Genomic DNA, 57538 nt, shown 5'->3' with positions numbered 1-57538 from the left:
GCTGGCGAACTCGGTCAGGGCGTCGCCCTTGCCCTCGCCTTCCGGACCCTCGGCCTTGCCCTCGCCCTCCGGTTGCCCGCCGGCCTCGTTCTCCTCACCCTGCTTGGCGATGCCGTGGGACAGGTAGTTGACGATGTCGAGGCGGGTGACGTCCTGCTGGTTGAGGAAGTACACCGCGTGGGAGTCCTTCTCGCCGAAGATCGCGACCAGTACGTTGGCGCCGGTGACCTCCTTCTTGCCCGAAGACTGCACGTGGTAGACGGCGCGCTGCAGCACGCGCTGGAAGCCCAGCGTCGGCTGGGTGTCGCGGCCGTCGTCTTCCGCCAGCCGCGAGACGGATGCCTCGATGGCCTGTTCCAGGTCCGCCCGCAGACGGTTGGCGTCCGCGCCGGTCGCCTTCAGGACGGCCTGCGCCGAGGGGTTTTCGAGCAGCGCGAGCAGCAGGTGCTCGACGGTCATGAATTCGTGCCGAGCTTCGCGGGCGCGCTTGTAGCACTGTCCGATGGTCTGCTCGAGGTCTTTGCTGAACATGGTTGCCTCCGGGGCCTATGCCGACAATATGCGGCTTGGCGGGCGGTTTTCCATCACCCTACCGGATTTCAGTGTTCAGGGATCGTTGCCTTGCACATCGCGGCGGCGCCCCCACACCGTATCCGGCCCAGCATACCCGCGCCGGTCCCCGTCAGGATTTCTCCATCGTGCACAGCAGGGGATGCTGGTTCATACGGGAAAACTCGTTGACCTGGGCCACCTTGGACTCGGCCACCTCGCGGGTGTACACGCCGCAGACGCCGCGGCCGCGGGTATGCACGTGCAGCATCACCTGGGTGGCTTTTTCCAGGTCCATGACGAAGAACTGCTGCAGCACGGTCACCACGAAATCCATGGGCGTGTAGTCGTCGTTGAGCAGCAGCACCTGGTACAGCGGCGGCGGCGCGACCTCGGGCCGGCTGGTTTCCACCATCAGGCCATGGTCGCGTTCGTTTTCGTTCTTGCGGGGCATGCGCCAATTATAGGCGCCAGCCAGCGCCGGCCGCATGGACGCGATGCGTGACCCCGGCCACAATGCGCCATCCCAGCCCGACGAACCCTGCCATGAAGCCCACGTTGTCCCGCCTGCCCGCTGTCCTTGTCCTGTGCGCCGCCACCCTTGCGATGCCGGCGCTGGCCGCCGACGCGTCGGTGGATGCCCGCCTGAAGGCGCGTGGCGTCCAGTTCGAAGTGGACGCGGACGGCGATTACAAGGTCACCTACTCCTACAAGCAGGAGAACCGCACGCAGCTGGTCTTCGTGTCCGGCCGCACCGAGCAGGTCAACGGCATCAGCATCCGCGAAGTCTTCTCGCCGGCCGGCCGCGTCGCCGCGGACGGCATCGATGGCGCCAAGGCGATGGCCCTGCTCGCCGACAGCCGCAGCAAGAAGCTCGGCAGCTGGGAGGTCTCGGGCGACGTCCTGTACTTCGTCATCAAGCTGCCGGACAGCATCGACGGTGCCGCGCTGGAGGCCGCCATGGACATCGCGTCCGAGACCGCGGACAACAAGGAAATCGAACTCTCCGGCGACAAGGACGAACTGTAAGTGAGCTATCGCGAGGGACGCTTCTGGCAGCCGGACGTCACCGTGGCCACGGTGGTGGTCCGCGACGGCAAGCTGCTGATGGTGGAAGAGCGTGCGCAGGGCCGCCTGGTGTTCAACCAGCCGGCCGGCCACCTGGAGCCCGACGAAAGCCTGCTGGAAGCCGCCCGCCGCGAGACGCTGGAGGAGACCGGCTGGGAGGTAGCGCCGACCGCCTTCATCGGGGCTTACCAGTGGAAGGCCGAGAGCGGACGCCATTACCTGCGCTTTGCGTTCGCGGCCGACCCCGTGCGCCACCTGCCGGACAGCCCGCTCGACGATGGCATCGTGCAGGCGCTGTGGCTGACGCCGGCCGAACTGCAGGCACAGTCCGACCGCCACCGCAGCCCGCTGGTGTGGCAGGTGGTGCAGGACTTCCTGTCCGGGCGTCGTTCGCCGCTGTCGACGCTGCAGCAGATCGCATGAGCGCGCCACGCGTCATCGTCGGAGTCTCCGGCGGCGTGGATTCGTCGGTGGCCGCATTGCAACTGGTGCAACAGGGCGAATCCGTCGCCGGCCTGTTCATGCAGAACTGGGCCGAGGACGGCAGCGGCGATTGTCGCGCCGAAGACGATCGCCGCGATGCCGTCGCGGTCTGCGGGCGGCTAGGCATTCCGTTCCACTTCCGCGACTTCTCCCGCGAGTACTGGCAAGGCGTGTTCGAGCACTTCCTCGCCGAGTACGCCGCCGGTCGCACGCCCAACCCGGACGTGCTGTGCAACCGCGAGGTGAAGTTCAAGCATTTCCTCGATGCTGCGCGCGAGCTCGGCGCCGAGAAGATCGCTACCGGCCACTACGCGCGCGTCGATCGGCAAGGCGGCCGCTGGCGCCTGCTGCGCGGCGTGGACCGCAGCAAGGACCAGAGCTACTTCCTGCACCAGCTGGGCCAGGCGCAGCTGTCGGCCACCTTGTTCCCGATCGGCGAACTGCAGAAGACCGCGCTGCGCCGCATAGCGCGGGAGGCCGGCCTGCAGACCCACGACAAGAAAGATTCAACCGGCATCTGCTTCATCGGCGAACGCGATTTCCGCGAGTTCCTCGGGCGCTATCTGCCTGCGAAGAAGGGTGAGATGCGTGACCCCACGGGCCAGGTGATCGGCGAGCACCCCGGCGTGTTCTATTTCACCCTGGGCCAGCGCGAGGGCCTGCAGATCGGCGGCGTGCGCGGCCGCCCGCAGGCGCCGTGGTACGTGGTCGGCAAGGATGTCGCCGGCAACGTGCTGTACGTCGACCAGGACACGCAGAGTCCTTACCTGATGTCCACGCGGCTGTGGACGGAAAGCGCGCACTGGGTGGCCGGCAGTCCGCCTGCGGGCCGCTTTGCCTGCACCGCGCAGACGCGCTATCGCCAGCCCGACGAGGACTGCGAGGTGGAAGTGCTGGACGACGGCAGCGTGTCGGTGCGGTTCCTGCAGCCCCAGCGCGCCGTCACGCCCGGGCAGTCGCTGGTCCTTTACGCTGGCGATGAATGCCTGGGGGGCGCGGTGATCGCGCGTACGGACGCCCCTCTCGAAACGAAACTCGCGGAGCAAGCAGCTTGAGCAATCGATATTCCGACCGCGTACTGGCCCTCGCCGGGCTGGCGCAGGCCCTCCACCAGGTGAGACGCATCGCCGACACCGGCCAATCGGAAGCTGCCGCCGTGCAGGCCGCGCTGGACAGCGTGTTCCGCATCGACGCGGCCACGCCGCTGGCCGTGTATGGCCGCGTCGGCGACATCACGCCGGGCCTGCGCGTGCTGCGGGGCTACCTGGCCAAGGAAACGCAGGACAACGGCCTCTCGCGCCTGGCCATGGCCGTGCTGCAACTGGAGCGTCGCTTCGTGCGGGAAGACGATACGGTGCATGCGGTGACCCGCGGCCTGGCCGAGATCGCACCGCGCGCCGAGCAGCACGGCAGCACGCATCCCGACGTCCTGTCGGCACTGGGCGGCCTCTACGCGGACACCATCAGCCATCTGCGCCCGCGCGTGATGGTCCAGGGCAATCCGCACTACTTGGGTCAACCGGGCGTGGTGGCGGAGATCCGCGCCATCCTGCTGGCGGCGGTCCGCTCGGCGGTGCTGTGGCGTCAGATGGGCGGCACGATGTGGGACTTCGTCTTCAGTCGTCGGCAGATGCTGGACGCCGTGGACGACTGGCTGCCCTGAGGCAGGCATCTTCCAAAAAAAAAGCCCGGCGATGCCGGGCTTTTTCGTCTCCGTCCGACCTCAGGCCGCGACGGTCTTCGCCACGTCCTGGTACTCCTGGATCTGGTCGAAGTTCATGTAGCGGTAGATCTCGGCGCCGTTGTCGTTGATCACGCCGATGTCGGCCATGTACTCGGCCTTGGTCGGGATGCGGCCCAGACGCGAGCAGATCGCCGCCAGTTCGGCCGAGCCGAGGAACACGTTGGAATTGCGCCCCAGTCGGTTCGGGAAGTTGCGGGTGCTGGTGGAGAACACCGTCGCGCCCTCGCGCACCTGCGCCTGGTTGCCCATGCACAGCGAGCAGCCCGGCATTTCCATGCGCGCGCCGGCGGTGCCGAAGGTGCCGTAGACGCCTTCCTTGGTCAGCTCGGAGGCGTCCATCTTGGTCGGCGGCGCGACCCACAGGCGGGTCGGGATGTCGCGCTTGCCTTCCAGCAGCTTGGCCGCCGCGCGGAAGTGGCCGATGTTGGTCATGCACGAACCGATGAAAACCTCATCGATCGCGGTGCCGGCCACGTCGGACAGCGTCTTCACGTCGTCCGGATCGTTCGGACAGGCCAGCAGCGGCTCGTGCACGTCGGCCAGGTCGATCTCGATGACGGCGGCGTACTCGGCGTCGGCATCCGGTTCCAGCAGCTGCGGGTCGGCCAGCCACTCCTCCATCTTCTTGATGCGGCGGGCCAGCGAACGGGCGTCGGCATAGCCTTCGGCGATCATCCACTTCAGCAGCGTGATGTTGCTGGTCAGGTACTCGATGATCGGCTCCTTGTTGAGCCGCACCGTGCAGCCGGCGGCGGAGCGCTCGGCCGACGCGTCGGACAGCTCGAACGCCTGCTCCACCTTCAGGTCCGGCAGGCCTTCGATCTCCAGGATGCGGCCGGAGAAGATGTTCTTCTTGCCCTGCTTGGCGACCGTCAGCAGGCCGGACTTCAGCGCGTAGTACGGGATGGCATTGACCAGGTCGCGCAGGGTCACGCCCGGCTGCATCTCGCCCTTGAAACGCACCAGCACCGACTCCGGCATGTCCAGCGGCATCACGCCGGTGGCCGCGGCGAACGCGACCAGGCCCGAGCCGGCCGGGAACGAGATGCCCACCGGGAAGCGCGTATGCGAATCGCCACCGGTGCCGACGGTGTCGGGCATCAGCATGCGGTTGAGCCAGCTGTGGATCACGCCATCGCCGGGACGCAGCGAGATGCCGCCGCGGGTGGAGATGAACTCCGGCAGCGTGTGGTGCGTCTTGACGTCCACCGGCTTGGGATAGGCGGCGGTGTGGCAGAACGACTGCATCACCAGGTCGGCCGAGAAGCCCAGGCAGGCCAGGTCCTTCAGCTCGTCGCGGGTCATCGGGCCGGTAGTGTCCTGCGAGCCCACCGAGGTCATCTTCGGTTCGCAGTAGGTGCCCGGGCGCACGCCCTGGCCTTCCGGCAGGCCGCAGGCGCGGCCGACCATCTTCTGCGCCAGCGAAAAGCCCTTGCCGCTGTCGACCGGCTGCTGCGGCTGGCGGAACAGGTCCGTTGCCGGCAGCTTCAGCGCTTCGCGCGCCTTCGCGGTCAGGCCGCGGCCGATGATCAGCGGGATGCGGCCTCCGGCGCGCACCTCGTCGAACAGCACGTCGGACTTCACCTGGAATTCGGCGATCACCTGTCCGTCCTTCAGCGCCTTGCCGTCGTACGGGCGCAGCTCGACCACGTCGCCGTGGTTCATCTGCGACACGTCGAGTTCGATCGGCAGCGCGCCAGCGTCTTCCATGGTGTTGTAGAAGATCGGCGCGATCTTGCTGCCCAGGCAGACGCCGCCGAAACGCTTGTTCGGAATGAACGGGATGTCCTGCCCGGTGAACCACAGCACGCTGTTGGTCGCCGACTTGCGCGAGGAACCGGTGCCGACCACGTCGCCGACATAGGCGACCAGGTGACCCTTGTCCTTCAGCGACAGGATTTCGGCGATCGGGCCACGCTTGCCGTCTTCCTCCGGCACGAACGGCGCGTCGGGGCGCTTGTTCTTCAGCATCGCCAGTGCGTGCAGCGGAATGTCGGGACGGGTGGTGGCGTCCGGCGCCGGCGACAGGTCGTCGGTATTGGTCTCGCCCGGCACCTTGAACACGGTGACGGTCAGGCTCTGCGGCACTTCCGGCTTGCTGGTGAACCATTCGGCATCGGCCCAGCTCTGCAGCACGGCCTGCGCGTGGGCGTTGCCCTGCTCGGCCTTTTCCTGCACGTCGTGGAAGCTGTCGAACATCAGCAGCGTGTGCTTCAGGCCTTCGGCGGCGATGGCGCCGAGGTCGGCGTTGTCCAGCAGGTCGATCAGCGGGTGGATGTTGTAGCCGCCCAGCATGGTGCCCAGCAGTTCGGTGGCCCGCTGCGGCGTGATCAACGGGGTCTTCTCGGTCCCGAAGGCGACGGCGGCCAGGTAGGACGCCTTGACCTTGGCGGCGTCGTCCACGCCGGCGGGCACGCGGTGCGTGATCAGCTCGACGAGGGTCTCTTCTTCACCGGCCGGCGGGTTCTTCAGCAGCTCGATGACCTCGGCCGTCTGCTGGGCCGACAGCGGCAGCGGCGGGATGCCCAGCGCGGCGCGCTCGGCTACGTGGTGGCGATAGGCTTCCAACATGGATGGCTCCGGTCGTTCGGTGATGCGGTGGAATGGGAAAACGGGGTGATGCTTATTCGTTCGCGGGCACGATCAGTTTCAGGCCCTTGAAATAGTCGCGATGGAAGGCGGTGTCGAAGGTGATCAGGCCATCGCACTGCAGCAGCGCGTGCGCGCCGACCAGGAAGTCGGCGATCGGCCGCGCCTCGCCGTCGCGCTGCCGGTGCCGGCGCTGCATCTCGCCGGCCCGCAGCGCGGACTTGGCTTCGACGGGGCTGTAGTGCACGCCCATCTCCTCCAGCGCGGCCAGCGCGTCGGCGCCGTTGCGCAGCGAGGCGCAGAGTTGCGCCAGTGCGGCATCGCAGACGACCACCCGCCCGCTGCCCAGGCTCTGGCGCAGGCCGGCTTCGACGGCGTCGGCGCGCGGACCGTCCGTCAGCAGCTCGATCAGGACGGGGGCATCGACGGCGATCATTCGCCGGCGCCACCGGCCGGGCTGTCGGCATCGAGGGCGAACTTGCCGCGCACGCGCGAAATCGCGTCGTCGACGCTCTTTCGCAACACGATGCGGCTACCTTCAAGCTCGACCTTCAGCACGCTGCCCTTGGTCAGGCCCAGCGCATCGCGCACGGCCTTGGGCAGGGTGATCTGGCCGCGCTCGGCCACGGTGGCTTCCATCGTCACGCCCTCTTGAGTATGGATGAATTATACATACTTTCGTTGACGTACCCCATGGCGACGGCGGTCCATCACCCCATCCCTTCGTCGGGTCACGGCCTGCCCCGGGGTTGGCGGATAATCCGGGCAAGCCTCGACAAGACGCGCGGGACGGACGGTTTATGCTGCTCCCGCACCCCCTTCCCCAGCTACAGGAGCCTCCGCGATGAGCGATTCCTTCGCCACCCGCCGATCCCTGGACGTGAACGGCACGTCCTATGCGTACTACAGCCTGCCGGCGCTCGCCGAGCGGCTGGATCCGAAGGGAGGCTTCGCCCGCCTGCCCTACTCCCTGAAGATCCTGCTGGAAAACCTGCTGCGCTGTGAGGACGGGGTGACCGTGCTGCCGGAGCACATCCAGGCGGTCGCCGGCTGGGAAGCGACGAAGGAGCCCGACACCGAGATCGCGTTCATGCCGGCCCGCGTGGTGCTGCAGGACTTCACCGGCGTGCCCTGCGTGGTCGACCTGGCCGCCATGCGCGACGCCGTGGTCAAGCTGGGCGGCAGCCCGGACCAGATCAATCCGCTGATCCCGTCCGAACTGGTGATCGACCACTCGGTGCAGGTGGACGTGTTCGGCAGCGCCGACGCGCTGGACCTCAACGGCAAGATCGAATTCGACCGCAACAAGGAGCGCTACGGCTTCCTGCGCTGGGGCCAGAAGGCCTTCGACAACTTCAAGGTGGTGCCGCCGAACACCGGCATCGTCCACCAGGTGAACCTGGAGAATCTGGCCCGCGTGGTGATGACCGGTGAGCAGGACGGACAGGCCATCGCCTATCCCGACACCGTGTTCGGCACCGACAGCCACACCACCATGATCAACGGCATCGGCGTACTGGGCTGGGGCGTGGGCGGCATCGAGGCCGAAGCGGCCATGCTGGGCCAGCCCTCGTCGATGCTGATCCCGCAGGTGGTCGGCTTCAAGCTGAGCGGCCGGCTGCCGGAAGGCGCCACCGCCACCGACCTGGTGCTGACGGTCACCCAGATGCTGCGCAAGCTCGGCGTGGTGGGCAAGTTCGTCGAGTTCTACGGCGACGGCCTGCAGCACCTGCCGCTGGCCGACCGCGCCACCATCGGCAACATGGCGCCCGAATACGGCGCTACCTGCGGCATCTTCCCGATCGACCACGAGTCGCTGACCTACCTGCGCCTGTCCGGCCGCAGCGAGGAGCAGATCGCGCTGGTCGAGGCCTACGCCAAAGCCCAGGGCCTGTGGCACGACGCCAACAGCCCGCACGCCGAGTACAGCGCCACGCTGCACCTGGACATGGGCGACGTGAAGCCCTCGCTGGCCGGTCCCAAGCGCCCGCAGGACCGCGTGCTGCTGCAGGACGTGAAGCAGAACTTCCGCGACAACCTGGTGCCGTTCGCCGATGCCCGCCGCAAGCGCATCGACCTGGTGCAGGAAGACCGCCTGAAGAACGAGGGCGGCGGCGGCACGGCCGTCGGGGCGAAGGAGGCCGCGCGCGAATCCGCGCCCGACAGCGGCACCAAGCAACTGCGCGACGGCGACGTGGTGATCGCCGCCATCACCTCCTGCACCAACACCTCCAACCCGGCCGTGATGCTGGGCGCCGGCCTGCTCGCCCGCAACGCGGTGGCCAAGGGGCTGAAGGCGCAGCCGTGGGTCAAGACCTCGCTCGGCCCCGGTTCGCGCGTGGTGACCGATTACCTCGAAAAGGCCGGCGTGCTCGACGATCTGGAGAAGCTCGGCTTCTACGTGGTCGGCTACGGCTGCACCACCTGCATCGGCAACTCCGGACCGCTGCCGGACGATGTGTCGGCCGCCATCGCCGCCGACGATCTGGTGGCCGCGTCGGTACTGTCGGGCAACCGCAACTTCGAGGGCCGCGTGCATCCCGAAGTGAAGATGAACTATCTGGCCAGTCCACCGCTGGTGGTGGCGTATGCCATCGCCGGCACCACCGACATCGACATGACCACCGAGCCGCTGGGCATGGGCAGCGATGGCCAGCCGGTGTATCTCAAGGACATCTGGCCGACGAACAAGGAAATCGGCGACTTCATCGCGCGCACGGTCGGACCCGAGATGTTCGCCAAGAACTATGCCGACGTGTTCAAGGGCGACGCGCGCTGGAACACCATCGCCTCGCCCGATGGTGATCTGTACGCATGGGACGGCGATTCGACCTACATCAAGAACCCGCCCTACTTCGACGGGATGTCGATGGACGTGGGCAGCATCGACGACGTGCACGGTGCGCGCGTGCTGGGCCTGTTCGGCGACTCCATCACCACCGACCACATCTCGCCCGCCGGCAACATCAAGAAGGACTCGCCGGCGGGCCGCTTCCTGATGTCGCGCGGCGTGCAGCCGGTCGACTTCAACAGCTACGGCAGCCGCCGCGGCAACGACGATGTCATGGTGCGCGGCACCTTCGCCAACATCCGCATCAAGAACCTGATGTTCGGTGGCGAGGAAGGCGGCAATACGCTGTACTTCGGCAGCACGCCGCCGGAGAAGATGTCGATCTACGACGCGTCGATGAAGTACCAGGCCGACGGCGTGCCGCTGGTGGTGATCGCCGGCAAGGAGTACGGCACCGGCTCCTCGCGCGACTGGGCGGCGAAGGGCACCAACCTGCTGGGCGTGAAGGCGGTGATCGCAGAGAGCTTCGAGCGCATCCACCGCTCCAACCTGGTCGGCATGGGCGTGCTGCCACTGCAGTTCGTCGACGGCCAGAACGCACACTCGCTGGGCCTGGAGGGTTCGGAGGTGTTCGACGTCACCGGCCTGCAGGACGGCGCGGCGAAGACCGCGACCGTGACCGCACGCAAGGCCGACGGCACCACGGTCGCGTTCCAGGCCAAGGTGCTGCTGCTGACGCCGAAGGAAGTGGAGTACTTCCGTCACGGTGGCCTGTTGCATTACGTGCTGCGTCAGCTGGCCGCCCGCAAGGCGGCCTGAGAACAGGCATCACCGGAAACAGGAAGGCCGCCCGAGGGCGGCCTTCTTCAGTCCGGGATCGGCGTCAGGGCGTTGCAGCGGCGGGCGCGGCACCCGTGGCCTGACCCTTGTTCTTGACGTAGCGCTCCAACCATTGGTCCTGCTCCCACAGCAGGTGCAGGACCGATTCCTTCGCGGCATAGCCGTGGCTCTCCTTTGGCAGCAGCACCAGCCGCGTCGGCGCGCCGAACCCTTTCAGTGCATTGAAGTAGCGTTCGCTCTGCATGGTGAACGTGCCTGAGTTGTTGTCGGCCTCGCCATGCACCAGCAGCAGCGGCGTCTTCATCTTGTCCACGTGCATGAAGGGCGACATGCCGTTGTAGACCTCGGGTGCCTCCCAGTAGTTGCGCTCTTCCTGCTGGAAGCCGAACGGCGTCAGCGTGCGGTTGTAGGCGCCACTGCGCGCGATACCGGCCGCGAACAGGTCCGAATGCGTCAGCAGGTTCGCCGTCATGAACGCGCCGTAGGAGTGCCCGCCCACCGCCACGCGGCTGCGGTCGATGTAGCCCAGCGCATCCACTGCATCGATCGCCGCCCTGGCGTTGGCCACGAGTTGTGCGACGAAGGTGTCGTTGGGTTCCGCCTTGCCTTCGCCGACGATCGGGAACGCCGCGTCATCCAGCACCGCGTAACCGCGCGTCACCCAGTAGATCGGGGAGCCGTAGCTCGGGAAGATGAATTCGTTGGGGTTGGTGGTGTTCTGGCCGGCGCTGTTGCGGTCCTTGTACTCGGCGGGATAAGCCCACATCACCAGCGGCAGTTTCTCCGTCTTCGCGACACGATCGTAGCCGGCCGGCAGATAGAGCGTGCCGGTCAGCGGCAGGCCATCGGCTCGCGTGTAGGTCAGCACTTGCTTGTGGACGCCCTGCAGGCCCTTGAACGGATTTTCGAAGTGCGTCACCGCCACCGGCGCGATCCGCTGCGTCAGTTGGCGGATGTAGTAGTTGGGGAATGCGGTCGGTGATTCCAGCCGCACCAGCGCGGTGCCTGCACGCGGATCCAGCAGGGCCTGGATCGTCTCCTTCTGGCCGGTCAGGCGCGAGGTGTACAGACGCTCCTTGCTGCCGCTGGCCAGGTCCATGCGGTCGATGAAGGGGAACTGCCCCTCCGGCGTGAAGCCATCGCCGATCAGGTGCGCCTGGCCGTCGTCCAGGGCCAGCACCCGCTCGCCGGCGGCACTGCGACGGGTCTCGAACTCGCCCGGATCGCTGTACTGGTCCTGGTAGTTGCGGCTGCCCAGTTCGCGCAGCGGCGCGCCGGCCTTCGACGGATCGAACAGATAGGTGCGCGTGTTGCGGGTGTTCCACCAGTAATCGGTGACGATCGCGTGGCGATCATCGCCCCACAGCACACCCTGCACGCGATCGATGGTCTTGAAGATGGAGCGCGGCGGTGTGGCGAACGGCGCTTCCCAGGCGAAGGCTTCATCGCGGAACGGCACGTTCACCGCCGGGTCACCCTTGTCCAAGGCCTCCGCCCACACCAGCGTCGCCGGCTGGTCCGCACGCCAGTCGATATCGCGACGACCCGCACGCACGGCCATGAATCCCTTCGGCAGGTTTTCGGCGAGCGGCGCGTCGACCACCGTCACCACCGCCTTGCCGGTCGTCTCCACGACCTCGGCGCGATACGGGAACCGGCTGTACGGCACCAGGTAGGAGAACGGCGTGCGCAGCGTGCGCAGCAAAACGTAGCGACCATCGGGCGAGAAGGATTCGCCGGTGTACATGGCGGCGCCACGCCACCGCGTCGCGCGTCCCTTCAAGGGCACGCGATGCAGTTCCGACGTGGCCAGCACCGTGAAGTTCGCCTCGTCCTGCGGGTTCTTCAGCAGATCCTGGTAGGTGCGGTTCTGCGCCTTGCTCCCGTCGCTGACGGACACGATGGGGCCGGTCGGCACCTCGCGTGCCGTGTCGACCAATGCGGGCCTTTGCGCCGGCAGCATGCGCACCAGCAAGGCCTGGTTGTCGCGGAACCACGTCAACGGGTTGCCCACGTTGCCGTTCACGCGCGCCTCGGTCAGGCGCGTGGCGCGCGCGGACGCCAGGTCCAGCACCCATGCCTCCACGCCGACGCGGGTGGTGTGCGTGAAGGCCAGCCGCGCCTCGTCCGGCGACCAGGTGAAGTTGGCCAGACGCGGCGTCGCCGGCAGGCCGGTCACCGGCCGTGGCGTGCCGCCTGCAAGCGCCTGCACCTGCAGGTTGTTGAAATAGGTAGTGGTGCTGGCGATGTTGGTGCGCGGGTTCACCCGCAAGCCACCCAGCCGCAGTTCCTCGTCCGAGAGCTCCGCCAGCGACTTGAATACGTCGCGGTAGAACAGCACCAAACGGGTCTTGCGACTGTCCGTCACCACGCTGGGCGGCCGCTGCACATCCGCCAACTGCAGGATCTCCGCTGGCGGTGTCTGGTATGGCAGCGCTTCCTGCGCGAAAGCGTTGGCGGTGGCCAGCCACAGGCACGCCAGGAGCGTCCAGCGATTCGACATGAAGGTATTCCCCTGTTGCAGGCACTGATGATCCCGTCCCCACCGCTGCAGGGCAAGCCGACCCGTTGCCGGTTCTGCGCCTTCCCGGCGTTGCGGGTATCGAAGGCCTCCGCCCGGGGCCACGGGGATCGGTCATGACAACATGCCCGGGTTCTGCACTGCGGTACGCCTGCGTGTGTGTGGCATTGCTGGTCGCCAGCCCATGCCTGGCCGCCGATCCGGACAAGGAGCAGGCGCAGCGCATCGCCGAACAGTTCGTCGCCGGCAAGCAGGCGGCGGGCGGCAATCCGCAGGAGAGCCACGAAGCTGGCGACGTGGTGGTGGCCGACCTCGACAGCGATGGCGAAGCGGAGATCGTCTTCCTGTGGACCCTGTACGGCCCCACCTACTGGCACCATGGCGTCGCCGTGCTGGCGAAACAGGGATCGCGCTATGCGCCAGTGGGCGAAACGCAGGATGCGCTTGGCCTGGTGGAAGGCATGAGGGCGGACGGCGGCGTGATCGAGCTGAAAACCAAATGGCCCGCCGCCAACGATCCGCGCTGCTGTCCGAGCATCGCCAAGACCTTGCGTTACCGCTGGTCTGGCGGAACGCTCACCCCGGCGAAGTGATCAGCGACCGCGTTCCCAGCGGGCGTGGTGGACGCGCCACTCACCGTCCTCCTGCCGCCATGCTGTCACCACGCGATACGTGCCCGCCTGGTCCGGCAGCAGGCCACCGCTGCCGGCGGTCAGCAACAGGTCGAACGCCACCTCCGCGTTGTCGCCATCGACTGTGACATCCAGCGGTCCCGTGGTGGCACCGATGCGCGTGTTCGTCAGTGCACGCGCGCGCAGCAGGTTGTGCAACGCAGCACGATCCATCCCGTCTCCGCCGGTGAACGCCGGACTGACCCCGTCGATGAAATCCCCCGGCCGCCCGGCTTCCACCGCCGCCTGCATCTCGTCGAACTGCTGCCGCAACTGTGCCTCGGGCGTGCCGCCCGTGCAGGCGGCGAGCATCGACATCGCCGCCAGCAGACATCCGCGCACGCTCCAACCACTGCTCGCCATCGAAACCTTCGCCTTTTCCATCCGGAACGGTATGCTCCCAGCAGGCGCCGTATCCGGCGTTTGCCCAATGAGCGCCGCAAGGCAACCCGAAGACCCTGGGGAGGGAGTGGAACGATGAGTCAGGAACGTCCGTGGTTCAAGAGCTATCCGCAAGGCGTGCCGCAGCAGGTGGACCTGGAGCAGTACCGCTCCATCGTGTCCGTCTTCGATGAGGCGATCAGCAAGTACCGCGACCGCCCCGCGTTCCGCAACTTCGGCAAGACCCTGACCTACGGCGAGATCGACAAGCTCAGCCGCCAGTTCGCGGCCTACCTGCTCGGCGAGCTCAAGCTCAAGAAGGGCGACCGCGTCGCCATCATGATGCCGAACTGCCTGCAGTACCCCATCGCGATCTTCGGCGTGCTGCGTGCCGGCCTGACCGTGGTGAACGTCAATCCGATGTACACCCCGCGCGAACTCAAGCACCAGCTGGTCGATTCCGGCGCCAGCGTGCTGCTGGTGGTCGACAACTTCGGCAAGACCGCACAGGAAGCACTCGCCGGCACGCAGGTGAAGCAGGTCATCACCACCGCGCTGGGCGACCTGGTCGGTTTCCCGAAGGGCGCGATCGTCAACTTCGTACTGAAGTACGTGAAGAAGATGGTGCCGGACTACGACATCCCGGGCACCGTCCGCTTCAAGGACACGCTGACGCTGGGCCAACTGCATACCCTGCCCGACGTCGACATCGACTCCGGCGACATCGCTTTCCTGCAATACACCGGCGGCACCACCGGCGTGGCCAAGGGCGCGATGCTGACGCACCGCAACCTGGTGGCCAACATGCAGCAGGCCGGCGTGTGGGTCGGCACCGGACTGGACTACGGCAACGAGGTGATCATCACCGCGTTGCCGCTGTACCACATCTTCGCACTGACGGCGAACTGCCTGGTCTTCATGAAGCTCGGTGGCTTGAACCACCTGATCACCAATCCGCGCGACATGCCGGGCTTCGTCAAGGAACTGAAAGCCACGCGCTTCACCGCGATCACTGGCGTCAACACGTTGTTCAACGGCCTGCTCAACACGCCGGGCTTCGACGAGGTGGATTTCTCCAACCTCAAGATGACGCTGGGCGGCGGCATGGCGGTGCAGCGCGCCGTGGCGGAGAAGTGGAAGAAGGTCACCGGCGTCACGCTGGTCGAAGCTTACGGCCTGACCGAAACCTCCCCCGCGGCCTGCATCAATCCGATGGACCTGCACGACTACAACGGCGCCATCGGCCTGCCGGTGCCCTCCACCGATGCCTGCCTGAAGGACGACGATGGCAACATCGTGCCGACGGGCGAAGTGGGCGAACTGTGCATCAAGGGCCCGCAGGTGATGAAGGGCTACTGGCAGCGGCCCGAGGAAACCGCCAACGTGATGGACGCCGATGGCTGGCTGCACACCGGCGACATGGCCAAAATGGACGAGAACGGCTTCTTCTACATCGTCGACCGCAAGAAGGACATGATCCTGGTGTCGGGGTTCAACGTGTACCCGAACGAAGTCGAAGATGTCATCGCCGGCCTGGACGGCGTGCTGGAAGTGGCCGCGATCGGCGTGCCGGACGACAAGTCGGGCGAAGCCGTGAAGGTCTTCATCGTGAAGAAGGACCCGGCCCTCACCGCCGAACAGGTGAAGGCGTTCTGCCGCGACAATCTCACCGGCTACAAGCAGCCGCGCCACATCGAGTTCCGTACGGAGTTGCCGAAGACCAACGTCGGCAAGATCCTGCGCAAGGAACTCCGGGAGCCCGCAAAAACCGCGTGAAGGGCTGTTCAGTATTCAGGAAGAGGCCGGCCTTGAGCCGGCCTTTTTCTTTTGGTTCAGCAGCTTAGGGGCCGATTCTAGACGCCCGTCACAAATATGGAGGCTGATGGCAGGCGGACCGGCGCGATGTGCCACAAGCGCGCGCGTGCACTGGATTTTAATTATTCGTTCAGGTGTAGGATCGGCGCGTGATGCCACCTGCGTCACATAAATCCGTCACCCGCATCCCCTGCCGCGCGGGCAAGCAACCCCTCCAAGGAGCTCTCCATGAACAACGTCGAAAAACTGCAGCGTACCCGCGCCTTCCCGACCATCCGCGTCGAGTCCGAACCCAGCGGTGATGCCCACTGGATGTACATGCACTCGGATGCCGCGCCCGGCGTGCGTCCCTGCTTCCGCAGCCAGATGCTCGATGACGTGCTGAGCTTCATGAATTCGATCACCCTGCGCGAATCCCAGCGCCAGCCGGGCAAGCTGCGGCACCTGGTGGTCGCCTCCGACGCCAATGCATTCAACCTCGGCGGCGACCTGGAGCTGTTCTCGCAGCTGATCCGCGAAAACAACCGCGACCGCCTGCTGAGCTACGCGCGCCGCTGCATCGATGGCGTCCACCACCTCAACACCGGTCTCGGCGGCGATGTCCGCACGATCGCCCTGATCCAGGGCGATGCGCTGGGCGGTGGCCTGGAGATCGCGCTTTCCTGCCACACCATCGTCGCCGAGGAAGGCGTGGACATGGGCCTGCCGGAAGTGCTGTTCGGGCTGTTCCCGGGCATGGGCGCCTACTCCTTCCTGTGCAAGCGCGTCTCGCCGCAGGTCGCCGAAAAGATCATCCTGGACGGCAACATCTACACCAGCGACGAACTGCATGCGATGGGCGTGGTGGATGTGCTGGTGCCGAAGGGCCAAGGCGCCGCGGCGGTGCAGTCCATCATCGACAAGCAGCGCCGTTCGCCGCATGCGCACCTGGCACTGAATGCCTGCCGCAACCTCGCCCAGCCGGTCGGTTATGACGAACTGATGGGCATCACCGAAGTGTGGGTCGACACCGCCCTCACCCTCGGCGACAAGTCGCTGAAGATGATGGAGCGCATCGTCCGCGCGCAGGAAAAGCGGTCCATCCGCGCAGCCTGATCGCCTGCAGTTCTGCGTCCATCGCAGGAAACCACAGGGGAAAACCAGGGGGTTGAAGCGCGCATGGCGCCTTCAAGGGCGAGTCCGGGCCACCGTACTCGCCTCGGACCCTGCCTCGCGCAGCGGCGCACCCTCGGTCCGCATTCCTTCCTGTTCCCGCCGGCGTCGATCCGACCCGCGGCGCTCAGGAAGAGGAGTTCTCGTTGCCCTTCCCGCCGGCGTTGCGCACGCGCTGGCGCGCATCGAGCGCGGCACGGCCATGACTCAGGTGCGAGTTCAACGCCGCCAGGCGATGCCGCCATTCGCGCGTGATCTGCCAGTCGGCCAGGCTCATCATTTCGCCCGCCGCCGCCGCCAGTTTCACCAGGCCGAGGTTGCTGGCCACGCCTTTCAACGCATGCGCATGCTCGCGCAGGTGTTCACCATCGCCGCGCTCCATCGCGTGCGCCATGGCCCCGATGCAGCCATCGGCGTCGTTGAGGCACTGTTCGATGAACTCGCGCTCGAAGGCGTCGCCCATGCCCAGCGCGGTGAGTTCGTCCAGCACGCTGACATCCAGCACGCCGTCCGAGACTTCCGCGCGCACCGGCGCCACGCTGGTCGCCGTGGCCGTGACGCGACCGGACGTGGCGATGTCGGCCAGCGCATCCAGCAGGCGCGTCGCCACCACCGGCTTGGCCAGGAACGCACGGGCGCCGGCCTGTTCGCAGCGCTGGATGGATTCGGGCGTGACGTCCGCACTCAGGATGAGCACCGGCGTGCGGCTGCCGCTGCCGGCTTCCATCACGCGCAGTTGCTTCAGCAGGTCCAGGCCGCTCAGGCCGGGCATGTGCAGGTCGCAGATGACGGCGTCGTAGGACGCCGATTCCAGCGCATCGAGGACTTCCTCGCCGCCGTTGACGCAGACGATGCGGTGGCCGGCCTTCTGCAGCAGGCGCTGCACCACCATGCGGTTCGCCTCGTGGTCGTCGGCAACGAGGATCTGCATGCTGCGCACGCGCGCGCGATGGCGCAGGAACGGATCGGAGAACGCGATGATGTTCTCCGCGCTCGACGTTTCGGATTCTTCCCGCAGCCATTCCGCATGGCCGTGCACGGCCGGCACCATCACGCGCTCCGGCACCGCCTCGAACGGCAGTTCGACCCAGAAGCAGCTGCCCCGCTGTTCATGGCTCTCGAAACCGATGGTGCCGCCCATCGCCTCGGTCAGGCCCTTGGCGATGGTCGTGCCCAGGCCGGTGCCGCCGTAGCGGCGCGACAGGCTGCCGTCGGCCTGCTCGAAGGCCTCGAACAGCCGCTCGCGCAGCGCCATGGGAACACCGATGCCCGTATCCGTCACGGTGAAACGCAGGCGCAGCTGGTTGCCGTCGGCCAGCGTCGGCACGACGACCATGCGCACTTCGCCCTCGTCGGTGAACTTCACCGCATTGCCCGCCAGGTTCAGCAGCACCTGCCGCAGATGGCCGGCGTCGCCGCGCAGCTTGAGCGGAATGGCGTCGTCCACCACGCCTTCGTAGCGGACCTGCTTGCCGCGGGCCTGCGGCATCAGGATCAGGCCGATGCTGTCGACCAGTTCGCGCGGCGAGAACTCCACCACGTTGAGCTTGACCTTGCCGGCTTCGATCGCGGAGATGTCCAGCACGTCCTCGACCAGGCCCAGCAGGGTGCGCGTCGACGCCTGGATGGTGGACAGGCATTCGCGCTGTTCGGCATCCAGCCGCGTGGTCGCCAGCAGTTCGGACATGCCCGCCAGGCCGTTGAGCGGCGTGCGGAATTCATGGCTCATGTTGGCCAGGAAGCGGCTCTTGGCTTCGTTCGCGCGGCGCGCTTCATCGGTGGCGCGGGTCAGGTCCCGCAGCAGGCCGGAGAGGTACATCGGCACCGCGATCAGGCCCAGCACCAGGCCCACGCCCAGCGTCAGGTTGCCGCGCCAGTAATCGTTCATCGCGACCACGGTCGCGAAGGCGGTACTGGCCATCGCCACGGCGATCACCAGGTAGCGGTTGCCGTAGCGCAGGCCGTTGCCGACGGTGATCCACATCAGCACCACGTAGGCCCACGACAGCGGCTCGCCCATGCCGTTCATCGCGGCGGCCAGCAGGCCGTAGTCGGCGACCATGCCCAGCCCGCGGCGCACATGCGAGGTGCCCGGCTGCACCAGCAGCCACGCGAAGATGCCCAGGCTGTTCACCAGCCCCGAGGTGATGATGGCTAGGACGATCGCGTACTCGCCGGACGGCAGTGCTTCGCGCGAGGAAGGCAGCAGCGCGTAGACCAGGATGATGGAGATCAGCGCGACGCGGATCAGCGCCTGGCCGTGCTCGCTGTCGCTGCGGTGCGCCAGGCGGGACTTGATCCAGCTGAGAGGGTTGCTCATGGCTTACTCCATCCCTGGACGGCTCTGCACCGTCGAGTAGCGTTCGCAGATGTCGTCCAGCCGCGCCCGCCCTCGGATCAGCGCGTCGACACATGCGGGGTCGAACAGGCGACCGCGCTGTGCGTACAGGTACGCCAGCGCGGCATCCTTCTCCCACGCCTTCTTGTACGGGCGTGGCGAAATCAGCGCATCGAACACATCCGCCACCGCCACTATCCTCGCTTCCAACGGGATCTGCTCACCGACGAGGCCATCGGGATAGCCGCTGCCGTCGTAGCGCTCGTGGTGGCGCAGCGCGATCAGCGCGCCGGTCTGGATGAAACGGTTCTGGCTGCCCGACAGCAGCTGGTGGCCGATCTTCGGATGGCGGCGCATGACGTCGGTCTCCTCGGCCGTCAGCGGACCGGCCTTCATCAGCACCGAGTCGGGAATGGCGATCTTGCCCATGTCGTGCAGCGGCGCCGCCATTTCAATGGTGCGCACCTCGTCTTCCGGCAGGCCGAGCTGCTCGGCGATCAGGCCCGCCACGTGGGCCATGCGCTCCAGATAGGCGCTGGTGCCGCTGTCGCGGTACTCGATGGCACGGGCCAGGCGCGACAGGGTCTCCCGCTCGCGCTCCTCTACCTCGTGCATGCTGGACAGCAGGCGCTGCTCCAGCGACAGGGCGCGCTGCTTGACGTTCTCGGACTGCTGGCGCAGTTGCAGCAGGTTGCGGCAGCGGGCGCGCAGTTCGCGCGGGCGGACCGGCTTGACCAGGAAATCGATGACGCCGGCTTCCAGCGCGGCCTGGCGGATCGGCTCGTCGCCGACCACGGTGATCAGGATGATCGCGATGTCGCGATGCATGGGCAGGCGGCGGAAGCGGCGGGCGAACTCCAGGCCGTCCATCCCCGGCATGCGGTAATCGAGCAGCAGGAGGTCGGTGCGGTTCTTCTCGCACCATTGCAGGGCGGCCAACGGATCGCCGAAATCGTGGACGGCCAGTTCGGACGCGATGTCCTCGATGACATGGCGCAGCATCGTGCGCGCGGACGTCTGATCGTCGACGATGACGATATTCAAAGCGTTGCCCACCCCTTGTGGCCACGTCACGTGGCTATCGGGGAAGGATACTCCGGCGGCGCTCGCATCCAACATGTCGTCAGTCCTGTTCGGCGGCACGGGCCCGGGCGGGGTCCGTGATCCACGAAGGGAACCGATGCGAATCCCGGGGCCCCCTCCCCTGACTTCTATCGGCGCGGGCGGCGGAAAATTGACCGACCTGCGCGTGAGTCGACGCAGGAAGCGTGCCAGCCGTCGCAAGGGCCTGTCAGGGCTGAGCAAATTGACCTCCGTCACGGAATTGCGGCCTTCCCGTCCCTCCGTGGCGGGTGGATGGCCGGGAAAACGATGCCCGGCAGCGGCATCGCCCAGCGCCAGTGGACCCGCCGCGTCATGCCGGCGAGCGCCCATTCTGCCCCGGAACGTCACTCGATTGACGTGCCGGGGCTGCTCTTTCAGCCCTGGCTTTCCGGGCGCATGTAGGGGAACAGGAGGACATCGCGGATCGATTCCGACCCGGTCAGCAGCATGACCAGCCGGTCGATGCCGATGCCCAGGCCGCCGGTGGGCGGCAGACCGACCTCCAGCGCACGGATGTAGTCGGCATCGAAATGCATGGCCTCGTCGTCGCCACCTTCCTTGGCCTGGACCTGGGCCATGAAGCGCGCGGCCTGGTCCTCGGGGTCGTTCAGCTCGGAAAAGCCGTTGGCGATCTCCTTGCCATTGATGAACAGCTCGAACCGATCGGTGTAGCCCGGCTGGTCGTCGTTGGCGCGCGCCAGCGGCGACACCTCCACCGGGTGGTCGGTGATGAAGGTCGGCTGCACCAAGGTGTGCTCGACGGTCTTCTCAAAGATCTCCAGCAGCAGCTTGCCCCAGCCATAGGACGGCTTGACGTGGATCTTCAGGCGCTCGCAGTGGCGCACCAGCGCGTCGCGGTCCGTGCAGTCCGCGGCGCTGATCTCGGGATTGTGGTGGCGCACGGCCTCGTCCATGCGCCAGCGGCGGAACGCCGGCTCCAGGTCGATGTCCTCGCCGTCCCAGCTCACCTGCCCGGTACCCAGTACCTCGTGCGCCACGTCGCGGATGACGCCCTCGGTCAGGTCCATGATCTCGGTGTACGAGGCGTAGGCCTCGTACAGCTCGAGCATGGTGAATTCCGGGTTGTGGCGCGTGCTGACGCCTTCGTTGCGGAAATTGCGGTTGATCTCGTAGACGCGTTCCAGGCCGCCGACCACCAGGCGCTTGAGGTACAGCTCCGGCGCCACGCGCAGGTACAGGTCCAGGTCCAGCGCATTGTGGTGGGTGGTGAACGGCTTGGCTGCGGCGCCACCGGGAATGTAATGCATCATCGGCGTCTCGACCTCGAGGAAGCGCCGGGCGTCCAGCCACTCGCGGATCGCGCGGATGATGCGCGAGCGCTTGATGAACACCGCACGCGCTTCCGGCGTGACGATCAGGTCGACGTAGCGCTGGCGGTAGCGCTGCTCCACGTCCGACAGGCCATGCCACTTGTCCGGCAGCGGACGCAACGACTTGGTGAGCAGGCGGAACGCCTCCGCCTTGACCGACAGTTCGCCGGTGCGGGTGCGGGTCAGCCCGCCTTCCACGCCGACGATGTCGCCGATGTCCCAGCCCTTGAACGCATCGTAGGTCTCACCCAGCGTGTTGGCCTGCAGGAACAGCTGGATGCGGCCGGACTCGTCCTGGATCTGCACGAAGCTGGCCTTGCCCATCACCCGCTTGGCCATCAGGCGCCCGGCCAGCTTGACCTGCCGGCCGCTGCCTTCCAGCGCCTCGCCCGTCCACAGCTCGGCGTCCTCGTACTGCGTTTGCAGGTCGCCCGCATAGTCGGTCCGACGGAAATCGTTGGGGAACGCGATGCCCTGCCCGCGCAGCGCGGTCAGTTTGGCGCGACGCTCGGCGATGAGGCTGTTCTCGTCGGCGGGAGGCGTGGCGTGGGTCGGGTCGGTCATGGCGTCGGGGAGGAGTGAGGGGAGAGGAGTGAGAAGTGAGGGGAGCCGGAATGTGGGGAGCGAACCTGACGCTCACTCCTCACTCCTCTCCCCTCACCCCTGCTTTCAAGCGTCGATGCGTTTCGAGCCGGCCTCCAGGCCGGACTTCAGGCTGGCTTCGACGAACTCGTCCAGGTCGCCGTCCAGCACCTTCTGCGTATCCGAGCGCTCCACGCCGGTGCGCAGGTCCTTGATGCGGCTCTGGTCCAGCACGTAGTTGCGGATCTGGCTGCCCCAGCCGATGTCGGATTTGGTGGCTTCCACCGCATCGCGCTCGGCGTTGCGCTTCTGGATCTCCAGTTCGTACAGCTTGGCGGCCAGCATCTTCATCGCGTTGTCGCGGTTCTGGTGCTGGCTGCGGCCGGTCTGGCAGGCCACCACGATGCCGGTCGGCACGTGGGTGATGCGCACCGCGGATTCGGTCTTGTTGACGTGCTGGCCGCCGGCGCCGGACGAACGGTACACGTCGGTCTTGAGGTCGGCGGGATTGATGTCGATGTCGATGTTGTCATCGACTTCCGGCGACACGAACACCGAGGTGAAGCTGGTGTGGCGGCGGTTGTCGGAATCGAACGGCGACTTGCGCACCAAGCGGTGCACGCCGGTCTCGGTCTTCAGCCAGCCGTAGGCGAAGTCGCCCTCCACCCGCAGCGTGGCCGACTTGATGCCGGCCACGTCGCCGCCGCTGGCTTCCATCAGTTCGGTCTTCCAGCCACGCGACTCGCACCAGCGCAGGTACATGCGCAGCAGGATTTCCGCCCAGTCCTGCGCCTCGGTACCGCCGGCACCGGCCTGGATGTCGACGAAGGCGTTGGAACTGTCCATCTTGCCGGAGAACATGCGCTGGAACTCCAGCTTGTCCACATGCGCGGCATAGCGCTCGACATCGGCCACCACGGCATGCGCGGTGTCTTCGTCGTCCTCCATCTCGGCCAGTTCCAGCAGTTCGCTGGCCCCCGTCAGGCCTTCCTCGATGTCGCGGATGCCGTTGACCGTCTTGTCCAGCAGCGACCGCTCGCGGCCGAGCTGTTGAGCGTATTCGGAGTTGTTCCAGATGTCCGGGCTTTCCAGCTCGCGGTTTACTTCTTCCAGGCGCTCGCGCTTGGCATCGTAGTCAAAGATACCCCCGGAGCGAGGCCAGCCTGTCCTGCAGGTCGGCGATGCGCTGGCGGATGGGGTTCAGCTCGATCATGGGTCGTGTCGCGGGGGGATGGAATCGGTCGGCAAGGATACCAGAGGCGCAGCGGCGGCCGTGCCGGCGCGCCCGGCGGGAACGGGAATTGCATGACCGTGCGTGCGACCCTCCAGGAGCCGTCCGTCCATGCCGCCTCGCGCTGCCCTGCCCGCCTCGCTGCTGCCCTGCCTGCTGGGCCTGGCACTGTTGCTGGGCCCGCCTTCGTCGCGTGCCCAGGGCACGCGGCCGCCGGCTAGTCACGACCGTGCCAGCGATGTGAAGCGCTGCCTGCAGTTGCGGCGCGACGCGCCTCCCGTGGCGATTGAACTGGCGGAATCGCTGCTGCGCGAACCCGACCTGTCGGTCGAGGACGAGGTCAAGACCCTCAGCTGCCTCGGTATCGCGGCCGGCCTGGCCGGCGACAGGACGCGTGCGGTGGAGGCGGGAGAATTGATGGAGCGGCGGGTGCAGGAGCACCCCGGCCTGCCGCCGGCGTTCCGGGCGCGCGCGTTTTCGCAGGCGGGTTCGATCTTCCATGGCGCGGGCCAGATCCATCGTGCCGAAGCGGCCTACCTGCGCGTGCAGGACTTTGCCCTCGCATTGCCCGCCGACGATGCCGCGCTGTTCCAGGCCACCACGCTCAGCAACATCGGCCTGATCCACGCCGACTACCTCGACTCCCCGGAGGTCGCCGATGGCTACCACCGCAAGGCACTCGCGGTGGCCGCCACGGTGAAGCTGGAAGACCCGCTGATCCTCCACAACCACGCGCTCAATCTGGTCCGGCTGGGCCGTATCGACGAAGCACGCGCCGTGATCGACGAAGGCGAAGCCGTTGCGCGGCGGAAGCAGGCGCAATCGGTCGTGGATCGCCTGCGTGCCGAACGCGCCGGCCTGTGGATCGCGCAAGGAAAACTGGCGCAGGCGCGGCCGGTGCTGGATGCCGTCATCGCCGCCCAAGCGGCCAGCGCGGACGCCCCAGGGCTGGCCGGTTCGCTGGCCAAGCGCTCGACCCTGCAACGCCTGTCCGGCGATCCCACCGGCGCGCTGGCCACCGCACGGCGCGCGTGGTCGCACGTGGACGGCACGCCCCAGCCGCAGAAGCAGCGCGAAGTGCTGCGCGCCTGGATGGCCGCGCATGCTGCGCTGGGACAGGCCGACGAAGCCATGGCCGTGGGTGCGCGCCTGCATGCGCTGGAAATGCAGACCCTCAAGGAACAGCGGCTGGAATTGCTGGCGGACCTGCAGGCGCGCAGCGAAAGCGCTGCCGCCCAGCGCGAGCTGGAGACCATGCGCCACCAGGCGCAGATCGGCCGCCTGAAGGAAGAGAAGTCGACCTTGCTGCGTCGCGCGGGCGCCGGCCTGATGCTGCTGCTGGTACTGGGTGGTGTCGGTTTCGGCCTGCTGCAGCGTCGCAGGAACCGGCAACTGCGCAAGGTCAGCGCCACCGACCCGCTCACCGGCCTGCGCAACCGGCGGGCCGCGACCGAGGCGTTGAAGGCGATGTCGCTGCAGCGCCCCGGCGCGGGGACGCGGCACGTGCTGTTCCTGGTCGACATCGACCACTTCAAGAAGGTCAACGATGGCTTCGGCCACCACGCCGGCGACCAGGTGCTGATCGCGCTGGCGAGCCGCCTGCGCGACATCGGGCGCGTCGACGATGTCATCGCGCGCTGGGGCGGCGAGGAATTCCTGATGGCCTGCGCCGACCTCACCGAGGCGCAGGCCTGCACCGTCGCATCCCGCCTGCATGAGGCGCTGTGCGAAGTGCATGAAGTCGCCCCGCAGCAGCGTTGGCCGCTGACCGTGTCGCTGGGCTTCGCCCCGTTTCCGTTCTTCGACAACGCGGCCGGCGGGTGGGATTACGCCCTGCGCATGGCGGACCGCGCCCTGTACGCCGCGAAGGACCGCCGCAACGCCTGGGCCGGCCTGTGGGGCCGCGCCTTGCCCGCCGGCGTCACCCAGCAGCAGCTGCTGGACGCGCCCGAGGATGCCGTGCGTGGCGGCGCGATCGGTCTGGTGGCCAGTTACGCGGTGGAGCGACTGCCGCAGGTGCCAGCCACGCGCGCAGCCTAGGGAACGTCGGCGCCGGTGCGCTGGCGCAGCGCCTGGCGATAGCGGCGACTGCAGGGCAGCACGCCGCCATCTTTCAGGTGCACGCGCGCATCGCCGGTGTCCAGCGGCTCGATCGAGGCCACCTGCTCCAGGCTGACGATGTAGCTGCGATGGATGCGGGCGAAGCGACGGCGATCCAGGCGCGATTCGATGCCGGCGATGGTGCTGCGCAACGGATAGTCGTGGCCGCGCACGCGCAGGTTGACGTAGTTGCCTGCCGCCTGGGCCCACTCGATGTCGTTGGCCGCCACCAGGAACTCGCGGCCAAGCTTGCGCACCAGGAAGCGTTGCGGTTGGTCCACCGGCTCCAGCGGCGGCCCCTCGTCCGGCTCCGCGAGCAGGCTGGCTTCGCCCTGCCAGCGGCGCAGCAGGAAACGGTAGCTTTCCACGACCACCACGATGGTGGCGAAGCTGCGTGCATCCTTCAGGTACTCGTAGGCCAGTTCGCGCGGCCAGGGGCCGAACTCGTAGACCATCCCCTGCGTGCGGTACGCCAGCACCCGCAAGGCCACCATCGCGACCACGTGCACCAGACAGACCAGCAGACTGACGCCGACGTACTCGGCCAGCCGCCGCCGCCAGTTGTCCCAATGCACGGGACGCCACCGCGTGTACCCGACGATGGCGGGGATCAGCACCAGCAGCCAGACCAGCGCACTGCTCGCTTCCCAGACCACCGGCTCCCAGGCCTGGATGCCCGACTCGCCGCGCCGGAGTTCCATCAGCGTGGTCAGGCTGTTGGCGATGCAGTTGGCGGCCGTCACCGCGACCCAGAACCCCGCCTCCACCCAGCGCTTCCACGGCAGGTAGCGTTCGTAGGTCAATGCATCCTTGTCGTTCATGCGCGCAGTGTAGCGACCGGTCCCGGGATGCGCGCCGCGATTCGTCCCTGAGGGCCCGCAGTTCGTCACCGGCCGCCAGGCATTCGTCACTCTGCGATGGCCGGCAGCGCCCGCCGCCGCGAGTCTGCCGCCTTCATCAAGATGGAGAACGCCATGCAACGTCGCCACGACCTGGACTGGGTGAGGGTCTGCGCGTTCGCGCTGCTGGTCCTGTACCACGTGGGCATGTACTACGTGACCTGGGACTGGCACGTGAAGAGTCCGGCCGCCAGCGATGCGCTGGAGCCGTTCATGCTGCTCAGCTCGCCGTGGCGGCTGTCGCTGCTGTTCCTGGTGTCGGGCACCGCCACCGCCTTCCTGCTCGGCAAGGCGCAGCGGAGTGGAGAGGCGGCCAGAACCCGCACGCGCTTCCTGGGCGGCCGCTCATGGCGGCTGCTGCTGCCGCTGATCTTCGGCATGCTGGTGATCGTGCCGCCGCAGGCCTATTACGAAGTGGTGGAACAGCTGCCGGGCGGCTACCACGACGGCTACCTGGCGTTCTACGCGCGCTACCTGACCGCCTACGACGGCTTCTGCGATGCCGACGGTTGCCTGGACGTCCCCACATGGAACCATCTGTGGTTCGTCGCCTACCTGTGGGTCTACACGGTGGCGGTGTGGCTGTTGTGGCGGCTGGCACCACGCGCCCTCGACGCTGCGGGCGGTCTGCTCGCCCCCGCGTTGTCCGGGCTGGGCGTGCTGGTCTGGCCCGTCCTGTTCCTGGGGGTGGCGCGGGTCCTGCTGGTCGGCCGTTTCGAGCAGACGCACGCGCTGGTGGACGACTGGTACAACCATGCGCAGTACTTCGGCGTGTTCCTGTTCGGCTTCCTGATCGCCCGTGCGGAAGGCGTCTGGCAGGCGATCGAACGGCTGCGCTGGCCGGCGCTGGTGGCGTGGCTCGCCAGTTGGGCGGCGCTGATCGCCTACTTCATCCGTTTCGCCGATGCCGATCCGCCGGAGGCGCTGCGCGTGACCATGCGCCTGGGCTGGGGCCTGAACCAGTGGTGCGCCATCGTCGCCGTGCTTGGCTTCGCGCATCACTGGCGGCCCGGCGACAGTCGCGTACTGCGCTATCTAGTGGCGGCGGTGTTTCCGATTTACATCCTGCACCAGACCGTCATCGTGGCGGTGGCGCATCACCTGAAGCCACTGGCGATCCCGCCGCTGATCGAGGGCCCGTTGCTGGTCGCGATCACGTTCGCTGCGTGCTTCGGTGGCTATGAAGTGATCCGGCGCGTGCGGTGGCTGCGGCCCTTGTTCGGGCTGCGGACGACCGGGGCCGCCGCCGATGCGCCCGCACTGGCGGCGGGGCCGCGCTGACGCCCGCTCAGTCCGCCGCCTGCCAATGGCGCACCAGCAGCTGGATACCGCGACGGTCGCGCCAATCGTCGGTGTCCAGCTGGTAGGCGGCCTGGATGCGCGTGGGCGGCGGCACGTCGTGCCAGCCGTTGAACTGGATGGCGTTCAACGGCGCGGCATGGCCGCCCGAGCGCAGCGAGAACTTCAGGTGCTTCTCGCCGACCACGCGCCAGTCCAGCACGTCGAACACGCCATCGAACACCGGCTCCGGAAACCCCTGTCCCCACGGTCCGGCACTGCGCAGGACGTCGGCGTGCGCACGATCGAGCTCGTCGGACGCCAGTTCGCCATCGCTCAGCACTTCCTCGCGCAACAGGTCGTCGTCGAGCAGCGCACTGGCGTGCTGGTGGAACGCGTCGCGGAACCGCGGCAGATCGCGTTCGTCCAGCGACAGTCCCGCCGCCATCGCATGGCCACCGAACCGCTGGATCAGGCCGGGGTGCGCGGTGTCGACCGCGGCCAGCGCGTCGCGGATATGGAATCCAGGAATCGAACGCGCGGAGCCGCGCAATGTCGTGCTGCCGGGTTCGGCCGGCGCGAACGCGATCACCGGCCGGTGCAGGCGCTCCTTGATCTTGGAGGCCACCAGGCCCACCACGCCGGGGTGCCATTCCGGGTCGAACAGGCACGGCGCCAGCGGCACCGGGCCGCCGTCGGTGCCGTCGAGGCGCGCGAGCGCTGCCTGCGCCTCGTCGACCATCTGCTGCTGCACGCCGCGGCGCTCGGCATTGATGCCCTCCAGCACGCGCGCCATCTCGTCGGCCTGGGTGACGTCGTCGGTCAGCAGGCAGGCGATGCCCAGCGCCATGTCCTCCAGCCGTCCCGCCGCGTTGAGGCGCGGCGCGATGGCGAAGCCGATGTCGGCGGCGGTCAGGCGTGCGGGATCGCGTCCGGCCACGCGCATCAGCGCCTGCAGGCCTGCGCATCCCTGCCCCGCGCGCAGGCGACGCAGTCCGGCGCCGACCAGGGCACGGTTGTTCGCGTCCAGCGGGACCAGGTCGGCGACGGTACCGATGGCGACCAGGTCGAGCAGCGTGGACAAGTCCGGTTCCGCGCCGTCAAAAGCACCGCGCTCGCGCAGCACGCGCCGCAACGCCAGCAGCACGTAGAACATCACGCCTACGCCGGCCAGCATCTTGCTGGGGAACGGGTCGTCGCGCAGGTTCGGATTGACGATGACATCGGCCGACGGCAGCTGCTCGCCCGGCAGGTGGTGGTCGGTGACGAGCACCTGCCAGCCCCGTGCCTTCGCGGCGGCGATGCCGGCGTGGCAGGCGATGCCGTGGTCCACGGTAACCAGCAGGTCGGGCTGCAGCGCGGCCAGCTCGTCCACCAGCGATGGCGACAGGCCGTAGCCGTGCACCATGCGGTTGGGCACCGCAGGCGTGACGCGCCGGGCACCCAGCAGACACAGTCCGCGCACCCCCACCGCGCAGGCAGTGGCGCCGTCGCAATCGAAGTCGCCGACGATGACGATATGCCGGTCCTGGGCGATCGCGTCCGCCAGCAACGCGGTAGCGTCGCCCAGTCCGCCCAACAGATCGGGCGGCAGCAGCTGGGCCAACCGTGGTTGCGCCTGTTCCATCGACAGCGCACCGCGCGCTTCGTAGATGCGTCGCAGCAGCGGCGGCACGCTCTCCGGCCAATCTCCGCCCGCGGCGATGGCGCGGCGGCGGATCCGTGGGGCCGGCGTCATGCGGGAACGTGGTCCGGGCGTGCCGTATCCAGACGTTGCAACGGACCGCGCCACAGGCGCCAGCGCTGTTCCCGGCGCAGCGAGAACAGCGCGCCGTCTTCGAAGTCGAGGTTGAGCGCGTCGAGTTCGCGCTTGCGCAGCGCCTCCAGCAGCGGCCGCAGCGCATCGCGGCACAGCAGATCAAGGTTGCGCAGGTGGCGCAGGTCGATCAGCGCATCGACGCCGCCTTCGCCATTGGCGTGCGTCTCTTCCACGCCGGCGACCTGCGCCAGTGACTGCAGCAGCACGTCATGGCCCTTCACCTGGCGGAAACCCGTGCGCACGGCATCCGGCAGCACGCCGCCGCCCCAGAACCAGAGCGAGTTCACCGGCGGCTTGCCCTGCGCCACGCGCTGCGCATTCCACGGGTGGTTGTGCAGCAGCACCTGCGCCTCGCTGAGCAGCGCACGCCAGCGCCGGCCGGCGTCGCCCTCCGGCAGATGCGCGAACAGGTCGTCGCCCAGCACCTCGCTGGCCGGCGCGAACGTCGGCAACTTCGCCTCCACCGGCAGACGCAGGTACCAGCGTGCCGGCTGCGGCGCATCGAGCAGCATGCCGGCATCGCCGAACAGCGGCTTCAGCGCGGGAAGCAGGTTCGCCGTGTCCTCATCGGTGAGCGCAAGCGCTTCGCCATACGCCAGCATGCGGGCCCCGGTCATGTCGGGGGACACGCGCGCGGGATCGGCGCGCAGCCAACTCGCGCCGGCCGCATCCCGCCCATCGCGCTGCCGCGTCAGCGCGGCGACCGGCCAGTGGTCCGGCACCAGTTGGAACTGGCGCCGCAGCTGCGCGCGCTCGCCGGCTTCGCCTTGGCTGCGGTCGGCGCGGCCCAGCGCCTTGGCCACGTCGGGCGGCAGCAGCTGGCCGACCAGCCGGGTGCGTGCGGGCAGCAGCAGGGTGGCCTGGGCCATCGGTCCGTCAGTCGACGTAGGAAACGCTGACGATTTCGTACTCGCGCTGGCCGGCCGGGGCGTCGATGGTGACGCTGTCGCCCTCGTGCTTGCCGATCAGGGCGCGGGCCAGCGGCGACGAAATCGCGATGAGCCCCAGCTTGATGTCGGCTTCGAGATCACCGACCACCTGGTAGCGCTTCTCTTCGTCGGTATCCACGTCGGCCAGCACCACCTTGGCGCCGAACACGATGCGCGAACCGGCATTGAGCTTGCTGACGTCGATGATCTCGGCGTGCGACAGCTCGCCTTCCAGCTGCTTGATGCGGCCTTCGATGAAGCCCTGCTGCTCGCGCGCGGCGTGGTACTCGGCGTTCTCCTTCAGGTCACCGTGCGCACGCGCTTCCGCGATGGCGGCGATCACTTCGGGGCGCTTGACCGTCTTCAGCAGGTCCAGTTCCTGGCGCAGGCGCTGCGCGCCTTCCATCGTCAATGGGGCTCTCACCCTTGAAGCTCCTTGTGCAGTTCCTGCAACGCCAGCACCGGGCCCGTGCCGCGGTATTCCAGCGAATGCACCAGCGCCTTGGCGCCGGCGACCGTGGTTGAATAGGTGACGCGGTGCTGCAGGGCCTCGCGCCGGATCGAGAAGGAGTCGGCGATGGCTTGGCGTCCTTCCGTGGTGTTGACGATATACACGATTTCGCCGTTCTTGATCAGGTCGACCACGTGCGGACGGCCTTCGAGCACCTTGTTGATCTGCTCGCAGGCGATACCGTGCTCGCCCAGCCAGGCCGCCGTGCCCGCCGTGGCGACGATGCTGTAGCCGCGGCTGACCAGTTGCTGCGCCACCGGCAGCACGCGCTTCTTGTCCGGGTCACGCACGGAGATGAACACCTTGCCGACCGGCGGCGCCTTGATGCCACCGGCTTCCTGCGCACGTGCCATGGCGGCACCGAAGCTGCGGCCTACGCCCATCACCTCGCCGGTGGAGCGCATCTCCGGGCCGAGGATCGGATCCACGCCCTGGAACTTGGCGAACGGGAAGATCGCCTCCTTGACCGAATAGTAGTCGGGCACGATTTCCTTGGTGGCGCCCTGCCCGGCCAGCGTCTTGCCGGCCATGCAGCGGGCGGCGATCTTGGCCAGCGGCATGCCGGTGGCCTTGGATACGAACGGCACGGTGCGCGACGCGCGCGGATTGACTTCCAGCAAGTAGACGATGTCGTCGCTGCCGTCTTCGCCGGCCTGGATGGCGAACTGGGTGTTCATCAGGCCGACCACCTTCAGCGCCTTGGCCAGCTCGACCACCTGGCGGCGCAGTTCGTCCTGCGTCCTGGCCGACAGCGAGTACGGCGGCAGCGAGCACGAGGAATCGCCCGAATGCACGCCGGCTTCCTCGATGTGCTCCATCACGCCGCCGATCAGCACGTGGCCCTCGGCGTCGGCGATGATGTCCACGTCCACTTCCACCGCATTGTCGAGGAAGCGGTCCAGCAGCACCGGTGAATCGTTGGAGACCTTGACCGCGTCACGCACGTAGCGGGCCAGGTCGGATTCGCCGTACACGATTTCCATCGCGCGGCCACCCAGCACGTACGAGGGACGCACGACCAGCGGATAACCGATCTCGCGCGCCAGCAGCAGGGCTTCCTGGTCGTTGCGGGCGATGCGGTTGGGCGGCTGCTTCAGGCCCAGCGCGTCGACCAGTTTCTGGAAGCGCTCGCGGTCTTCGGCCAGGTCGATGGAGTCCGGACTGGTGCCGATCACCGGCACGCCATTGGCTTCCAGCGCACGCGCCAGCTTCAGCGGCGTCTGCCCGCCGTACTGCACGATCACGCCCTTCGGCTGCTCCAGCTCGACGATCTCCAGCACGTCTTCCAGCGTCAGCGGCTCGAAGTACAGGCGGTCGGAGGTGTCGTAGTCGGTGGAGACGGTTTCCGGGTTGCAGTTGACCATGATGGTCTCGAACCCGTCCTCGCGCAGCGCCAGCGCCGCGTGCACGCAGCAGTAGTCGAACTCGATGCCCTGGCCGATGCGGTTGGGGCCGCCGCCCAGGATCATGATCTTGTCGCGGTTGGTCGGCTGCGCTTCGCACTCGTCCTCGTAGGTCGAGTACAGGTAGGCGGTGCTGGTGGCGAATTCGGCCGCGCACGAGTCCACGCGCTTGTACACCGGCTTCACGCCCAGCGCCTTGCGCAGCACGCGCACGGCGGTCTCGTTGGTGTTGGCCAGCTGCGCCAGGCGCGCATCGGAAAAGCCCATGCGCTTGAGGCGGCGCATGCGCGCCTTGTCCAGCGACCCCAGGCCATCGGCGGCCAGCTGCTGCTCGGCGGCGATGATCTCTTCCATCTGGTCCAGGAACCAGGGATCGATGAACGACAGCGCGTGCACCTGCTCCACGCTCATGCCGGCACGGAACGCGTCGGCCACGTAGAACAGGCGCTCCGGACCGGGCGCCTTCAGTTCGCGGCGCAGCGCGGCCAGATCATCCTCGTCGGCCAGGTCCAGACCGGTCGGGTCCAGGCCGACCTTGCCGGTTTCCAGCCCGCGCAGCGCCTTCTGCAGCGATTCCTGGAAGGTGCGGCCCATCGCCATCACCTCGCCCACGGATTTCATCTGCGTGGTCAGGCGGGCGTCGGCCTGCGGGAACTTCTCGAAGGCGAAGCGCGGGATCTTGGTCACCACGTAGTCGATCGCGGGCTCGAACGAGGCCGGGGTCAGGCCGCCGGTGATCTCGTTCTTCAGTTCGTCCAGCGTGTAGCCCACGGCCAGCTTGGCCGCGACCTTGGCGATCGGGAAGCCGGTGGCCTTGGACGCCAGCGCCGACGAGCGCGATACGCGCGGGTTCATCTCGATCACGACCACGCGTCCGGTCTGCGCATTGATGCCGAACTGCACGTTCGAGCCGCCGGTGTCCACGCCGATCTTGCGCAGCACCGCGATGGAGGCATCGCGCAGGCGCTGGTACTCCTTGTCGGTCAGGGTCTGCGCCGGCGCGACGGTGATGCTGTCGCCGGTGTGCACGCCCATCGGGTCAAGGTTCTCGATGGAGCAGACGATGATGCAGTTGTCCGCGGTGTCGCGGACCACTTCCATCTCGAATTCCTTCCAGCCCAGCACCGATTCCTCCACCAGCACCTCGGTGGTCGGCGACAGTTCCAGGCCGCGGGTGACGATGTCGATCAGCTCTTCGCGGTTGTAGGCGATGCCGCCGCCGCTGCCGCCCAGGGTGAAGCTGGGCCGGATGATGGTGGGATAGCCGACGCGGGTCTGGATCTCCAGCGCTTCTTCCAGCGTGTGGGCGACGGCGGCCTTGGGGCATTCCAGCCCGATCTCGCCCATCGCCACGCGGAACAGCTCGCGGTCTTCGGCCATGCGGATGGCATCGCGCTTGGCGCCGATCAGCTCCACGCCGTACTTGTCCAGCACGCCGTGGTCGGCCAGGTCCAGCGCGCAGTTCAGCGCGGTCTGGCCGCCCATCGTCGGCAGCAGCGCGTCGGGCTTCTCCTTCGCGATGATCTTCTCGACCGTCTGCCAGTTGATCGGCTCGATGTACACCGCGTCCGCCATTTCCGGGTCGGTCATGATGGTCGCGGGATTGCTGTTGACCAGCACCACCCGGTACCCCTCCTCGCGCAGCGCCTTGCAGGCCTGTGCGCCGGAGTAGTCGAACTCGCAGGCCTGGCCGATGACGATCGGGCCTGCGCCGATGATCAGGATGGTTTTAAGGTCGTTGCGCTTGGGCATGCTGTCCTCGGTTCTTCGCGTGGCCGTCGCGCGCGGTGCGCGGCGTGCGGCCGGTAAACAAATGTGGGGCGGATGGTCGGCGGCGTGCCGGCTTAACGCCCTGGGCCCATCGACTGGACGAACCGGTCGAACAGCGGTGCCACGTCGTGCGGCCCCGGCGACGCTTCCGGATGGCCCTGGAAGGAAAACGCCGGTGCGTCGGTCAGTTCGATGCCCTGGTTGGTGCCGTCGAACAGCGAGCGGTGGATCACCCGCACGTTGGCCGGCAGCGTCGTTTCGTCGACGGCAAAACCATGGTTCTGCGACGTGATCATCACGCGACCACTGTCGAGGTCCTGCACCGGATGGTTGGCACCGTGGTGGCCGTGCCCCATCTTCATGGTCTGCGCGCCGGCGGCGAGCGCCAGCAGCTGGTGGCCCAGGCAGATGCCGAAGGTGGGGATCTTCTTCGCGATGAATTCGCGGATCGCGGCGATGGCATAGTCGCAGGGCGCCGGATCGCCCGGGCCGTTGGACAGGAACACACCATCGGGCTGCATCGCCAGCACGTCGGCGGCGCTGGTCTGCGCCGGTACCACGGTCACCTCGCAGCCGCGCTCGGCCAGCATGCGCAGGATGTTGTGCTTCACGCCGAAGTCGTAGGCCACGACCTTGAATTTGGCCGGGGCCTGCACGAAGGCGTTGCGGTCCAGGTCGAGCTGGCCATCGCGCCACGAATAGGCCTTGTCGGTGGTGACCACCTTGGCCAGGTCCATGCCCTTCAGGCCCGGGAACTTGCGTGCGGCTTCCAGCGCCTGGTCGGCATCGAGGCCGTCGCCGGCCATCAGGGCGCCGTTCTGGGCGCCGCGCTCGCGCAGGATGCGGGTCAGCTTGCGGGTGTCGATGCCGGCGATGGCCACGATGCCGCGCGTGGACAGCCATTCCGGCAGCGCCTGCTGGTTGCGCCAGCTGCTGGGACGGCGCGGCACGTCGCGCACGATCAGGCCGGCGCACCAGACCTTCGACGCTTCGTCGTCCTGGTCGGTGCAACCGGTGTTGCCGATGTGGGGATACGTCAGGGTGACGAGCTGGCGGGCGTACGACGGGTCGGTCAGGATTTCCTGGTAGCCGGTCATGGCGGTGTTGAACACCACTTCGCCGACGGAAAGGCCGTCTGCGCCTACGGATTCGCCCTCGAATACGGTGCCGTCTTCGAGTACGAGAATTGCGGGTCGTGTCACGGGGTTCGCCTTGGGGTGGAGGAACCCTGTCCCACCGGCTTGCGGCTGCAAGAAACCGCAGACGCGGCGTTGATCCGGTCCGTGGCGATGGGTAACAGGCGAGCGGGAATTGTACGGAAACGGCCTGTTCAGCGCCACCGTTTTTTTGCCCGGCAGACCATTGGCAGACCGCCAGAGCACGGCGTATTCAGGTTGGGGCGAGCGTACGGCGCTCGCCCGGCCTTCAATCCAGCAGGTCGCGCACGCGGTAATTGCCGGCCGGTCGACCGGCGAGTTTCCGCGCCGCGTGCAGGGCGCCGCGGGCGAACACGTCGCGATGCGTGGCGCGATGGACCAGTTCGACGCGTTCGCCCAGGCCGGTGAATTGCACGGTGTGCTCGCCGACGATGTCGCCCGCGCGCAGACTGGCGTAATGCACCTGTGCGCCCGCGCTGCCCGCCGCCTGTCCCAATGTCAGCGCGGTACCTGAAGGGGCGTCCTTCTTGTGCACGTGATGCGATTCCACGACATCCACGTCCCATCCGGACAAGGCTGCAGCGGCACGCTCGACCAGTTCGGCCAGCACGGCGACGCCCAGGCTGAAGTTCGTTGCCCAGACCAACGGGATGGTGGCGGCCGCGCGCGAAACCGCGTCGATCTGCTCAGCCGAGATGCCGGTCGTGCCCGACACCAGCGGCGCGCCACGCTCCACGCACAGGGCGAGGATGGGATCGAATCCATCGGGCAGGCTGAAGTCGATGGCGACATCGAATGCCGGCACGCCGCCCAGCTCGCTGGCGGCGAAATGCGGCACGCCATCGACCACGCGCGGCGAGGGCGTGCGTCGCGTCACCGCCGCGACGACCTGGTACCGATCGGGCTGTTCGGCGGCCAGGCGGAGCAGCGACTGGCCCATGCGGCCGGAAGCACCATGGATGAGGAGGCGGGTGGCGGTGGCGTTCATGCCTGCATGGTAGCGGGCGCCCGTGAAGCTGGCGACAGGATGCGGTGAAGGCCTCAGGGCACCTGCGGATGTCCCAGGTGGTAGCCCTGCGCATACGGCACGCCAAGCTGTCGCAACGTGGCGAGCTGCTGCGCCGTTTCCACGCCTTCCGCCACCAACTCGGCACGGGTCCCATGTGCGAACGTCAGCAGCGCGGCGATCAGCGCCTGCATGCGCGGACGCTGGTCCACGTCACGCACCAGCGTGACGTCGAGCTTGATGATGTCCGGCGCCAGGCGCAGCACATGGCGGAGGGTGGAGAATCCCGCGCCGGTATCGTCCACCGCGATGCGCGTGCCCAGCGCCTGCAGGGCGGCCAGGCGGAGATTGAGTTGCCCGTAGTCCTCCACGGGCGTGTGCTCGGTGATCTCCAGCACCAGGCGATGCGGCTGGTGCGCTTGCAGCAGCGATGTCAGCGCATCGCTGCAGGCGGTTTCCGGTGACACGTTGAGGGCGAGGTAGGCATCGTTCGGGACGCTTCCCAGATGGGCAAGTGCAGTCCGCACCGCCGCCAGTTCGAGCTGGATGCTCATGCCATGGCGAGCGGCCTCCTCGAACCATCGCACGGTGGACATGTCGTACTCCACTGGAAACCGCGCCAACGCTTCGTAGCCGACGATCGCGCCGTCGCTGAGCCGCACGATGGGCTGCAGCGCGGCGCTCATCTGCCCTGCTTCCAGCACCGCCTCCAGGCGCGTGCGCGCTTCCTGCGACTGCTGGCGCTCGCGCTCGCCCTGACCTTTCCTGTGTTCGAGCGCCGCGCGCATCTGCGCGTGCTCGATCGCCTTGTAGAGGCTGGCCGCGACCAACGCGCTCAACTGTTCGAGCGTGCGCTGATCGGTGTCGCCGTACGCGCCAGGCACGGTCGAGACCACCTTGAGTACGCCTACGGCCTGGCGACGGAAGTACAGCGGCGCCACCAGCATCGAGCGCAGGCCCACGTTGCGACAGGCCTCGCGATTGACGCGCGGGTCGGTCTCGCTGTCGTCGCAGCGCAATACGCGTCCTTCCTCCAGACAACGCCCGGAAAGACTGCCCTTCGCCGGCATCAGCAGGCCGACCTGGTTGGCCGCGATGCCGCTGGCCGACCAGTAGCGCATCTGATCGCCGTCGCGTATCTCCAGCACGGCACCGGCCGATCGCGTCAGTTCCTGTGCGCGGCACGTGATGGCATCGACGACGTCCTGCGGGTCGGGGCCAGCGGCTGCAATCTCGCTCTGCGCCGCCACAATGCGCGTCAACAGCGCGACTGCGTCCGCTTCGGCCATCGCGGGCACCGGCGAACGCACCGACGAAAGTGGGACCAGTCTGTTGTCGCGGGCCATCTCCGTCACTCCTTGAGGATGATGATGGGGAGCGTCAGCGCGTGCGCCCCGATGGATCCGATGCTAGGCCCGTCATGTCACAGTTGTCGAGTAAACGGATTTACTTTCATTTCCCCGATCCTGCGCGCGACGCACGCATCAGGCCAGAACACGCCCCAGCTGCCGTGCGGCAATCTCCTCCACCGCGCGTCGCAGCGCCTCCAGGTCCACGCCGGCATCGAATCCGATCCGGAAATGCACCTCGCCTTCGGGCGTGCGCGAGGAGTGGATCGATGACAGGCTCACCGCATGCCGCTCGAACACGTGCAGCAGCGCGCGCAACGAGCCCGGCCGGTCCTCCGGCAGGTGCACGCTGAGCGCCTCGCCGGCCGCGAGATCGGCCAGCAGATACCCGATCCGCTCGTAGCTGTAGTTGCCTTCGGCCAACGCCACCTCGCCGATGGCGACGCGGTTGTCGCGCAGGAATTCGTCGCGGAAGGCGGCACGCGCGGCGTCGCTGCCGTCGCGCACCAGCGCCGCCATCCGGCTGATCTGCCCACCCAGCGCCTGCAGCACGGCGCCCGCATGCGGATTGCCGAACTGGATGTCTTCGTAGATCGCCGGATTGAGCGACAGGATGCGCGCGATGATCGCGGCGTCCATCTCGAAGGAGGCCGACCGGAACGGCATCACCGCGGCCAGGTCGCCGACCTGCAGGGCCTGCCCGCGCAGGACGCCGGCCTGCGCCAGGTGCGTCGCGTGCACCATCGCCTGCACCAACGCCATCACCCTGTCGTGCTGTTCGGGCGTGGCATGCACGCTTTCGGCTTCAAGCGCCGCGAGCAGCTCCGCCACCCACGGTCGCCAGAGCTGCAGCCGCGCCTCGCTCACCACCATCACCCTGCCCTTCAGGGTCGGCGCCTTCGGGGGCGCGGTCATCGGGTGCAGGCCGACGACCTCCGCCTGCGAACGCAGCATGGCCGCCACGGGCGTGGTCTTGATGGAGGTAACGTCGAGCCAGAGCTTGCCTGCCTCGTGGCCGTTCGCCAGACCGGTGTACCGGTCGATCACCGCGGCGGTATGGCGGATCGGGGCGGAGAACACCAGCACGTCCGCGCGCCGGACCAGTTCCGCTTCGTCGACGGACTGCGCATCCGCCGGGTCGTGGCCGATGACCGTCAGCCCCATCCGGGTACGGAAGAACGACTGCAGCCAGCGGCCATAGGCGCCGGCGCTGCCGACGATGCCCACCAACGGGCGCTGGGGTAGGTTCAATGCCCCAGCGCCGTCCTGCGAACCGGCAGGTTCAGTCGGCACGGACATCCGCAGCCAGATAGACGATCTGCTCGCGCAGGCCGGGGAGGATCTTCTGCATCGTCCGTGCGTACGCGGTGTTGTACTCCGGCGAGCAGACAGGGCCTGGCGTGCGGTCGTCCAGCCGGCGGTTGATGTGGATACGGTTGCCTTCGCGCCGGTAGGTCGCGCGGAAAGCGACGTTGCCCTCCTCGACATCCACATTGCCGGGCAGCGAGGCGATGCGCATACCGGGGGCCAGTTCGATCATGTACTCCTCCTCCGAGTAGATGCCACCGCAGCCGCTCTCGCCCGCCGGCTGGTCGACGCTCCCGAGGTTGCGCGCCACGATGCTCGCTATCGGCGCGTAGCTGATGAACCAGGGCTGCGTTTGCAGGCCACCCGACGCCGGCAGCATGCGCGCGACCTCGAAGTCCGCGTCGATGCTGAAGTCGTCCTGCAGCGGGCGGGCGTCGGGATATCGCACCGTGCCGTCGGCGCGAAGCGCCATGCGCTCGAAGTAGCGGCGCACCATCTTGCCTGCCTCGGCCGGGGGCAGCTCGCGGAACTGGTCGCGTGCCATTACCGCCAGCCTGCCGCTCAGCTCCACCTGCTGGCTGCCGTTGACCGAGCCGTCGGCGGCGATCCGCACCGTCGTGCGCAGCTTCTGGCCATCGCGGCCGGCTTCACGCAACGGCGTCGATGCGCCTTCGTGATGACCCTCCACCAACAGCACCGGCTTGCCCGCGGATCCGTTCGGCAAAGACCCGAAAGGCACGGTGGCCGCGGTGGAATCGGCGTACAAGTCGAGGCTTGGGATGTAAGTGATGACGTGGTTGACCACCGATGCCACCGGTACCCTGGGCAGCGTGTAGGTGCCACCGGCGTTGATCAGGGCCTGCGTGCTCGAGATACCCCTGGCGGCCAGCAACGCCTGCAACAGCGTGGCGTGGTCCTTGCAGTCTCCCATGCGGTTGTCCAGCACCTGGTCCAGGTCGCGCGGCACGACGGCACCCAGGCCGATGCAGTTGCCCGCGTAGGTGATGTTGCGCGACACCCATTCGTAAAGACGCTTGGCGGTCTCGCGCGGTTCGCGCGCGTCGCCGGCGATCTCGTCGGCCAGCGTGCGGATGCGCGGCGTCGGTACCGCCTTCGCGTTCGCCGGACCGCCGTACGCCTGCGCGATCTGCGCATAGTCGCGAAACGTGGAATAGGCGTAGCCGGGATAGCGCTCGGGGTTGTACACGCTGTCGCGCAAGCTTTCGCGAGGCACTGGCGTGCGGTTGCGCCATCGCCACTCGATCACGCGACGGCCGTCGCGCTCGCGCTTGCTTTCCTGCATCTGCCAGGACTGGTGGCCGGCCTGCACCGTGGCCGGCGCGTCCAGCGTGATCTTCACGTCGCCGTAGTATTGGGCGGGATTGAAATTCTCGATCACCGAGAACTGGCCCGGAAACATCGGCTGCAGGGCGGTCAACCTGTAGGCGAACACGGTGGTGTCGCCGACTGCCAGATCGGGGAACACCACCGTCAGCGTGGTGTTGTCGGAGTACACAGGCGAGTCGCCTTCGTGCCCAGCTGCGGACTGAACCTGATAGTTGCCGGGCGGCACCACGACCTTGCGACCGTCCGCCTTGAGTGTATAGGCCGCCACCACCTCGGCCTTCTGGATACTGGTGCTGTAGCCGACCGACGCGGTCTTGGCCGCTTCCAGCGCAGCCTCCTTCAACACCCTGGTCGCTGTCTCGCGCGTCTCCACGTAGCGGCCGTCGGCGTCGACGACATAAGCGACATGCTCATGCTCGACCTGCAGCGGACGCTCCTCGGCGGTCTGCGCCGATGTTGCGCCGGCCAGTGCCGATGCCGCGACCAGGCAGACCCCGGCCACCTTCCCCAAGTGCTTGCGCATTCCCCACGTCCTCCCTGTCCATATGCGTAGGTCGCCGGCTGGCGACGCACCATCCTAGCAATGGTTCGGCTGCCCAGAACGCAGGACGCCCGGCAGAGACCGGGCGTCGACGGGAGGACAGGCTCCGGCAGGACCTCAGGACGTCATGCGATCCCAGAACCCCTTGACGCCATCGAGGAACGTCGCGGACTTCGGCGAGTGCTTGCGTGCTTCGTCGCCGCTGAAGGTGGCTTCGAACTTCTCCAGGAGCTCGCGCTGCTCGGGAGTCAGGTTGACCGGCGTCTCCACCACCACGCGGCAGTAGAGATCGCCCTCGCTGCGGCTGCGCACCGACTTGACGCCCTTGCCGCGCAGGCGGAACAGCTTGCCGGTCTGCGTTTCGGCCGGGATGCGGATCTCGGCTTCGCCGCGCAGCGTGGGCACGCGCACGGTGTCGCCCAGTGCCGCCTGCGAAATGCGGATCGGCACTTCGCAGTGCAGGTCGTCGCCGTCGCGCTGGAAGATGTCGTGCTCGCGCACGCGCACTTCCACGTAAAGGTCGCCGGGCGGCGTGCCGGGCGGGCCGGCCTCGCCTTCGCCGGTCAGGCGGATGCGGTCGCCGTTGTCCACGCCGGCCGGAATCTTGACCGACAGGACCTTCTCTTCTTCCACGCGCCCGGCGCCATGGCATTCGGTGCAGGGGTTCTTGATGGTCTGACCGCGACCGCCGCAGGCCGGGCAGGCCTGCTGCATGGCGAAAATACCGCGCTGCATGCGCACGTTGCCGCGACCGCCGCACGTGCCGCAGGTCTCGACCCTGCCGTCCGCCGAGCCCGAACCCTTGCAGGGCTCGCAGGCGACGAGCGACGGGATCTCGATCCGCTTCTCGGCGCCGGCAACGGCTTCTTCCAGGTCCAGCTCCATCACGTAGCCGACGTCGGCGCCGCGACGCGCAGCACGCGCACCGCCGCCACCGAAGATGTTGCCGAAAATGTCGCCGAAAATGTCGCCCATGTCCGGACCGCCGGGACCGCCGCCTCCGCCCATGCCGTGCTCGAACGCGGCATGGCCGTGGGCGTCGTAGGTACGGCGCTTGGCACCGTCCGACAACACCTCGTAGGCCTCCTTGCACTCCTTGAACGCCGCCTCGGCCGCGGCGTCGCCGGGATTGCGGTCCGGGTGGTGTTTCATCGCGCAGCGGCGATAGGCCTTCTTCAGGTCTTCGTCGCTGGCGTCGCGGGCCACGCCCAGGACTTCGTAGTAATCGCGTTTGCTCATGGAAGCCGGGATTCGTTATTCAGGATTCGGGATGGTTAGAAGCGAGCACACGGCTTGGGACCGGGACGGGAACGGAAGAAGCGGAGCTTGCGCTCCGCTTTTCCGAATCACGAATCCCGAATCACCCATCACGGCTTCTTGTCATCCTTCACTTCGGTGAACTCCGCGTCGACCACGTCGTCGGCCGCTGCCGAGCCGCCGCCGGCGGAACCGCCACCGGGCTGCTCGGTCGAGGCCGCCGCCGCATACAGCGACTGGGCGGCTTCTTCCAGCGCCTTCGCCTTGGCTTCGATCTGCGCCTTCTCATCGCCCTTCATCGCCGTTTCCAGTTCGGCGATGGCGGCCTCGACGCGACCGATCACATCACCCGGCACCTTGCTGCCATGCTCGGTAATGGCGCTGCGGGTGGCGTGCAGCAGGCCGTCGGCCTGGTTGCGCGTCTGCACCAGCTCTTGGAACTTCTTGTCTTCCTCGCGGTGCGCCTCGGCATCGGCGACCATGCGCGCGATCTCGTCCTCGGACAGGCCCGAACCGGCCTTGATCTCGACCTTCTGTTCCTTGTTGGTCTTCTTGTCCTTGGCCGACACGTGCAGGATGCCGTTGGCGTCGATGTCGAACGACACTTCCACCTGCGGCATGCCGCGCGGCGCCGGCTCGATGCCGGACAGGTCGAACTTGGCCAGCGACTTGTTGAAGCGGGCCTGTTCGCGCTCGCCCTGCAGCACATGCACCGTCACCGCGGACTGGTTGTCCTCGGCGGTGGAGAAGGTCTGCGAGGCCTTGGTCGGGATGGTGGTGTTCTTCTCGATGATCTTGGTGAACACGCCGCCCAGCGTTTCGATGCCCAGTGACAGCGGGGTCACGTCGAGCAGCAGCACGTCCTTGACGTCGCCGGCCAGCACGCCGCCCTGGATCGCGGCGCCCAGCGCCACGGCTTCGTCCGGGTTGACGTCCTTGCGCGGTTCCTTGCCGAAGAACTCGGCCACCGCCTGCTGCACCTTCGGCATGCGGGTCTGGCCACCGACCAGGATCACCTCGCCGATGTCGCTGGCACGCAGGCCGGCATCGTTCAGCGCGATGCGGCACGGCTCGATGGTCTTCTTCACCAGGTCTTCGACCAGCGCCTCCAGCTTGGCGCGGGTCAGCTTGATGTTGAGGTGCTTCGGACCGGAGGCATCGGCCGTCACGTACGGCAGGTTCACTTCGGTCTGCTGCGAGCTGGACAGCTCGATCTTGGCGCGCTCGGCCGCGTCCTTCAGGCGCTGCAGGGCCAGCGGATCCTTGCGCAGGTCGATGCCCTGGTCCTTCTGGAACTCCTCGACGAGGTAGTCGATGACGCGCTTGTCGAAGTCCTCGCCACCCAGGAAGGTGTCGCCGTTGGTCGCCAGCACTTCGAACTGCTTCTCGCCGTCGACGTTGGCGATCTCGATGATCGACACGTCGAACGTGCCGCCGCCCAGGTCATAGACGACGATCTTGCGGTCGGCACCGCCGTCGCCCTTGTCCAGGCCATAGGCCAGCGCGGCGGCGGTGGGTTCATTGATGATGCGCTTGACGTCCAGGCCGGCGATCTTGCCGGCGTCCTTGGTAGCCTGGCGCTGGCTGTCGTTGAAGTAGGCCGGCACGGTGATGACGGCTTCGGTGACGGTCTCGCCGAGGAAGGCTTCGGCCGTCTTCTTCATCTTTTCCAGGATGCGCGCGGAGATTTCCTGCGCCGACAGCTTCTTGCCGTCGGAGGTCTGCACCCAGGCGTCGCCGTTCTCGTGCGGGATGATGGCGTAAGGGACCAGGTCCAGGTCCTTCTTCACTTCAGCGTCGGTGAACTTGCGGCCGATCAGGCGCTTCACCGCGTAGAAGGTGTTCTTCGGATTGGTCACGGCCTGGCGCTTGGCCGAGGCGCCGACCAGCACTTCGCCGTCCTTCGTGTAGGCCACGATGGAGGGCGTGGTGCGGTCGCCTTCCGAGTTTTCGATGACGCGGGCCTTGCCGCCGTCCATGATCGCCACGCACGAGTTGGTCGTGCCCAGGTCGATGCCGATGATCTTGCCCATGATGGATCTCGCTCCCTAGCAAATTCTGATGTTGGACCCGGCGCCCGGCCGGGTGGATGGTCCCGATATAGGGATGCGATGGCGCGGTTCAAGCGCTATCGCGACGGTGTTCAGTCGTGCCTGGCCACCACGACCAGCGCCGGACGCAGCAGGCGGCCGTTGAGCACGTAGCCCTTCTGGAACACCTGCACCACGCTGCCGGGCGCCGCGTCGGGCGCGTCGGCCTGGCTGATGGCCTGGTGGTGGTCGGGGTTGAAGGCTTCGCCGGTGGGGTCGAGCAGCACCAGGCCGTTGTCGCCGGCGACCTTGAGCAGTTGCTTGAAGGTCAGTTCCAGCCCGTCCTTCAACGGACTGGGCTCCGTGCCCGCGGCCGCCAGGCCGGCGTCGAGACTGTCGAACACCGGCAGCAGGTCGCCCAGCAGGCGTTCGTTGGCGAACTTGCGGGCCTGCTCGATGTCGCGGGCCACGCGCTTGCGCTGGTTTTCCAGGTCGGCACGCTCAAGCAGCGTGGTGGCGCGCAGCTGGTCCAGCTCGTTGCGCAGCGTTTCCAGCTCGGCCAGCAGCGCGGCATCGGCCTCGGGGGACTCGGGCGCATGGCCCTGAGCGTCGTCGTAATCGTGTTGTTCGTTCATTTCGGTTCCCTGGCGGCAGGTCCGGCCGCCCGACCGGGAACCTATGGGGCCGTGGATTCCGGATTCAAGGCCGCGCCCAGGACATCAGCCGCGGCCTGCACCACCGGGATGACCCGGTCGTACGCCATGCGCGTGGGCCCGATGACGCCCAGCACGCCCAGTACCTGCCCGCCCGCCATGTACGGCGCGGTCACCACCGATACGCCGTCGTGCGGCGCCAGTCCGGTGTCCTCGCCGATGAAGATGCGCACGCCCGGGGCGCGGATCGTGCGTTCCAGCAGCTGCAGGATCTCGCGCTTGCGGGCGAAGGCCTCGAACAGGTCCCGCAGCCGTTCCAGGTCGGCCAGCTCTTGCACGCCCATCAACCGGGTCTGCCCGGCCAGCACCACGTCGTCGCCGGGCGGCGTGAGGGCCTGCTCGGCCAGCTCAATCGATTCGGCCAGCAGCCCTTCCATTTCGGTCTGTGCCCGGCGCAGGTCGTGCAGCAGGTTGGCGCGGATCTCCGACAGCGGCCGGCCGGCGAACTGGGTATTCAGATAGTTGGCGATCCGCTCCAGCTCCGACCGCTCGTACACGCGACGGGTCTCGATGACCCGGTTCTGCACGTCGTTATCGGCGAATACCAGGATCGCCATCACCCGCTGGCCATCCAGCGGCACGAAGTCGATGTAGCGGAAGGCGAACTGTTCCCGCCGCGGCACGCTGACCACGCCGACGAAGTGGGTCATCGCCGACAGCAGCTCGGACGCGTTGCCCAGCAGGGCCTGGGTACCGGCGCCAGCCGACAGTTCGGCACGCAGGCGCGCCACCTCGCCCTCGCCCAGCGACTTCACCTGCACCAGGCTGTCGACGAACACCCGGTAGCCCTGCGCGGTCGGGATACGGCCGGCCGACGTGTGCGGCGAACTCAGCAGCCCGACCTCTTCCAGTTCCGACAGGATGTTGCGGATGGTCGCCGGGCTGACCTCCAGCCCGGCGTGCCGGGCCAGCGTCTGCGACCCGACCGGCTCGCCGTCGCGGATGTAGCGCGAGATCAGCGTGCGCAGCAACTGGCGGGCGCGCGGATCCAGCGGGGGCGATGGCGAATGCATACCCGCTAGATAACGTCGCACCGCCCCCTTTGCAAGCGGACCGTCGCCGCTGTCTCAGCACGTGAGCCGGCTCCGCTTACAATCCGCCGCATGCTCAGACACCTCGCCCTCAAGGATTTCGCCGTCGTCCGTGCCGCCGAACTGGAATTCGGCGATGGCATGACCGTCATTTCCGGTGAAACCGGCGCCGGCAAGTCGCTGCTGGTGGACGCGCTGGGTTTCCTGTCCGGCCTGCGGGCCGACAGCGGCGTGGTCCGCCACGGTGCCGAGCGCGCGGAGCTCTCGGCCGAGTTTGCCGCTGCCGCGGGATCGCCGGCGCAGGCGTGGCTGGCCGACAACGCGCTGGACGACGATGGCCAGTGCCAGTTGCGCCGGGTGATCCGGGCCGATGGCGGTTCGCGCGCTTGGATCAACGGCCGCAGCGTCACGTTGTCGCAGCTGACCGAACTGGCCAGCCGGCTGGTGGAAATCCATGGCCAGCACGAACACCAGGCGCTGCTCGCCCGCAACAGCCAGCTGGACCTGCTGGACGCCTTCGCCCGCAACGAGGGCGAACGCACCGCCGTCCGTGATGCCGCCCGCCGCTGGACCGCGCTGCTGCGCGAGCGCGAACAACTGTCCGGTCAGGGCGATGTGTCCGACCGGATCAACTACCTGGAACACCAACTGGCGGAACTGCAGCGCGAGGACCTGGCGCCCGCCACGCTGGAGACGCTGGTGGCCAGCCACCGTCGGCAGGCGCACGCCGCCGGCCTGATCCAGGCCTGCGATGCCGCCTTGGGCGAACTGGCCAGCGACGATGCGCCGTCGCTGACGCGCCAGTTGCAACAGGTTCGCGCCGAGCTTGCCCGGCAGGCCGAACACGAGCCCCGCCTGCGCGACGTGGAGGCATTGCTGGACGGCGCCGCGATCCAGATCGAGGAGGCCGTGTCGTTGCTGGGCCAGGTGCGCGACGACCTGGATGGCGAACCGCTGCAGTTCGACGCGCTGGAGCGCAAGCTCGCCCGCGTGCACGACCTGGCCCGCAAGCACCGGGTGCCCCTGGACGGCCTGCAGGAGCAGCACGACCGTCTGGCCGCCGAACTTGAATCGCTGCGCGGGGCCGGCGAGCGCCTGCTCCAGCTCAACACGGAAATCGACACGACCCGGGCGCAGTGGCGCGATGCCGCCGCCGCCCTGACCCGCACCCGCCAGCGCGCCGCCAAGGCGCTGGGCGAGACCACCACCGCGCTGATCGCCGAGCTGGGCATGGGCGGCGGCCGCTTCGAAATCGAACTGGAACCCCAGGACAGCGAACGCCCCGACCCGACCGGCGCCGAACGGGTGGAATTCCTGGTCTCCGCCAACGCCGGGCAGCCGCCACGCCCGCTGCGCAAGGTCGCCTCCGGCGGCGAACTCGCGCGCATTTCGCTGGCGATCGAAGTCGCGGCGCTGGGCCTGGATGCCGTGCCGACCATGATTTTCGACGAGGTCGACACCGGCATCGGTGGCGCGGTGGCCGAGATCGTCGGCCAGAAGCTGCGCGCCCTCGGCGCCCAGCGGCAGGTGTTGTGCGTCACCCACCTGCCGCAGGTGGCCGCCCAGGGCCATGCGCACTACCGCGTCAGCAAGGCCCCGGTGGACGGCATGACCCAGAGCGCGGTCGAAAAGCTCGGCGCGAAGCAGCGCGAGGAAGAACTCGCCCGCATGCTCGGCGGCGTGGAAGTCAGCAAGGAAGCGCATGCCGCGGCGAAGCGGCTGCTGGCCAACGCGGTCTGACCGAACCTGGTTTCATCTGTGGGAGCGACGTCAGTCGCGATGAAGCACCGCGACCCATCATCGCGACTGACGTCGCTCCCACAGCCAGGATTCTCGGGAGGTCAGCGCTTCTTGCGCACGTACAGCACCAGCGAGTGCTCTTCCAGTTCGTAGCCGTGCTTGGCGGCGATCTCGCGCTGCAGCTTCTCGATCTCGACGCTCTCGAACTCGATGATCTTGCCCGTGTCCACGTCGACCATATGGTCGTGGTGGCCGCCACGGTCCAGCTCGTAGACGGCCTGGCCGCCTTCGAAGTTGTGCTTCAGCACCAGGCCAGCGGCTTCGAACTGCGTCAGCACGCGATACACGGTCGCCAGGCCGATCTCGTCGCCGTGGTCCAGCAACTGGCGATAGATGTCTTCCGCGCTCAGGTGGTGCTGGGTGTTCTTCTGTTCCAGCAGTTCCAGGATGCGCATGCGCGGGTGGGTGACCTTGAGGCCGACTTTGCGAAGGTCCTGCGATTCCATGGCGTCTCCGTTCACTCTCGGTTTAGCGCCAGCTGCCTGAAGCTCGGTTGCGGCGGTCCGCGGGAGTGTATCATCGGCCCGGTTTCCCACCGTACCTGTCCCAATGCGCAAATTCCTGCTGGCTGCCGTCCTCGCTTCCGCCACCGCTGGCTGCGGCATCCTCTACAAGCAGCCGATCTACCAGGGCAACCTGATCGAGAAGACGGCCGTGGACCAGCTGCAGGCGGGACAGAGCAAGCAGCAGGTGCAGTCGTTGCTCGGCAGCCCGTCGATCGCCGATCCGTTCCACGCCAACCGCTGGGACTACACCGCGAGCAACCGCACCAACCGCCGCGGTACGACCGAAATCAAGAATCTCACCCTGATCTTCGACGGCGACACGCTCGCCAGCTGGGAAGGCGAATACTTCCCCGAGGCCGACCTGCAGCTGTCGCGCGATGTGCGCAAGTTCGGTCCCAACCTCGCCAAGGAAAAGAAGAAGGGCGGCCGCCGCTGAGGCGCGGCGCGTTCCTTACCTGAGCGCGCGCCGTCGGCGCGCCTCCTTCGGATCGATCAGCAACGGCCGCAGCACCTCCACGCGGTCGTTTTCGTTCAATACCGTCTCCACCGTGGCATTGACGCCATGGATCGCCACCGCCGGATGCCCGGCATCGGCGAAGCCGCTTGCCGCCAGCGCCTCGCTCACGGTGGCGCCTTCGGGCAGGTCGAGCACCACCGACTCGAACCGGTGCGGCCAGGCGCGGATCACCTCCACGCGCACGTCATTCTCCGCGGTCGGCGGCGCGCACGAAGTCGTCCACCATGCGATCCGCAAGGCCCTGGAATCCCAAGGCCATGGCCGGCGCCAGCAGGCGGCTGGTTGGCTCGAACTCCAGCGTCAGCGTGACCTTGCAGGCCGATTCGTCGAGCGCATGGAAGTCCCAGCGCCCGTGCAGCTTGCGGAAGGGACCGTCGACCAGGTTCATGTCGATGCGGTGCGGACGGTCCAGCACGTTCTCGGTGGTGAACCAGGTGCGCAGCGACCCGAATCCCAGGTCCAGCCGCGCCACCAGCCTCGCCTCGCCCTGCTCGATCAGTTCGGCGGCGCTGCACCAGTCGAACCGGCGCGGGTAGGCCGCCACGTCGTTGACCAGGTCGAACATCCGGGTGGCCGAGTGTTCGACCAGGGCGCTGCGGCGGATCGTATGCATGTGGCTCGCGTAGGGTTCCGCCTTCGGCGACAATAGGACGGATGGCAAAGAAACCGGACAAGAATAAAGCAACGGGCACGATCGCGCTGAACAAGCGCGCCCGGCACGAATATCACTTCGAGGAACGCTACGAGGCGGGCCTTGCCCTGCAGGGATGGGAGCTGAAGGCGATCCGCGCCGGCCGCGCCAACATCACCGAGGCGTACGCGATCGTTCGCCATGGCGAGATCTTCCTGTTCGGCGCGCAGATCACGCCGCTGATCCAGGCCTCCAGCCACGTGGTGGCCGACGACCGCCGCACCCGCAAGCTGCTGCTGCACCGGAACGAGATCGACAGCCTGGTCGGCAAGGTCGAGCGCGACGGCTACACGCTGGTGCCCACCTCCCTGTACTGGAAGGGCAACAAGGTCAAGGCCGAGATCGCCCTGGCCAAGGGCAAGCAGACCCACGACAAGCGCGCCACCGAGAAGGACCGCGACTGGGCCCGCGAGAAGTCGCGGGTGATGCGCCGGCACAACAAGAACGCGTGAAACCCGGATCGGCTGTGGGAGCGACGTAAGTCGCGAAAGGGCGTCCGGATGGCCCGTTCGCGACTTACGTCGCTCCCACAGCCGGTTTCCACGATGTGAAGGCTGAACACCCGCGCCGTCGCGCCTTGTGAAGCGGGGTGCCCGCCCCTACACTTGCCCTCGTCAGGACGTTTCTGACTCCCGGGGGTGCACTGGCTTCGACGGGGGTTGCGAAGTTACCTGGTGCATGCCGAGGGGGCAGCTTTCCTCGTAAATCCAGCGGCAAAACTCTAGTTGCCAACGACGACAACTACGCTCTCGCCGCTTAAGGCGTAAGCCCCGAAACTGCTTGTGTCCGTGCTCGCAGCGTAGGGTCATCATCACGGAATCGCCGGGAGTGGTTGCCTGTCAGCACCCGGTCAACCTAAAACAGGCTGGTCCTGCGGTGCGCTTTGCCCACCGTGCTGTCGCAGGATGAGATCCAACGGGGGGATAAGCATGTAGTACCGGGGATGGAGTGCCTTCGGACGGCGGTTCAATTCCGCCCACCTCCACCATCTTGAAGAAAAGCCGGAACCGCGAGGTTCCGGCTTTTTCTTTGTCTGCGCGGCCTCTCGACTCAGATTGCGCCCCAACGCGGGGATGGGCGGCCAGCCGGCTTGGCGCTTCCTGTAAAATCGCCGTCTTTTGAGCGTCATCGTGGCTTTACCGCAGCAACGGGCGGCCGTCTCGGCCCCCGCCTTCGTCCGTCGGCTCGCCCGGTTGGGCGACCTCGAACAGCCGTCCGCCGGCCCTGCCCTCTCCGAACGGCTGGGGCAATGGATCGACTGGAACCGGGCCATCGCGCTGTCCCGCGCGCTCGACGGCACACCGGCATCCGCCTCGCATCCGATCCAGGTCGACAGCGAAGCGGCAGCCTGTGCCCGCGTGCGCGCCACGCTGCACGCCGCCATCCTGCGCAGCGACAAGCTCGACGCGTTGCCCGCTGACGATGCCGCCCCGTTCCGTCGCCATTGCGTGGACCTGCAGCGGTCGATGCAGGCATCGACGGGCCAGCTGCGCGGACGGCTGCGCGATGCCTTGGCCACCGGCACGGCGGACCAGGCGCGCCTGGCCGAGGTCGACGCCGTCATGGAGATGACGCTCAGTCCGCGCGAGCAGGCGCTGCTGGCGGCCACACCGTCCCTGCTCGTCCGCCACTTCGACCGGCTGAAGCTGGCCCATGCCGACGCGCCCGGCGACGCCTGGCGGGTCACCTTCCGCCGCGACCTTCAGGACCTGCTGCTCGCCGAGCTGGAGGTCCGCTTCCATCCCATCGACGCGCTGCTGGCCGCGCTTCGCTCTTCGCCCGTTTCCGGAACACCATGAACCGACATCTGCTCCCCACCGCCCTGTTCCTGCTGGGCCTCGCCATCGTCACCTGGATCGGCCTCGGCTATGTCGGCACGCATGCGCTGGGCGCACTCGTCACCCTGGTGATCGGCGCGTGCTATGTCGCGGGTGCGGTGGAACTGTATCGCTACCGGCAGGCCACCGCGACGCTGCAGCACGCGGTCGCGGACACGTCCACCGCACGCGAAGGCCTGTCGACGTGGCTGTCGTCGCTGCACGCGAGTCTTCGGCCCTCGGTGCGCCAGCGCATCGAAGGCGCACGCGTCGCCCTGCCCGCGCCCGCGCTGACGCCGTACCTGGTCGGGTTGCTGGTGCTGCTGGGCATGCTCGGCACGCTGCTCGGCATGATGGCCACGCTGCGTGGTACCGGACTGGCGCTGGAAAGCGCCACGGATCTGGACGCGATCCGCGGCTCGCTGGCCGCGCCGGTAAAGGGGCTCGGCTTCGCCTTCGGCACGTCGATCGCGGGCGTGGCGACGTCGGCGGTGCTTGGCCTGCTGGCGGCGCTGTGCCGCCGTGAACGCCTGCACGCCGTGCACCTGCTCGATGCCGAGATCACGACATCGCTGCATGTGCATTCGCAGTCGTTCCAGCGCGAGGAATCCTTCCGCCTGCTGCAACAGCAGGCCGCATTGATGCCGGACCTGGTGGAACGGCTGCAGGCGATGGTCGCGTCGATCGAGCACCAGAACACCGCCGCCGGCGAGCGCCTGGTGGCCAGCCAGGCCACGTTCCACGAACGCAGCGAAGCGGCGCAGGCCCAGTTGGCGGCTTCGCTGGAAAACGTGCTGAAAGCCGGCGTCGACGCGAGTGCGCGCGCCGTCGTGGCGGCGCTGCAGCCGGCGACCGAAGCGACCTTGGCCGGCCTGGCGCGCGAAAGCGCCGCGATGCACGACACCGTCAGCCAGGCCGTGCAACGACAGATGGACGGGCTGAACACCGGCTTCGGTGCCGCTGCCAACGCCGCCGCGGCCAGCTGGACGTCGGCCATCGAACAGCAGCAGCGCTCGAATGCCGCGCTTGCGGGTGACATGCAGGCGCTGACCGAGCGCCTGGCCGGTGCATTCGAAGCGCGCTCGTCCGCGCTGATCGACAGTGTCGCGTCGGGACTGGAACTCAATGCGACCACGCTGGCGGAGCGCTGGGACCAGGCGCTGGCGCAGCAGGAAGCCACCAGTGCCGGCATCGCCGCCCGCAACGAGCAGGCCTTGGCTGCCACCGCCGCCGACATGCAGCGTCATGCCAGCGAACTTCTCGACGCGCTGCGCACGTCGCAGACCGAAGCGCAGCGCGCACTGGCTGCGCAGGACGAACAGCGTCTCGCCGCCTGGGCCGAGCGGCTGGCGGCGACGGGTGCCGCCCTGCAAACGCAGTGGGAACAGGCCGGCGCGCAGACCGCCCGCCTGCAGCAGGACATCTGCGATGCGCTCGCACGGACCGCAGAGGAGATCACCACGCAGGCGCAGGCACACTCCACGCAGACCATCGCCGAGATTTCGCAGCTCGTGCAGGTTGCGTCCGAGGCGCCCCGCGCGGCGGCCGACGTCATCGCCGAACTGCGGCAGAAGCTGTCCGACAGCATGGTGCGTGACACCGCCATGCTGGAGGAGCGCAACCAACTGATGGAAACCCTGCAGACCCTGCTCGATGCGGTGAACCACGCCTCGACCGAGCAACGCGGCGCCATCGATGCGCTGGTCGCCACCTCGGCCGACCTGCTGGAGCGCGTCGGCACCCGCTTCACCGACCATGTCGAGGCCGAAACCGGCAAGCTCGGCGGCATCGCCGCGCAGGTCGCCGCCGGGGCCACCGAGGTCGCCAGCCTCGGCGATGCGCTCGGCACCGCGGTGCAGCTGTTCGGCAAGTCGAACGAGGAACTGCTGGTGCGCCTGCAGGGCATCGAGGGCGCGCTCGACCGTTCGCTGGCGCGCAGCGACGACCAGTTGGCCTATTACGTGGCGCAGGCGCGCGAGGTCATCGACCTGAGCCTGTCGGCGCAGCGGCAGATCACCCTCGATCTGCAGCAGCTGGCGGGTGCAACGCCGGCGGAGGCCGCGTGAGCGTCGAGACCGGCGACGACGCCGATCTCGGCGCACCCGTCTGGGCCAGCTTCGGCGACCTGATGTCGGTGCTGCTGGGCGCCTTCGTGCTGGTGCTGGTGGGCGTGATCGCCGTGCAGGCTCAGCTGTCGCAACGACTGGATGAGGAAGTGCGCCGGCGCGAACTGGAAACGCAGCAGCGCACTGCGCTGGAAAAGGCCCTTGCCGTGCCGCTGGCCGAAGGCCGGGTGACGCTGGTCGATGGCCGCATCGGCATCCGCGGCAACGTGCTGTTCGCGCTGAACTCGGACCAGCTGGAACCGGAGGGCCGCGAGTTGCTGAAGGGCCTTGCCGCGCCACTGGCCGGCTACCTGCGTACGCGCGACGAGATCCTGATGGTCAGCGGTTTCACCGACGACCGCCAGGTCAGCGGCAACAACCGCCAGTTCGCCGACAACTGGGAACTGTCGGCGCAGCGCGCGCTCACCGTCACCCGCACGCTGATCGCCGATGGCGTGCCGTCGTCGTCGGTGTTCGCCGCCGCCTTCGGCGCCGAGCAGCCGGTCAGCGCGAACGACAGCGAAGACGGACGCGCACGCAATCGCCGCGTCGAGATCGCGCCGGTGCCGCGCCCCGCCCAACGCGACGCCACCACGCATGGACGGTGACGCCCTGCCCGCCAGCGCGCAGTTGCAGGCCTGGCGCGCGCGCGGCGCCGAGCGCATGGATCCCATGCGCTTCGCCTTCCTCGATGCACTGGCGACGCGTACGCAGGCGCACGCCGGAGAAGCACGACGCCTGCTCGACGCACGCCTGACCCGCCTGATCGGCGAGTACGCCACCGATCTGGCTGGATGGACGCCGCCGCCGGCGCGCGCCGCGACCGGCTCCACGCTGCACGTGGACGGCACTACGCTGCATGACCTCGTGACCGTGCTGCGGCAGCGTTCGCCGATACCGTCCACGCCGACCGCCGGCCCCATGGACACACCGCCAAGCCAGGCACCCGCCGCGCTCGAAGAGGCGCGTCGCGTGTGGACGCAGGTGCGCACCGACAGCCAACTGCGCGCCTCGCTCGACGACCTGCCCGGCGACGCGGGACCGCTCAACTCCGGCAAGCTGGTCCACCGCGCCCTGCACTTCATGCGCGAGGTCTCGCCCGGCTACCTGCAACACTTCATCGCCTACACCGACACGCTGTCGTCGCTGGAACGCCTGCAGCAGGACCTCGGCCCGCTCGCCGCCGATGGCGCAGACAGCGGCAAGCCCGCCAGCCGCACGCGAACCCGCAAGCGACGGAGCTGACGTCCGCTCAGCGATTGTGGGAGCGACATGCTCAGGCGCGTTCGCTGGTGATCACGGCGCCTTCGCGCATCACCAGCGTCACCGGCGTCTTCGCCACGACCTCCAGCAACCGGCTCCATTGCGCATCGGTCAGTCCGACGGAGGCGCGAAGCCTGCGGTGCACGTGCAGCTTGCCGGATTCGTCGCGCCGCGAGGACAGCTCCGCGCTGAACTCGCCCAGGTCCCACCCCTTCTTCTCCGCATACATGCGCAGGGTGATCGCGGTGCATGCCGCCAGCGAGGCCAGGTACAGGTCGAACGGCGCCATGCCCTGATCCTGGCCGCCCAGCGCGGCCGGCTCGTCGGCGGTCAGCGTGTGCCCCCGGCTGGTGATGTGGTGGGCGTAGGACGTCCCTGTCGATACGACGTTCACATGGGCCATGGTGTGTCTTTCTCTCTGTCGATGATGGGCACGGTCGCAGGCAGCCCGGGAGCCGCTCAGGCTGCGAACCTACAGGCTAACGTCGGTAGCGCGCCACCCGGCGTTCCGTTTCCTGCGACACAGCAGCGCAGCGCATGGTGCTACCGGCACGGACACCGGAGTGACAAGGTTGCGGCTTTCGGACAAGGCAGCGCATGCAACAACGCACGTGGGTGGCAGGGTCCATCGCCATCGGCGCGAGCGCCAGCGGGCAACGGGAGGCCAGAGCGCGCGCCGTCGTCCGCGCCCTCACGCATATTGAAGCCCGTTTCCATGAACCGCTCACGCTGAGCGGCATCGCCGCGGCCGCCCACGTCAGCAGGTTCCATTTCGCCAGGCTGTTCCGTCAGGAAATCCGGATGAGTCCGATGCAATACGTGCGCTGGCGGCGCATCCTGGAGGCCAAACGCCTGCTTCGTGCTGGCCAGGTGCCCTTGACCCTGATCGCCACGGGCGTGGGCTTCTTCGACCAGAGCCATTTTTCCCGCGCATTCCGTTCTGCCACCGGGCTCACCCCGCATCAGTACGCGTCCCGTGGCGTCATCGAGCACGATGCGGGCGAGCCGGATGCTTCTCTCCCCGCCATTCGTCTACCGCCCTGGAGCACCCATGTCCCTATCCCCTGACACCCCCTTCGATTACGACCGCCTGATGCGAGCCAACCTCACGCGGGTGTTCGGCGAACGCGATGCGGCGCTGCGCATGCAGGCGATTCGCGAGCTGTATGCCGACGACGCCGTCCTGAACGAGCCGCACGCCTCTGTGCGTGGGCATGCGGCCATCGGCGATGCCGTCACCACCCTGCTCGCCAGCCTGCCACCCGCGTTCGTGTTCACCGCCGTGGGACCGGCCAGCGGCCACCACGGCGTCGGCCGGCTGCAGTGGCATTCGGGCCCGGCCGATGGACCGGCAGTCGTCACCGGCATGGACATCGCGCAGATCGAAGAAGGCCGCATCCGCGTACTCACGGTGTTCCTGGACGGGCCCGCGTCATAGGCGGATGTGCGTGTCCGCGTTTCGCACGTGGACACGTAAACGCATGAATGTCCGCGCCGGTGGCCTCCTCCCGAGTCGTGACGCGTTGTCCGACTAGTGACGCCCCCGGGCATGAGGCAGCGAGGATCGCCATGTCGGACGCCGATACCGCACGCGCGCACGGGCGCGTCCTGCCCGACACGATCCCGCCGGAGGAACAGAGTGCCCTGCACGCGCGCGAGGACGCCCTGCGCCGCGATGGGGTGAGCACGCCGCTGCGTTCCACCGTCGGTCTGGCCCTGTCGGGAGGCGGCATCCGCAGCGCCACCTTCTGTATCGGCCTGCTGCGCGGGCTGGCCCGCAACGGCGTGCTGCCACGGCTGGACTACCTGTCCACCGTGTCGGGCGGCGGTTATGCCGGCGCGGCGTTCGGCCGGCTGGTCGCGGCGCTGGGACTGAAGCGCGCGCAGGAACTGCTCCAGCGCAACGACTCGATGGCACTCGCGTGGCTGCGTCGCTACGGCCGCTACCTCACCCCGCGCGGGGCGCGCGACTACGGCGCCGCGTTCGCCACCTACCTGCGCGCCGGCATCGCCATCCACCTGGAATTCGGCCTGATGGCCATGCTGGTCGGCTGCCTGGTGGTGCTGCCGCACTTCCTGCAGAACGACCTCAACCTGCTGTCGGCCGAACAATGGGAAGGCTGGGCCAGTGCCTGGTGGCCGCTGGCGGCGGCCTGCTGGCTGGCGCTGGTGCCCGGCAGCCTGGTCAGTTACTGGATGCTGCGCGACGTGATACCGGAGCCCGGCAAACCGGAGCCCCAAGGCGCGCGCATCGCGTTCGGCGATGTCGCCGTCATCGTGGCCACGGCGGTGACGGCGGTCTGGATCGGGGCCGCGCTGTGGGCGCCGGACACCCGCTGGCTGCGTGCGCCACCGCTGCTGGTGGCGCTGGTGCTGGCGCTGGCCAGCGTGGCCGTGCACGGGACGGTGCTGCTGGTCCGCTGCCTGCGCTCGCGCGGGGTCGGCCGCAGCGTGGCCAACGCGCAGCTGCGCAACCGCATGACGGCGCAGCTGCGCCTGTTCAACCTGGTCACTCTGCTGTTGCTGGCGGCCGGTGCGCTGGATCTGCTCAGCTGGTGGCTTATGAACGTGCTGCAGTCCGGCGGCGCGTGGGTCTACGGCGGTCTGGGCGTGGGTGGCGTGCTGCTGGCGGTGGTGCGCGCGTACGCCGATCCGCTGCAGAAGATGGCCAATGCCGACGAGGGGCCGTCGCTGGGCATCGGCCCCCGCCTGCTGGACCTGCTGGGGATCGGCGTGGCGCTGTTGCTGCTGCTGGCATGGGTGACGCTGGTGCAGTGGTGGGTGTTCGATGCGGTGCCGGCAGTCGCGCAACTGCCGGTGCTCGACAACCGCGGCGGACGGCTCGGCCTGCTCGCCGCTGCGTTGGTCGGGTGGCTGCTGCTGACCGCATGGAACGCGGAGACCGCCAACACCTCGTCGATGCACAACTTCTACCGTGCGCGGCTGACGCGCGCCTACCTGGGCGTGGGCAATCCGGCGCGGCACCTGGACGAGATGCCCACCCCGGGTCCGGCGGCACCCGACAATCCCGAACGCGTCTCCGACGTCACCGCCGTGGTGCCGGGCGATGACGTGGCGCTGGCCGATTACCGTCCGGAGCTGCAAGGCGGCCCGCTGCATCTGGTGAACGTCTGCCTCAACCAGACCCGCGGCGGCCGCAGCGGTCTGTACAACGCCGACCGCAAGGGCGAATCGATGGTC

Annotated in this window: 49 protein-coding genes and 1 other RNA gene (2 of these 50 running past the window's edge); 21 read left to right on the top strand and 29 right to left on the bottom strand. The window is 67.9% G+C overall.

Annotation, left to right across the window (positions count from 1 at the left end):
- Positions 1-531 carry the start of an ATP-dependent Clp protease ATP-binding subunit ClpA gene (gene clpA, locus ASD77_RS14445; RefSeq protein WP_055943168.1) on the bottom strand. Its footprint begins 1749 nt before the window's first position, so only the first 531 of its 2280 coding nucleotides appear in the window; the start codon lies at positions 529-531; its stop codon lies beyond the left edge, outside the window.
- 151 nt (positions 532-682) lie between these two features.
- Positions 683-1003: an ATP-dependent Clp protease adapter ClpS gene (gene clpS, locus ASD77_RS14440; protein WP_055943165.1), complete on the bottom strand. Its 321-nt coding sequence runs from the start codon at positions 1001-1003 to the stop codon at positions 683-685.
- Between the two features lie 92 nt (positions 1004-1095).
- Here clpS and ASD77_RS14435 point away from each other — a divergent pair, with 92 nt between their 5' ends.
- The 4 genes from ASD77_RS14435 to hflD are packed head-to-tail and all read left to right on the top strand — an operon-like array spanning position 1096 to position 3763.
- Positions 1096-1578, top strand: a complete 483-nt coding sequence (locus ASD77_RS14435; protein WP_055943162.1) for a hypothetical protein — start codon at positions 1096-1098, stop codon at positions 1576-1578.
- The gene (locus ASD77_RS14430) at positions 1579-2040 is read left to right on the top strand and encodes an NUDIX hydrolase (RefSeq protein ID WP_055943159.1); all 462 of its coding nucleotides are present in this window, start codon (positions 1579-1581) and stop codon (positions 2038-2040) included.
- Positions 2037-3155: a tRNA 2-thiouridine(34) synthase MnmA gene (mnmA, locus tag ASD77_RS14425; protein WP_055943155.1), complete on the top strand. Its 1119-nt coding sequence runs from the start codon at positions 2037-2039 to the stop codon at positions 3153-3155. The genes ASD77_RS14430 and mnmA overlap by 4 nt, the downstream gene beginning before the upstream one ends.
- Positions 3152-3763, top strand: coding sequence for a high frequency lysogenization protein HflD (gene hflD, locus ASD77_RS14420; RefSeq protein ID WP_055943153.1), 612 nt, complete (start codon positions 3152-3154; stop codon positions 3761-3763). The genes mnmA and hflD overlap by 4 nt, the downstream gene beginning before the upstream one ends.
- Before the next feature lie 60 nt (positions 3764-3823).
- On the opposite strand, the gene acnB is transcribed toward hflD, so the two are convergent.
- Genes acnB through ASD77_RS14405 form a run of 3 tightly spaced genes read right to left on the bottom strand, consistent with a single transcriptional unit; the run spans position 3824 to position 7072 of the window.
- Complete coding sequence (gene acnB, locus ASD77_RS14415) at positions 3824-6415, bottom strand: bifunctional aconitate hydratase 2/2-methylisocitrate dehydratase (RefSeq protein ID WP_055943151.1); 2592 nt, start codon at positions 6413-6415, stop codon at positions 3824-3826.
- Positions 6416-6467: 52 nt separating this feature from the next.
- The gene (locus ASD77_RS14410; protein WP_055943149.1) at positions 6468-6869 is read right to left on the bottom strand and encodes a type II toxin-antitoxin system VapC family toxin; all 402 of its coding nucleotides are present in this window, start codon (positions 6867-6869) and stop codon (positions 6468-6470) included.
- The gene (locus tag ASD77_RS14405; protein ID WP_055943147.1) at positions 6866-7072 is read right to left on the bottom strand and encodes an AbrB/MazE/SpoVT family DNA-binding domain-containing protein; all 207 of its coding nucleotides are present in this window, start codon (positions 7070-7072) and stop codon (positions 6866-6868) included. Before ASD77_RS14405 ends, ASD77_RS14410 begins: the two co-directional genes overlap by 4 nt.
- Positions 7073-7277: 205 nt before the next feature.
- Between ASD77_RS14405 and acnA the strand changes: the two genes are divergently transcribed.
- On the top strand, positions 7278-10043 hold the full coding sequence (acnA, locus tag ASD77_RS14400; RefSeq protein ID WP_055943143.1) for an aconitate hydratase AcnA: 2766 nt from the start codon (positions 7278-7280) through the stop codon (positions 10041-10043).
- Between the two features lie 64 nt (positions 10044-10107).
- On the opposite strand, the gene ASD77_RS14395 is transcribed toward acnA, so the two are convergent.
- Positions 10108-12567, bottom strand: a complete 2460-nt coding sequence (locus tag ASD77_RS14395; protein ID WP_055943141.1) for a prolyl oligopeptidase family serine peptidase — start codon at positions 12565-12567, stop codon at positions 10108-10110.
- A gap of 179 nt (positions 12568-12746) precedes the next feature.
- On the opposite strand from ASD77_RS14395, the gene ASD77_RS14390 reads away from it, so the two are divergent.
- Entirely contained in the window at positions 12747-13178 is a 432-nt protein-coding gene (locus ASD77_RS14390) for a hypothetical protein (RefSeq protein ID WP_055943138.1), read from the top strand.
- On the opposite strand, the gene ASD77_RS14385 is transcribed toward ASD77_RS14390, so the two are convergent.
- Positions 13179-13619, bottom strand: coding sequence for a nuclear transport factor 2 family protein (locus tag ASD77_RS14385; protein WP_156383655.1), 441 nt, complete (start codon positions 13617-13619; stop codon positions 13179-13181). It lies immediately after the preceding gene.
- 114 nt (positions 13620-13733) lie between these two features.
- Here ASD77_RS14385 and ASD77_RS14380 point away from each other — a divergent pair, with 114 nt between their 5' ends.
- Both ASD77_RS14380 and ASD77_RS14375 read left to right on the top strand, forming a co-directional pair.
- Positions 13734-15413, top strand: a complete 1680-nt coding sequence (locus tag ASD77_RS14380; RefSeq protein ID WP_055943133.1) for a long-chain fatty acid--CoA ligase — start codon at positions 13734-13736, stop codon at positions 15411-15413.
- 267 nt (positions 15414-15680) lie between these two features.
- A complete protein-coding gene (locus tag ASD77_RS14375) occupies positions 15681-16547 on the top strand; it encodes a crotonase/enoyl-CoA hydratase family protein (RefSeq protein ID WP_055943130.1) in 867 nt (288 codons plus the stop codon).
- 184 nt (positions 16548-16731) lie between these two features.
- Here ASD77_RS14375 and ASD77_RS14370 read toward each other — a convergent pair whose 3' ends face one another.
- The 4 genes from ASD77_RS14370 to prfB form a co-directional block, all read right to left on the bottom strand.
- Positions 16732-18924 (bottom strand): ATP-binding protein, encoded by a 2193-nt coding sequence (locus ASD77_RS14370; protein ID WP_055943127.1) that lies wholly within the window; start codon positions 18922-18924, stop codon positions 16732-16734.
- 3 nt (positions 18925-18927) lie between these two features.
- Positions 18928-20061, bottom strand: a complete 1134-nt coding sequence (locus ASD77_RS14365; RefSeq protein WP_082563315.1) for a two-component system response regulator — start codon at positions 20059-20061, stop codon at positions 18928-18930.
- Between the two features lie 359 nt (positions 20062-20420).
- On the bottom strand, positions 20421-21941 hold the full coding sequence (lysS, locus tag ASD77_RS14360) for a lysine--tRNA ligase (protein ID WP_055943121.1): 1521 nt from the start codon (positions 21939-21941) through the stop codon (positions 20421-20423).
- 105 nt (positions 21942-22046) lie between these two features.
- Positions 22047-23172 (bottom strand): peptide chain release factor 2 gene (gene prfB / locus ASD77_RS14355; protein WP_156383654.1). Its coding sequence is split into 2 segments (ribosomal slippage): positions 22047-23096 and positions 23098-23172, totalling 1125 coding nucleotides; the frame shifts between segments, so codons are not numbered across the junction.
- Between the two features lie 129 nt (positions 23173-23301).
- On the opposite strand from prfB, the gene ASD77_RS14350 reads away from it, so the two are divergent.
- Complete coding sequence (locus ASD77_RS14350) at positions 23302-25230, top strand: GGDEF domain-containing protein (protein ID WP_055943115.1); 1929 nt, start codon at positions 23302-23304, stop codon at positions 25228-25230.
- On the opposite strand, the gene ASD77_RS14345 is transcribed toward ASD77_RS14350, so the two are convergent.
- The gene (locus ASD77_RS14345) at positions 25227-26111 is read right to left on the bottom strand and encodes a LytTR family DNA-binding domain-containing protein (RefSeq protein ID WP_055943111.1); all 885 of its coding nucleotides are present in this window, start codon (positions 26109-26111) and stop codon (positions 25227-25229) included. The two genes, ASD77_RS14350 and ASD77_RS14345, sit on opposite strands and share 4 nt — an antisense overlap.
- A 153-nt stretch (positions 26112-26264) precedes the next feature.
- On the opposite strand from ASD77_RS14345, the gene ASD77_RS14340 reads away from it, so the two are divergent.
- Positions 26265-27470 (top strand): acyltransferase family protein, encoded by a 1206-nt coding sequence (locus tag ASD77_RS14340; RefSeq protein ID WP_235578543.1) that lies wholly within the window; start codon positions 26265-26267, stop codon positions 27468-27470.
- Positions 27471-27477: 7 nt separating this feature from the next.
- On the opposite strand, the gene recJ is transcribed toward ASD77_RS14340, so the two are convergent.
- From recJ to hrcA, 13 genes are all read right to left on the bottom strand, one after another.
- The gene (recJ, locus tag ASD77_RS14335) at positions 27478-29205 is read right to left on the bottom strand and encodes a single-stranded-DNA-specific exonuclease RecJ (RefSeq protein WP_055943107.1); all 1728 of its coding nucleotides are present in this window, start codon (positions 29203-29205) and stop codon (positions 27478-27480) included.
- A complete protein-coding gene (locus tag ASD77_RS14330) occupies positions 29202-30155 on the bottom strand; it encodes a hypothetical protein (protein ID WP_055943104.1) in 954 nt (317 codons plus the stop codon). Before ASD77_RS14330 ends, recJ begins: the two co-directional genes overlap by 4 nt.
- A gap of 7 nt (positions 30156-30162) precedes the next feature.
- Entirely contained in the window at positions 30163-30627 is a 465-nt protein-coding gene (greA, locus tag ASD77_RS14325) for a transcription elongation factor GreA (protein WP_200947412.1), read from the bottom strand.
- A gap of 8 nt (positions 30628-30635) precedes the next feature.
- Entirely contained in the window at positions 30636-33881 is a 3246-nt protein-coding gene (carB, locus tag ASD77_RS14320) for a carbamoyl-phosphate synthase large subunit (RefSeq protein WP_055943097.1), read from the bottom strand.
- 92 nt (positions 33882-33973) lie between these two features.
- Positions 33974-35101 carry a glutamine-hydrolyzing carbamoyl-phosphate synthase small subunit gene (carA, locus tag ASD77_RS14315; RefSeq protein ID WP_055943095.1) on the bottom strand — a complete coding sequence of 376 codons (1128 nt, stop codon included), beginning with the start codon at positions 35099-35101 and terminating at the stop codon, positions 33974-33976.
- A 223-nt stretch (positions 35102-35324) separates the two neighbouring features.
- The gene (gene dapB, locus ASD77_RS14310; RefSeq protein WP_055943092.1) at positions 35325-36044 is read right to left on the bottom strand and encodes a 4-hydroxy-tetrahydrodipicolinate reductase; all 720 of its coding nucleotides are present in this window, start codon (positions 36042-36044) and stop codon (positions 35325-35327) included.
- Positions 36045-36097: 53 nt separating this feature from the next.
- On the bottom strand, positions 36098-37408 hold the full coding sequence (locus ASD77_RS14305) for an EAL domain-containing protein (RefSeq protein WP_055943089.1): 1311 nt from the start codon (positions 37406-37408) through the stop codon (positions 36098-36100).
- 138 nt (positions 37409-37546) lie between these two features.
- The gene (locus tag ASD77_RS14300) at positions 37547-38704 is read right to left on the bottom strand and encodes a prephenate dehydrogenase (RefSeq protein ID WP_235578542.1); all 1158 of its coding nucleotides are present in this window, start codon (positions 38702-38704) and stop codon (positions 37547-37549) included.
- The gene (locus ASD77_RS14295) at positions 38694-40589 is read right to left on the bottom strand and encodes a DUF3857 and transglutaminase domain-containing protein (RefSeq protein ID WP_055943084.1); all 1896 of its coding nucleotides are present in this window, start codon (positions 40587-40589) and stop codon (positions 38694-38696) included. Before ASD77_RS14295 ends, ASD77_RS14300 begins: the two co-directional genes overlap by 11 nt.
- A gap of 135 nt (positions 40590-40724) precedes the next feature.
- Positions 40725-41846, bottom strand: coding sequence for a molecular chaperone DnaJ (gene dnaJ / locus ASD77_RS14290; protein ID WP_055943079.1), 1122 nt, complete (start codon positions 41844-41846; stop codon positions 40725-40727).
- 128 nt (positions 41847-41974) lie between these two features.
- Complete coding sequence (gene dnaK, locus ASD77_RS14285) at positions 41975-43897, bottom strand: molecular chaperone DnaK (protein ID WP_055943076.1); 1923 nt, start codon at positions 43895-43897, stop codon at positions 41975-41977.
- A gap of 110 nt (positions 43898-44007) precedes the next feature.
- Positions 44008-44529: a nucleotide exchange factor GrpE gene (grpE, locus tag ASD77_RS14280; protein ID WP_055943074.1), complete on the bottom strand. Its 522-nt coding sequence runs from the start codon at positions 44527-44529 to the stop codon at positions 44008-44010.
- A gap of 41 nt (positions 44530-44570) precedes the next feature.
- Positions 44571-45620, bottom strand: a complete 1050-nt coding sequence (hrcA, locus tag ASD77_RS14275) for a heat-inducible transcriptional repressor HrcA (RefSeq protein WP_055943071.1) — start codon at positions 45618-45620, stop codon at positions 44571-44573.
- A gap of 90 nt (positions 45621-45710) precedes the next feature.
- Here hrcA and recN point away from each other — a divergent pair, with 90 nt between their 5' ends.
- Positions 45711-47378 carry a DNA repair protein RecN gene (gene recN, locus ASD77_RS14270; RefSeq protein ID WP_055943068.1) on the top strand — a complete coding sequence of 556 codons (1668 nt, stop codon included), beginning with the start codon at positions 45711-45713 and terminating at the stop codon, positions 47376-47378.
- A gap of 101 nt (positions 47379-47479) precedes the next feature.
- Here recN and fur read toward each other — a convergent pair whose 3' ends face one another.
- On the bottom strand, positions 47480-47884 hold the full coding sequence (fur, locus tag ASD77_RS14265) for a ferric iron uptake transcriptional regulator (protein WP_055943063.1): 405 nt from the start codon (positions 47882-47884) through the stop codon (positions 47480-47482).
- A gap of 103 nt (positions 47885-47987) precedes the next feature.
- On the opposite strand from fur, the gene bamE reads away from it, so the two are divergent.
- Positions 47988-48380, top strand: a complete 393-nt coding sequence (bamE, locus tag ASD77_RS14260; RefSeq protein WP_055943060.1) for an outer membrane protein assembly factor BamE — start codon at positions 47988-47990, stop codon at positions 48378-48380.
- A gap of 15 nt (positions 48381-48395) precedes the next feature.
- On the opposite strand, the gene ASD77_RS14255 is transcribed toward bamE, so the two are convergent.
- Positions 48396-48644 (bottom strand): RnfH family protein, encoded by a 249-nt coding sequence (locus ASD77_RS14255; RefSeq protein WP_055943057.1) that lies wholly within the window; start codon positions 48642-48644, stop codon positions 48396-48398.
- Between the two features lies 1 nt (position 48645).
- Positions 48646-49074 (bottom strand): type II toxin-antitoxin system RatA family toxin, encoded by a 429-nt coding sequence (locus ASD77_RS14250; RefSeq protein WP_055943529.1) that lies wholly within the window; start codon positions 49072-49074, stop codon positions 48646-48648.
- Positions 49075-49115: 41 nt separating this feature from the next.
- Here ASD77_RS14250 and smpB point away from each other — a divergent pair, with 41 nt between their 5' ends.
- The 6 genes from smpB (at position 49116) to ASD77_RS14225 (ending at position 54319) form a co-directional block, all read left to right on the top strand.
- On the top strand, positions 49116-49604 hold the full coding sequence (smpB, locus tag ASD77_RS14245; protein ID WP_055943054.1) for an SsrA-binding protein SmpB: 489 nt from the start codon (positions 49116-49118) through the stop codon (positions 49602-49604).
- A gap of 182 nt (positions 49605-49786) precedes the next feature.
- Positions 49787-50140, top strand: a transfer-messenger RNA (tmRNA) gene (gene ssrA / locus ASD77_RS17850).
- A 142-nt stretch (positions 50141-50282) separates the two neighbouring features.
- Positions 50283-50951, top strand: a complete 669-nt coding sequence (locus ASD77_RS14240) for a DUF3348 family protein (protein WP_055943526.1) — start codon at positions 50283-50285, stop codon at positions 50949-50951.
- A complete protein-coding gene (locus tag ASD77_RS14235; RefSeq protein WP_055943051.1) occupies positions 50948-53035 on the top strand; it encodes a DUF802 domain-containing protein in 2088 nt (695 codons plus the stop codon). Before ASD77_RS14240 ends, ASD77_RS14235 begins: the two co-directional genes overlap by 4 nt.
- On the top strand, positions 53032-53682 hold the full coding sequence (locus tag ASD77_RS14230; RefSeq protein ID WP_055943046.1) for an OmpA family protein: 651 nt from the start codon (positions 53032-53034) through the stop codon (positions 53680-53682). The genes ASD77_RS14235 and ASD77_RS14230 overlap by 4 nt, the downstream gene beginning before the upstream one ends.
- The gene (locus ASD77_RS14225) at positions 53672-54319 is read left to right on the top strand and encodes a DUF2894 domain-containing protein (RefSeq protein ID WP_055943043.1); all 648 of its coding nucleotides are present in this window, start codon (positions 53672-53674) and stop codon (positions 54317-54319) included. Before ASD77_RS14230 ends, ASD77_RS14225 begins: the two co-directional genes overlap by 11 nt.
- Before the next feature lie 31 nt (positions 54320-54350).
- Here ASD77_RS14225 and ASD77_RS14220 read toward each other — a convergent pair whose 3' ends face one another.
- Positions 54351-54740 carry an OsmC family protein gene (locus ASD77_RS14220; protein WP_055943039.1) on the bottom strand — a complete coding sequence of 130 codons (390 nt, stop codon included), beginning with the start codon at positions 54738-54740 and terminating at the stop codon, positions 54351-54353.
- A gap of 194 nt (positions 54741-54934) precedes the next feature.
- On the opposite strand from ASD77_RS14220, the gene ASD77_RS14215 reads away from it, so the two are divergent.
- From ASD77_RS14215 to ASD77_RS14205, 3 genes are all read left to right on the top strand, one after another.
- Positions 54935-55405 (top strand): helix-turn-helix transcriptional regulator, encoded by a 471-nt coding sequence (locus ASD77_RS14215; RefSeq protein WP_055943036.1) that lies wholly within the window; start codon positions 54935-54937, stop codon positions 55403-55405.
- Entirely contained in the window at positions 55389-55775 is a 387-nt protein-coding gene (locus tag ASD77_RS14210; RefSeq protein ID WP_055943033.1) for a nuclear transport factor 2 family protein, read from the top strand. Before ASD77_RS14215 ends, ASD77_RS14210 begins: the two co-directional genes overlap by 17 nt.
- A gap of 131 nt (positions 55776-55906) precedes the next feature.
- A protein-coding gene (locus ASD77_RS14205) for a hypothetical protein (RefSeq protein WP_055943030.1) crosses the window boundary here: on the top strand, positions 55907-57538 show its 5' portion. Its footprint extends 2001 nt past the window's final position; 1632 of the gene's 3633 nt are visible here — the first part of the coding sequence; it begins with the start codon at positions 55907-55909; its stop codon lies beyond the right edge, outside the window.

The sequence above is a fragment of the Pseudoxanthomonas sp. Root65 genome (genome assembly GCF_001427635.1).
Lineage (GTDB): Bacteria > Pseudomonadota > Gammaproteobacteria > Xanthomonadales > Xanthomonadaceae > Pseudoxanthomonas_A.
Note: the sequence above shows the minus strand (reverse complement) of the source record. Positions and strands in the feature narration are given on the sequence as shown.

Coding starts and splice junctions, on each gene's coding strand:
- clpS (WP_055943165.1), bottom strand. CDS start 1,003: ATGCCCCGCAAGAACGAAAACGAACGCGACCATGGCCTGATGGTGGAA.
- ASD77_RS14435 (WP_055943162.1), top strand. CDS start 1,096: ATGAAGCCCACGTTGTCCCGCCTGCCCGCTGTCCTTGTCCTGTGCGCC.
- mnmA (WP_055943155.1), top strand. CDS start 2,037: ATGAGCGCGCCACGCGTCATCGTCGGAGTCTCCGGCGGCGTGGATTCG.
- acnB (WP_055943151.1), bottom strand. CDS start 6,415: ATGTTGGAAGCCTATCGCCACCACGTAGCCGAGCGCGCCGCGCTGGGC.
- ASD77_RS14410 (WP_055943149.1), bottom strand. CDS start 6,869: ATGATCGCCGTCGATGCCCCCGTCCTGATCGAGCTGCTGACGGACGGT.
- ASD77_RS14405 (WP_055943147.1), bottom strand. CDS start 7,072: ATGGAAGCCACCGTGGCCGAGCGCGGCCAGATCACCCTGCCCAAGGCC.
- acnA (WP_055943143.1), top strand. CDS start 7,278: ATGAGCGATTCCTTCGCCACCCGCCGATCCCTGGACGTGAACGGCACG.
- ASD77_RS14395 (WP_055943141.1), bottom strand. CDS start 12,567: ATGTCGAATCGCTGGACGCTCCTGGCGTGCCTGTGGCTGGCCACCGCC.
- ASD77_RS14385 (WP_156383655.1), bottom strand. CDS start 13,619: ATGGCGAGCAGTGGTTGGAGCGTGCGCGGATGTCTGCTGGCGGCGATG.
- ASD77_RS14380 (WP_055943133.1), top strand. CDS start 13,734: ATGAGTCAGGAACGTCCGTGGTTCAAGAGCTATCCGCAAGGCGTGCCG.
- ASD77_RS14375 (WP_055943130.1), top strand. CDS start 15,681: ATGAACAACGTCGAAAAACTGCAGCGTACCCGCGCCTTCCCGACCATC.
- ASD77_RS14370 (WP_055943127.1), bottom strand. CDS start 18,924: ATGAGCAACCCTCTCAGCTGGATCAAGTCCCGCCTGGCGCACCGCAGC.
- ASD77_RS14365 (WP_082563315.1), bottom strand. CDS start 20,061: ATGTTGGATGCGAGCGCCGCCGGAGTATCCTTCCCCGATAGCCACGTG.
- lysS (WP_055943121.1), bottom strand. CDS start 21,941: ATGACCGACCCGACCCACGCCACGCCTCCCGCCGACGAGAACAGCCTC.
- ASD77_RS14350 (WP_055943115.1), top strand. CDS start 23,302: ATGCCGCCTCGCGCTGCCCTGCCCGCCTCGCTGCTGCCCTGCCTGCTG.
- ASD77_RS14345 (WP_055943111.1), bottom strand. CDS start 26,111: ATGAACGACAAGGATGCATTGACCTACGAACGCTACCTGCCGTGGAAG.
- ASD77_RS14340 (WP_235578543.1), top strand. CDS start 26,265: ATGCAACGTCGCCACGACCTGGACTGGGTGAGGGTCTGCGCGTTCGCG.
- recJ (WP_055943107.1), bottom strand. CDS start 29,205: ATGACGCCGGCCCCACGGATCCGCCGCCGCGCCATCGCCGCGGGCGGA.
- ASD77_RS14330 (WP_055943104.1), bottom strand. CDS start 30,155: ATGGCCCAGGCCACCCTGCTGCTGCCCGCACGCACCCGGCTGGTCGGC.
- carB (WP_055943097.1), bottom strand. CDS start 33,881: ATGCCCAAGCGCAACGACCTTAAAACCATCCTGATCATCGGCGCAGGC.
- dapB (WP_055943092.1), bottom strand. CDS start 36,044: ATGAACGCCACCGCCACCCGCCTCCTCATCCATGGTGCTTCCGGCCGC.
- ASD77_RS14305 (WP_055943089.1), bottom strand. CDS start 37,408: ATGGCCCGCGACAACAGACTGGTCCCACTTTCGTCGGTGCGTTCGCCG.
- ASD77_RS14295 (WP_055943084.1), bottom strand. CDS start 40,589: ATGCGCAAGCACTTGGGGAAGGTGGCCGGGGTCTGCCTGGTCGCGGCA.
- dnaJ (WP_055943079.1), bottom strand. CDS start 41,846: ATGAGCAAACGCGATTACTACGAAGTCCTGGGCGTGGCCCGCGACGCC.
- dnaK (WP_055943076.1), bottom strand. CDS start 43,897: ATGGGCAAGATCATCGGCATCGACCTGGGCACGACCAACTCGTGCGTG.
- grpE (WP_055943074.1), bottom strand. CDS start 44,529: ATGAACGAACAACACGATTACGACGACGCTCAGGGCCATGCGCCCGAG.
- hrcA (WP_055943071.1), bottom strand. CDS start 45,620: ATGCATTCGCCATCGCCCCCGCTGGATCCGCGCGCCCGCCAGTTGCTG.
- recN (WP_055943068.1), top strand. CDS start 45,711: ATGCTCAGACACCTCGCCCTCAAGGATTTCGCCGTCGTCCGTGCCGCC.
- fur (WP_055943063.1), bottom strand. CDS start 47,884: ATGGAATCGCAGGACCTTCGCAAAGTCGGCCTCAAGGTCACCCACCCG.
- bamE (WP_055943060.1), top strand. CDS start 47,988: ATGCGCAAATTCCTGCTGGCTGCCGTCCTCGCTTCCGCCACCGCTGGC.
- ASD77_RS14250 (WP_055943529.1), bottom strand. CDS start 49,074: ATGCATACGATCCGCCGCAGCGCCCTGGTCGAACACTCGGCCACCCGG.
- smpB (WP_055943054.1), top strand. CDS start 49,116: ATGGCAAAGAAACCGGACAAGAATAAAGCAACGGGCACGATCGCGCTG.
- ASD77_RS14235 (WP_055943051.1), top strand. CDS start 50,948: ATGAACCGACATCTGCTCCCCACCGCCCTGTTCCTGCTGGGCCTCGCC.
- ASD77_RS14225 (WP_055943043.1), top strand. CDS start 53,672: ATGGACGGTGACGCCCTGCCCGCCAGCGCGCAGTTGCAGGCCTGGCGC.
- ASD77_RS14220 (WP_055943039.1), bottom strand. CDS start 54,740: ATGGCCCATGTGAACGTCGTATCGACAGGGACGTCCTACGCCCACCAC.
- ASD77_RS14215 (WP_055943036.1), top strand. CDS start 54,935: ATGCAACAACGCACGTGGGTGGCAGGGTCCATCGCCATCGGCGCGAGC.
- ASD77_RS14210 (WP_055943033.1), top strand. CDS start 55,389: ATGTCCCTATCCCCTGACACCCCCTTCGATTACGACCGCCTGATGCGA.